The following is a 57,671-nucleotide window of genomic DNA, read 5'->3' on the forward strand; positions in this document are numbered from 1 at the left end:
TTCTTGGGGGTGGGGCGGTGTTCGTATGAGCTGTGTGCAGCCGATTCGGCTGTGGCGTTGGAGAGTGCGTCGAGGGTGTGGCTGCCGGTTGTCGTCTCTTCGTGTACTTATGCGCCGTCCTTCGACCAGAGGGTGGTGATGGTGGTGTTCGATGGTGTGGCGTCGGTGTTCGCGGTCGTCGGGTGGGTGTTGATGGGTGCGGCGCTATATTCGAGTCGGCGACAACCGCCGACTGAGCACAAGTGGTCGATGCCAGTTGATCGGGGGTAGCGGCATGTTCTCCTCGCGTGTGGCCCGGTGGGTGCTTCGTGGCGTTTTGGGCGTTGTATCTGTGCTCGCGCTGATTACCTGCGCCTTGGTGGTGTTCACTGATCGGCTTGTGCCGTCGTGGCTCCCGTGGACGGAATTTGTCGTGGTTGTGGGGTTGATGGGGGTGCTGGCGATTGGGGAGCGGCGGGATTCACCTTCACTATGAGCGGGTATCCGACCTGCGCGTGCCTGAGTGCTCGTTTTGTGGCGTTGAACTGGGGTGATGACACGTCCCCGGTTTGTGGTGGGTGTCGGTGAGCTGCGCACTCGGCTAACAGCGGCGGCGTTTAGTCGGTGAGCACCAGGAAGGAAACTTTTGCTTGGCCGGTCCGCGTGAAGGTGGCTTCGTTGATCAGCTCGCTCAGTGCTTGCGCGCCATAGTTCGCCATCCGTTGGGTGGCCAGCGGTGTTCGTCCGCGTGCTGTCACGACTTTTCCGGCGAAATCAATTGTGTCGGTGATGGTCAGGGTTGATTCGTAGTCGGATGTGTTGCCGCCGTACGTGTTGACGATTCTGTCCGCGACGAGGCTGACCGTCTCTTCGGAGAACGGGAAGCTGGCGACGATTGTGGGAGTGATGTCTGCGAGATCGCCGCGCGGAACGGATCCGTGTGGTTCGGAACTGAAGGCAATGGCTAGTGATCGGGTGAAGGCGATCGTTTTCGTCCACCACAGCGAGCCCACTACGACAACCATCACGGTGAACACGATCAGTATGCGATGGCGATTGGCGTAGCTCCTCATTGGTTAGTTGTACCGCGCGCAGCCCGGTGCCACCGCTAAACGTCCAAATACTGCAGTCGCGTTTATCTGGCCTGTTCGCGAGTTCGGTAGTGGCACAGTCGGGCTCGGTTCTGGTGACGTCGACGCCATTGGGATCGTGTGAGGACGTGGTCGGGGTTTATGCGTTTCCTGCGGGCAGGTTTGCGCCAGATCTCGCTGTGTTGCTCCTTGGCGGCCCTGGTTCGCGTGAGATTCGGGACTACCGGTCATCGCGACCCGCTGGTGGCGTTGTGGTTGTCGTAGCGGCAGATATGTTCTACGGCGAGAGAGACTATTGGGAGGACAAGCATGACTGCCGAGGGCTGGGAGAAGCTGCAGGCCGCGATTCCGGATCTGGTGGACGTCGACTTCGACGATGACGCCGAACCGATCCAGATATCGCAATTCGTCCGCTTGCGTGACAGTGGTACCGGCCGTGACATCACGGTCTACGAGAACGGCGGTGCAGTCGAGGCCACGCTCACGATCCCGTCGGATCCGGATGCCGCGCAGCAGTTGCTGAGCGTGCTACAAACCCAGCCGGTTTGGTTTCAGACCTCCAACGAGCAACGCTTGGAAACCAGCCGGTGGAGCCCGACCCATTCCGAACCCAGCGAACTTCGGGAGATATCGGCTTCGGTCGTCGCCATCATGCGCGACGGGCTCGGGATGGAATTCCAGCGCATCCGCTACACCGCCGGTGACGAAACCGGATACGACACCGGGCCGTGGGCCCTGCGCAACCTGTTGACTGCCGAACAACCGACGAAGCGTGGCGCACCCGACCGATGCACCGACTGGACGGATTTCGCCGAGCGACTGGAATGGGTGGTGCGCATTATGCCCGGCTACGACATCGTGACCCTCGATGCCCCTGCGGTGAAAGACCTCGGCTCGATCCAATTCCAGCAGGACAACGGGAGATTGGAGGCGAGCATGATCACGGCGGACACCGTTCCCGGTTCCGGTGGCCTGGACCTTCGGCTGCGGGCACTCGGCTGGCGGGTAACAGAAGGACCGGGAGCCCCCCCACGTGGAATGGCTGTACGGCCCGTTCAGTTCATCCGCCGGTTTCGTCGACCGACGCCTCGACCGAATCCCACAGCTCACGGTCGACACCTTCCGCACTGTGCACGGCGTCAACAGCCCACAAGACCTCGCCGTCAGCGGCCATGAGGAGACCGTTGTCAACGGCCACCAGGCCCATATCAGCAGAGAACTCGGCATACCCTGCCTTCCGTATACTCTGACTCCCCCGTGAGAGGCCTGACGCAACGACGGCGTAGGTATCCGACCCACAGTGGGGCACCGTCTCTCGGCGGTGCGCACCTGGCTCAAGTGCCTCGCGAACTCGGAGACGTGCTCTAGCCGTGACCCGCGCCTAGGTCGATGCTCGAGCGCATCATTGCGCACGAAGCAACGGAACGCTTCGATTGCGATCAAGGCTGATAGCGCTTAGTGCAGTTAAGAGCCTTCGAGTCGAAATGGGACGGAGTCAGAGCCATCGCCACCACCGGCACCAAACTGCCGCCACTGTGGTCGCGCAACGGCAACAACTAACGCCTCGTTGCCCGAGATCGTCGACGCACTCCGCGCCGTGCTCGACCACCGCGAAACCGTCCTCGACCGCGAAACCGTCCTCGACGGCGAGATCGTCGAACTCGGACCCGACGGTGCGACAGAACTCTCGCCGCGACACCGCCTCTCCGGGTAGCACAGTGATCAACACCGAGCACTGGACGGACTACCCCGTGATCAGGACATTCGACGAGCCGAGGGCAGTGAAAGTCGACATCTTGTAGACCGGGTTTGAACGTGTCCAGTGTCCAGTGTCCAGTGTTGACGAGTGCGTGACCGGCATACTTCCAGTCAGGCCCGCCTCTAATCCATAAATCTATCTCGTTGCCATGCAATCGGTAATGGAGTCCTCTGTTAACTCAGGAATCGAGCACGAGTAGGAGATCCACCCCTGCTCGGAATATTCATCCTGTGATTTGTCCACGATGATCTCGACATTCTCCACATTGGGCAGTATGCGTATATAACTGACTATCTCGTCACCTTCCGTCGTAATTGAACGTAAGGTTAATTCTGAACCTCCCGCAGCGCGCGATGATTTCATGCACTCAACTTGCGAATCCTGGAACGTGCTACCGCTACTGGCGTTCGTTATTTTGCCCTCGCCGCAACTCGGGAGCGCAAGTCGGTTGGTGAAAAAATCGGGATCTTCAGATGGCTTTGAACATGCAGCACTAGCTAGCAAGATTGCTAAAATAGCTGTCCGGGTTGCTGCCTTATTGGAAGAGCTCATTCGACTATCATATCCTGATCGACAGTTTTACTCTTAACGAAAAAGGAGTTCCCGGAAGAGGTTGGAGCAATGTCCGTTGGACACGTTCGCGTGCCAGTAGATCGAGCTGTTCTTCTCGAATGGTTGCCAACGCCCGTAGTTTGCGGCGTCTGCCTCGTAGTTCGTGGCATTTCCGAAGAACGGCCAGCCTCCGGTTTCGTTGAATTCCTCGAGGATCTTTCCTCCGACGCAGAACCCGAACTTCGGGTCGTTGTTCGGGCAGCTTGGGTCCGCACTCGCGGGTGCCGCACTCAGCACTGACACACTTGTCACCGTCAGCGCGGCAGCAACCATCGCCACTGCTTTCGACTTGGATGTCGTCCACAGTTTCCGGCGTCGTGTAGCACTCTTGATGTTTCTGCGCATGCCTATCCTCTCGGATTGATTCACAGGTACTTGCCAACTATTGGCGATTAGCGAAGAGGGTTTTTGCGATGAAATAGGAGGATGCGATGGACACGGCGACGGCGCCGAGCAACATCAGTGTCGGCCCCCATCGGATGATCGAGGTCACGTAGTGCACGTCGCCGGAGATATTCCAGGTGCAGGTGGCTCCTGCAATCGGAAAAGCAGTCCAATGCCCCTCCGCCGGCAGGGTTTGTTCCACACCCGATGCTGGTGGACGTGGCGCATGGGCGCGGCAGTATTCGGTCGGGTCGCCGCCGAAGGAATAGAACGAGACCGCCACGACAATCAGGACGGCAACGACCGCAATCAGAGCGAGAACACCTACACGGCGATGCATGGGCACCTCGATTGCTGGCTCGATGTATTGCCCTGTGAGTGATCTGGCGGTCGATCACATGCCGTGACCGCATTGCCCTCACTGCTACGCCGAATACGTTGGAGCACAAAGACATACAGCGGGGGCCAGCTGAGGTCGAACATCACGATGTCACTACCTGACCTGTGGCGCTAATCCATGCGATCCAGCCGCCTTGAAAGTCGTTGCGGCGGCCCTCGGGGGTGGAGTATTCGTCGGTGATGGGGAATCCGAATCGTCCGCCTTCGTAGCCGTGGCGGCCGTATTCGGTGAAGATGGCGCCGTAGACACAGTGGGTGCCGGCCTGGGGATTGAAGTAGATGTTGCCTTCGGTGAAGCGGTTGAAGCGGCCGATTCCGTTGGGCGTGCCGAGTTCACCGCTGGTGGGCCACCCCAACGGGCTGGTGGGTCCGCCGAGATCGAGGTACTTCTGCGCGATCAACCCGTACGTTTCCCATACCCCGGTCGCGGCGCTCCAGTAGATGCGGCCGTGCTCGAAATCCTGTACCCGCCCGTTCGACAGCGTCTGTTCGTCGCCGGTCGGTGCGCCGAGAGAGGACGTTTCTGCGCCGAGTTGTGTGTAGCGGGCGCCGATTGCGCCGCCGACGGTGTACACGGGGCCGGCGGGAGTGACGGAGGTTTTGAACTGCATCGCATGATAAGGAGTACCGGTAGCCGTATTCCATTGCGAGACAATCAAATGCACGTTGTCCAGGGTGGATGCCGGGTGGATGTAGCCGCCGTAGATCTGGCCGAGTACATCAAGTTCTCGGCAGTGCAGGCCGAGATCGCCGCTCAGTCCAATCCTGTGGGTAAGGGCCTGGCAGTGACCAACAACTGAAAGGAGGTGTTTGAGGGGTCCGACGAAGCAATTCATTCGCGGACCCTTCACTCACGTCAGAAGTAACATTGGGTACCGCCGAGTTCGCACGGGACCGCTTTCGAGAGCGCTACTCGCCATTCCCATGGCAACGGTAAAAACCAAATCCAGCCACCTGCGATCATTTCAAAACCTCTCGGATCCTCGGGTTCCCCAACCAGACCGTGTTACGAATCTAACGTGATCGCGTTCACTTGACCAGGGCGTCGCGATAACGCGAATGCCGCAGCAGCGGATCACGGCGCACGACGGCTAGTGCCGAATATCTCCCGCGCGGTGTCTCAGACACACTCCGAATTCACTGGACACTGTCCAGTAGTGCACAAGACATCGGCCGGGCGCTCCCGCTCGGACGTGGGGGAGCATCGCGCGCTGATCATGTGAGCATGCGCGTGAAAACGTCCGCCCTGTACATGTCCGGATACCTGGACGGTATTTTGAAATTCTGGGCGATAATGCACGACGGGCAATGGCTGGCCGGAATACCGTGCGAGTCACCGATGCCGGCAGAACCAATCTCGTCGAGATCGACATGCTCGTGACCGCTGACGCCATCACCGAAGTGCCGTCGGTCGGCTGAGACTTGTTCAGCGTTGAATCCTGCAGCCTGGGTCGTGTCCGCTGGCACTGATGTCGCTGGTTCGCCTTGGTGGATGTGCTTCCTAAACTTCGATGGGGCGATTCGGGTGTGGGCCTGTGGTTGGCGCGCTGATATCTGTGCGCCATTGCCTCGACCGCGGTGAGTGGGTAACGCAGCTGTCTGTCGAAGTGGGAGAGGGGCAGCTGCGTCGCGGGTTGCAGATCGTCAAGCCGCGGCCCTCGACGGCTCGTTGCGGTAACGCGACAGTCGGCCGTCGGTTCCGGTAAGCCGCCAGGACCAGAGGGTGAGCCGGGTGCGCATTCCGTTGGCGTCGGCGAGGCTCCGGACGTCTGCGCAGGACTCTGCAAGGAGTCGCCGGAAATCGGGGTTGCGCATCGAATAGGTCTCGCGCAGAACATTGCGGGGGATACCCAGCAACGTCGCGTCCTGCCGGCTCGGGACGACGATGGACCAAAACCCTATGCGCATGACTACAGGCGTGGTGAGGCCGAGTGCGAGGCGGTTGAATCGGCTCATGCGCGGAGCGTGATGGCGCAACCATGCATGGGCGAACCCGATGTGACGTGCTTCCTCGGCGAGATGGATCTGCATGATGCGGTCGGTGAGCGGGTGAATGCCACCGCCGCGCATGATGCTCTTCTGGATGTGGTCGATCGGCTCCTCTCCAGCGAGGATGATCTGAAAGAAGAAACTGGGCCACAGCGATCCCAGCGAACCGACCAGGGGGAAGGCCTTGACAAGCCACGTTGGGGCACCGTGGACCTCCGGAGCCACCCGGTTGGTGAACTCCTGAAACATCTGGATGTGGTGCGTCTCTTCGGTGAGTTCGTGCATGAAGTAGCGGAATTCGGGGTTCTCGTTCGCCAGGCCCATCAAGAACTGGGTACCGCCGAGAAGGAGCAGTTGCTCGAACTGGGAGCCGGTCTTTGTTATAGATGCGAGCCGAATCCGGGCAACCCGCCGTTGTTCCTGGGGTGAGAGCGCGCGGTACCAGTCGGTGTGGGACAAGGGGTCGACCGCGGGGAGTGTCCATCTTGGGTCGTCCGCGGGGGCGGCGAACTCGGGCGAATTCCAGGCGATGTCTTTGAACGCCTCGAAGTGGAGCCCTGTCGAGGATGCCTCGGACAGTGTGCGCAGAGTGTCGTGGTAATCGCGATGTTCGTTGACGGTATTGCGCCCCGGAGTTAACCGGACAGATGGCGCGTTACGCCGCGTGCGACGAGGTGTTAGGAACTGCATTTCGGGCTCCTTTGTGGCATCTATCTCAGACGTGCCCACAGTAAACTAAGTGTGACTACGCGTCCACAGTAACTGTATGAGTCTGCACGTCCACGGGTAAGTCCGGAAGGGCGAAAAGGACGCTCAATATCGCACCATGCACGCAGCTCTCGGCATTTGATGGTGGTGTGGGTCCTGCTGTCGAGACGACGGCGCTGGACGTGGTCGACGTTAGGCCATTGTGTGCATCTGCCGACCTATACGGTGGGATAGGTGCAGGACGAGGTTCTCGCGATCTCGTCACGGTCGGTGTCCCGCTTGATCGGGTCGGAACTCACCTCGCCGAACTCGCGTCCCTGCACCGCGGCGACATCCGAGGCGGCGCAGACAGTTGATCATGTGGATCGGCCCGCACGTCTTTCGTCATGCGACGGGGATCCGATGGACCGTGGTTTGTTGCTCGGATGGCGATCGGTAACAGTGGAAATATCTCACCGGTAACTTTCAAGTTGTGTCAGTTCTCTTTCTTAAGTGACTGTGTAACAACCAGTTTCGATGGAAGTCGCTATCTGAATTGAAATTCTGGGCGGAAATGCACGACGACCAATGGCTCTGGCAGGGGTAACTGTGCGCGTCACCGATGGCGACGGAACCAACAGCGTCGAGATCGACATGCTCGTGACCGCCGACGCCATCACCGAAGTGCCGTCGGTTGGCTGAGACTTGTTCAGTGCCGAGACCGGCAAGAGCGGAGTTCGCGTCGGGCGCTCCCGGTAGATCGGCGGTGGCCTTCATGGTGTGATCGCGCTCTATACGGCACTGGCTTTAGTGGTGGGTGTTGCTGTCGCGGCGCGCCGTCCTGTGGGCGGCAGGAAGAATCTGGCCGACGTGTTCGGCGGGACCGAGCATGAAGCGGTCCAAGCCGGAACGCGTTGGGCTGTAGACGAGGTGGGCGCCCCAAGTGTGCATCGCCACCGCTGTCACCGACGAGCCGGCCGAACTGATCACCGCGGCTGTGAGGAAGCGGCGAAACGGTGAACGATTGACTGTCGGAGAAACCTCGCCCATTGCTTCTGCTCACGATGCCGCCACATATCCGACTCCACAGGAGTGCTGAGCCGTGCCTCGGGTGGTGAGGCGCTATCGCCTTCACACGATTGGAGCTGCGGAACAGGACAATTTCACGGAGAAACTTTCGCGGGGATAAACGAATCGATTCTGGTCGAACCCATGAGGGGAAACATGACTATCTTCTTCGACATCATGCTCGTACTCTGCGTCGTCTCCATAACAGTGTTTTCTGGATACGTTCTTTATCGCTTGGTGACAGACGAATCGAACCTGCGATAGCCAGTCGCTTCGACGTGTGGGTGCAGCGGGGGCCGATCGTCCTATCGATCCGCACCATCGCAATGGGTTTCAGGGCGAGCCTCGCACGCAAGATGTGATATCCGCGAGTTTCGCCTGAATATAGGCACGCAGCACTTCTTTCTGTGCGATCTTCCCTGGTGCATGGCCTGGACCAACCCTCTGCTCATCGTTTGCCGCGTCAACCGACGTGGACGTGTGGCCGGCGGGACTGGTCGGGTTCGGCGCGGCGGAGGACCTCACGGGTCACGGGAGCGGTTTCGCCCTCACCGATGAACAGGAAGCGGAGCAGGTACATGATCGGGTTTCCCTCGGTCCACTCGAAGTAGACGTCGGGAATCACGCCGGTGATGTCCCTCGTCCGCAGGAGAACCGCCGCAATGGTGTTGGGGACGGCCGGGCTGTCGACCCACAGAATCCGGTGCACACCGCGCTGTCGGCCGTGGACGAGGAGGTCGGTGCTGAATTCGGAGGAGTCCGTGACGTTGACCTCGATGAAGATGATCGACTCCGCCTCCGGGATGTTGCTTTCGGCGCGCTGCTGCGATTCCTTCTGCCGATACTCGTCCTCGTCGAGACGGTCGACGTCGTGCGCCACCATCGCGAGGTAACCCTTCTCGGCTGCCTCGGCGATGAATTGCAGCGCGGTCTCGTCGAATTCGACGGAGGTTGCCCGTAGTTCGAAGGCTCGCGAGATCCGGGAAAGGAAGGACACCACCATGATCGCGGCGATGAAGAACGACGCCACTTTCACACCGTCTGGACGTTCGAAGATGTTCGCGATCGTCGTGTAGACGAACAAAACTGCGACAAAACTGAACCCCACGAACAGTTTTCGCTGACCGTGCTTACGAGCGGACAGTGCAACGGCGACGGTCGCCGACGAGATGAGCACGAGGACACCGGTTGCGTACGCGGAACTCTGAGCGTCGACACCGGCGTCGAAGTAGATCGTGACAGTGATGGCGATGACGCTGAACACGAGGACCAGCGGACGCACGGCGCGGGCCCACGACGGCGCCATGCCGTAGCGGGGGAGATACCTCGGAACAAGATTGAGCAACCCTGCCATTGCCGATGCACCGGCAAACCAGAGGATCAGAATCGTGCTGAGATCGTAGACGGTTCCGAAGATCTCACCCAGATAGTCGTGGGCGAGAAAGGCAAGCGCGCGACCGTTGGCAGCGCCTCCGGGTTGGAACTCGTTTTCTGGGATCAGGATGGTGGTGACCAGGCTCGACGTCAGCAGGAATCCGCTCATAATCAGCGCCGCCGTGGTGAGCAGGCGCCGCGCACCTTTGATGCGGCCACGTGGATTCTGTTCGGTGTCGTGCGGATCGCCCTTGATCTGCGGCATGACCGCGACGCCGGTTTCGAAGCCGGACAGACCGAGAGCCAACTTCGGGAAGACGATCAGCGCGATCAGGATCATCATCGCCGGGTTTCCGTGCTCGGTGGTCATGGCGCGCGTCCAGTCGGTGACCAACGACGGCGCGGTCGCGATGTGCCACAGACCTACGGAGATGACCACCACGTTCAAGGCGAGATAGACGGCGACCAATCCGACCGCGATACCGATCGCTTCGGTGAATCCGCGGAGGAAGACCGCAGCGAGGAGCGCGAGCAGAACCAGGGTGACGGCGACGGTGTGTCCGGAGAGAAAGGTTGGAGCAAAAGGGTTCTCGACGAGGTGCGCCGTGGCATCGGCAGCCGAGAGCGTCATAGTGATGAGGAAATCGGTGGCCGCGAAGCCGAGAAGCACGAGAACGAAGATCTTGCCGCGCCACTTGGGCAGCAGCTTCTCGAGCATGGCGATCGAACCCTCGCCATGCGGACTCTCGCGAGCCACTCGCCGGTAGACCGGTAGAGCGCCGAAGAGTGTCAGCAGGATCAATACGACTGTCGCGATGGGAGCCAACGTGCCGGCCGCCAGTGCCGCGATACCGGGTTGGTAACCGAGAGTGGAGAAGTAATCGACACCCGTCAGGCACATCACCTTCCACCACGGGTGGCGCTTCTCCTTCTTCGGCGCCATCCGGTGGGGCCCCAGATGTCCGGCGGGTTCCTCGGTGATGTCCGCGAGCAGCCAGGCCTCGGTGCGTTGTTTCACAGACGGAGCCGTGTTTTCGGCCGGGACCTCGTTGTCGGCTGCGGTCACCACGGCGTCACGGCTTCAGATAAACATCGTTGAGCGTGACAGTCCGCAGGTTTCGGCTCCGGATGATGTCCACCAGTTGCGGATACACGTGGGTCACGGGCAGATAGTTGAGGTGCCCGATCACGATGGCCCCCGGATTGAAGTACTGGTTCGCCATTTGGAGGATGTACTCCTCGGTGATCAACGAAGAATCCGACAGTGATCCGTACCAGAGGGTGGGCACGGTGTAGCCGACGCTCGCGGCCACGGAATCGACTGTCGCGTTGTGCCTTCCGTACGGCGGCCGAAAGTACGGCGCCGCGTCCACGCCGTAGGTGTTGCGCAGGAACGTGCCGTTCTTCGTCAGCTCGTCTGCGATCTGCTGCTTCGACACGGACGTCAGATCCGGGTGCGAGTAGGTGTGATTGCCGAGCTGAATTTGTCCGCTCTCGACCAGCGGTCTGAGAAGTCCGGCGTTTTCGGTCCACGAGTTGTATTGCCCGTTGACGAAGTACGTCAAACGGATGCCGGTGTCTTTTGCGAACTGTGTGTAGAGGCGCACGACTTCGGAGCTGGCTCCGTCGTCAACCGTCAGGGCAAACAGATCCCCACCGCCGGGTAACGCGGTCAACGATCCGCCGGCGGGCAGCGGCACCCGGGCAGACGGCGGTGGAGGCGGCAACAAGGCAGGCGGGAGATCCGGGACAGGGACGGGGTCGGTTGGTTCGTCGGCTGCAGCGATTGCCGTCCCGACCGAACGTGACGAACAAGCGGTTCCCATGGTCACCGCGGCGGTTCCGGTCAGAGTTGCTGCTGCGAGGGCACTGAGGAAGCGTCGGCGGTCCACAGGGCGGAGCCTAGAGCAGATTTGCCCTATTCGGACTTCATTCTCAGCGTTTTTTCAGCCAATGACCAGCCGTGTCCGGTATCGACAGGTTCTACTCAGGAACGGTGGATAGCGTGTCGGCCGTGGAACCGCGACCTCGACACTCGGCAACCAAGCACAGACGTAAGCGTCAACCGCAGCGGTCGACGCTCTCGGTGGGGCGCAAGCTGGCGGCGGCGTCCCTGTCGACGACGATTCTGGTGGGCGTCGGAATCGGCTGGTACGTGCAGTCGGATTTGACGTCGGGGCTGTACCGGTCGGATGCGCTCTCCGCCCTCGGTGACGACGCCGGCAGTTCGCTCGACGGGGATACCAACATCTTGTTGATCGGGCTCGACAGTCGCAAGGCGATGGACGGCAGCGATCTGCCGGCAGAGTTCGTCACCGACAAGCTGCATGCGGGGGACAGCGATGTGGGTGGATACAACACGAACACGCTTATCCTGCTCCATGTTCCGGGCGATGGTGGCAAGGCCAGTGCAGTGGCGATCCCACGCGACGACTACGTCGCGGTACCCGGCTACGGAATGGCCAAGATCAAGGAAGCGTACGGAATGGCGAAGGCTGATGCGGACGCCAAACTCATAGCGGACGGTGTGACGGATCCTGCTGCACGAGAACAACAAGCGCGTGAAGTCGGAAGACGGTCGACACTGACCACCGTGCAGAATCTGCTCAAGGTTCCGATCGATCACTTTGCCGAAGTGAACCTGATGGGCTTCTACGACGTCGTCTCGGCTATCGGCCCCGTTCAGGTGTGCCTCAACAATCCGGTGCAGGATGACTTCTCGGGCGCCAACTTCCCGGCCGGAGTTCAGACTCTCGATCCGTCACAGGCACTTTCGTTTGTCCGTCAACGCCACGGCCTGGACAACGGGGACTTGGATCGCACCCACCGGCAGCAGGCTTTCATCAGCGCGGTGATCGCCAACTTGAAGGGCTCCGGCGTCATCGGAAACATTCCGAAGATGACGGCACTGGCCGACGTGGTGAAGAAGGACGTGGTGATCGATTCTGCCATGGATCCCGTCCGATTCGCTTCTCAGGCAAGCGCTCTCGCAGGTGGGAACATCGACTTCTACACCCTGCCCATCGAGGGATACGAGACCGTCGACGGCCAGGACGTCAACATGGTCGATCCGGCGCGTCTGCGTAGTGAAGTGTCGCGGATCTTCGCGGGAGGTGACTCGGCATCTGCACCTGCGATGGACACTGCTGTCTCGACCGGGAACGAAGTTGTGGATATCCGCAACGGAACCGCGACGGACGGGTTGGGCGCCGCGTTGGCAGCGGCGATGAAAGCGTCGGGAGTCGAAGTCGGAGAGGTGAGCACCGCAGTTGCGACGGCAAAGTCGGTGGTCAGCTATGGAGTCGGCGCCAAAGCCGTCGCAGAGGCGCTGGCCGAGCAGTTGGGCGTGGCCGCAGTGCCTAACGAGCAGGCAGCGGCCGAATCAGTGTCTGTACTCATCGGTGAGGACAATGCGCAGACCGTGTTCTCGGCCGCTCCGGCGCAGTCGGACTCGTCGGTATCCGCCGGCACCGTTCCCGATACGGGAGCGCAGGGATCACCCATCCGGGCCGACGCGAATGGCGGCATTCCCTGTGTGGACTGACTCTCAGGTAATTCGCACCAAACTCACGCTGACTTCTTCGATCTGCGGGTCTACATTGGAGAAGTCGAACTCAGTCGGGTACTTCACCTTTGGGGTACCTGACTGAGATTGCGTAGTTGAAAGGATCACCGACATGGCTACAACAGCAGCGGTACAGAATCCGACACGCTCACGTGCCAGGACCATGTCCTTGTCCGAGTACGTGGCCGAGCATCCGGCGCAGCGCGTTTTCCCACCGACCAGTGAGCGGGCGGCCAGGATGGCGATGCTCATCATGTTCGCCCTGATGGCCGTCACCCTCGTCGTACTGGTACTTGACGAGGCAGGAATCTTCGGATGAAGGCAGCGGTCTTCGGCTGAGCCCGACCTTTAGTTACTCTTGAGTAATGACTGAACAGAAGAGCTGGAATGCGTTCACCGTCGAGCGCGAAGACAACATCGCCCAGGTGACGCTGATCGGGCCGAGCAAGGGCAACGCGATGGGGCCGGATTTCTGGAGTGAACTCCCCGAAATCTTCGCCGACCTCGACGCCGACCCCGAGGTGCGTGCAATCGTCATCGCCGGTTCCGGCAAGCACTTCTCGTTCGGACTGGACCTGCCGGCGATGAGCGGTGAATTCGGTGCCGTCCTCGCGGACAAGGCTCAGGCAGGCCCGCGCACCAAGTTCCACGACATGATCAAGCGCATGCAGTCGGGCATCAATGCCGTCGCAGATTGCCGCAAGCCCGTCGTCGCAGCTGTGCAGGGCTGGTGCATCGGCGGCGGCGTCGACCTGATCACGGCGGCGGACATCCGCTACGCAAGTGCCGATGCCAAGTTCAGCATCCGCGAGGTCAAGGTCGCGATCGTCGCAGACATGGGCAGCCTCGCGCGTCTGCCCGCGATCATCGGCGACGGACACCTGCGTGAGTTGGCTCTGACCGGCAAGGACATCGACGCAGCGCGCGCCGAGAAGATCGGCCTCGTCAACGACGTTTTCGAAGATGCCGACGCGGTACTGGCAGCGGCGCGCGCGACCGCCAAGGAGATTGCGCTCAACCCGCCGCTCGTCGTCCACGGGATCAAGGACGTGCTCGATCACACCCGCAGCGCGAGCGTGAACGACAGCCTTCGCTACGTCGCAGCCTGGAACGCGGCGTTCCTGCCTTCGCAGGATCTGACCGAGGCCATCACCGCCGTCTTCCAGAAGCGCCCGCCAGTCTTCCAGGGTGAGTAGGAACTGCAAGGGTGAGTAGGAACTGCAAGGGCGAGTAAAAACAGCACAAAAATCCCCGCACATCTTCCGATGTGCGGGGATTTTCGTTAGGCCTGAGAACTCGAGCTCAGTGACCGCCGTTGGCAGCGAGACGCTTGATCGAAGCCTCGATCTCGGCCTCTGCCTCGGCGCGGCCGACCCAGTTGGCTGCCTCGACGTGCTTGTTCGGCTCGAGGTCCTTGTAGTGGACGAAAAAGTGCTTGATCGCATCGAGCTCGAACTGTGAGATGTCACCCAGATCCTGGATGTGATCCCAGCGGGGGTCACCGGCCGGAACGCAGAGGACCTTGTCGTCTCCGCCGGCCTCGTCGACCATCTTGAACATCGCGACTGCGCGAGCCTCGACGATGACGCCGGGGAAGACCGACTCGGGGAGCAGGACCATGGCGTCGAGCGGATCGCCGTCCTCACCCAGGGTGTTTTCGATGAAGCCGTAGTCGGCCGGGTAGCCGAAAGCTGTGTAGAGGTAGCGATCGAGTTTGACGCGACCGGTTACGTGGTCGACCTCGTACTTGTTGCGCTGACCCTTGGGGATCTCGATGGTGACGTCGAACTCCACGCCGATTCCTCGCTGTCGTGTCGGTAATGATTCGTCGGAAGGATATCGGGTCAAGGATAAGGTTGCCTGACCACCCAGTAGGCAGAGCACAGACGGAGGGGCGTTGGCGGGCCAAGGAAAGAAGAAGATCGGCTCGTTGGAAGAGAGTCGACGGCGTAACTTCCGCATCCTTCTGGCGGTCGGTGCAGTGGTTGTACTGGCCGTCGCCGGAGTTGTCGTCGTGAAACTCGGTACGTCGAACGACACCGCGGGCAGCACGACCGTGACTACGTCGCCTCAGCCTGCGCTCGTGACGCCGTCACCCCAGGTGGTGCCCGTCCCGACGGACGCACCGATCCCGAGCGCGTCGGGAATCGCAGCGGCGATCGGCCCGGCCGTGGCCAACCCGGATCTGGGGAAGTTCACCGGAGTAGTCGCTGATGCGCTCACCGGAAACATTCTCTGGAGCACGGACCCGTCGACGCCGATGACGCCCGCGTCCACGACGAAGGTGCTGACCGCATCGGCGGCACTGCTGAAGTTGCCGCTCGACCACCGGCTGTCCACGACGGTGGTGCCCGGAACGAGCCCCGGGCAGGTCGTTCTGGTCGGCGGCGGTGACCCGACGCTGACGGCGACGCCGAAGGGGCAGAGCGGGTACTACGCCAACGCAGCGCACATCGCGGATCTCGTCGACCAGATCAAGGCTGCCGGTACGCCGGTGAACAGCGTCGTGGTGGACTCGAGCTTGTTCAAGGGCGACAACATGGCCACCGGCTGGTTCCCCGCGGACATCGCGGCCGGTTACATCACCCCGATCGAATCGGTGATGATCGAAGGTGGTCGGTACGACGGCACTCAAGACGAGTCGCCGCGTTCGGAAACTCCCGCATTGGACGCGGGCAAGGTGCTCGCTCAGGCGCTCGGTATCGATCCCGCCAACGTGAGTCTCGGCGCGGCGCCTGCCGGTGCCAAGCCGATCGCCACCGTGCAGTCGGCGCCGCTGAGCGACCGACTGCTGCAGATGATGGAACATTCCGACAACGTGCTCGCAGAGACCATCGGGCGTGAGGTCGCGATTGCCTCCGGAATCGAAGCCTCGTTCACCGGAGCAGTCGACGCGACCGGCAAGACCCTGCAGGCGGCCGGGTTCGACTACACCGGTGTATCGCTGCACGATTCCAGCGGACTGTCCGTCGACGATCTCATTCCCGCTCAGGTACTCGATCGCGTCATGACGGCTGCGGCCGGTGACGGTGATCCGAAACTGCGCCCCCTGCTGGACTACCTTCCGGTGGCCGGCGGAACAGGAAGTTTGTCCGACCGCTACGCGTCCGGAAACCGAACCGGTGCGGGTTGGGTGCGGGCCAAGACGGGAACTCTGTCGACGGCCAGCGCGTTGTCAGGGTTCGTGGTCGATCAGAACGGGCGAGTGCTCACCTTCGCACTGATGTCCAATGACCGGCCGCCAGAAGTGAGCCGTCCTGCCCTGGACGCGATTGCCGGAGCATTGAGGAATTGCGGGTGCCAATAGTGGCCGAAAAGACTCCACAAGATGATGACGCCTCGGCTCCGCTCGGTGGTGCCGTCGACTGGAGTCTTGCCGCCAAAGCCGGGATAAAACTGGCGCGCGGCGGCCCCGCGATGTCTCGCTACACGGCCGAGACGGCAACCGCAGAACTCGCCGAAGCGTCCGAGCGCGCAGAACTGCCGGTTCGTGAAGTGACCGGGCTGGCCGACGGTCTACCGGTCCCGGCTGCTGACGTGCTTGACCGGGCCGGGTGGATCACGGCGGCCTCGCGGTCGATGGCACATCTCACCGGCGCCGACCCTGACGGCAGTGGCAATCTCATCGTCGGAAAGCCGGCGGGCCTGCAGGCCGGTGCAATGCTGGCGTACCTGTCTTCGGCGATCCTCGGGCAGTACGACCCGTTCACCGGCGAGCACGGCACCCTGCTTCTGGTCACACCGAACATCGTCTCCGTCGAACGGTCCCTTCGGCTGAACCCGAGTGACTTCCGGTTGTGGGTCTGCCTGCACGAGGTCACGCACCGGGTTCAGTTCTCGTCCTCGCCGTGGCTAGCGGAGTACATGAAGGAATCCGTCGAAACGCTTGGTGCGACGGTGGACGAGTCGATGACCGACGTTGTCGGGCGCCTTGCTGCAGAGCTGCGCTCGCGGAAGGAACCCGACTCCAGTGACGGTGCGACGGCGGGCGGCATCATCGGGCTGCTGCGCGCCTCGCAGGCGGAGCCTCAGCGTGACGCGCTGGATCGGATGCTTGTACTCGGCACCCTCCTCGAAGGGCATGCAGACCACGTGATGGACGCCGTCGGCCCCGCCGTGGTGGCGTCGGTGGCAACGATCCGCGCGGCCTTCGACAAGCGTCGGCAGCGCAAGTCCAACCCCGTGCAGCGGATCATCAAGATGCTTCTCGGCATGGACGCCAAGATGGCGCAGTACGTGCGCGGCAAGGCCTTCGTCGACGCGGTGGTTCTCAAGGTCGGCATGGAGCAGTTCAACACCATCTGGACCGGGCCCGAGACCTTGCCGTTGCTCGACGAGATCGACAATCCCGACGCGTGGGTAAAGCGCGTTCTCGGCTAGATGCTGCTGCCTGAGACGCCTGCCCTCCTGGCGCTGCGACAGGCCGTGCGGGCGTGGACGCTCGCATTCGAGCCGCGGCGCCGTGTGGTCGTCGCCCTGTCCGGGGGAGCCGATTCGTTGGCGCTGACAGCAGCAGCGGTGGCGGAAACCGATTCGGTCGACGCGTTGATCGTGGACCATCGCCTACAAGATGGTTCGGATGCCGTCGCGCGCTCGGCCGCAGACCAGGCGCTGGCGCTGGGTTGCCGGACCGCGACGGTGCTGACAGTCGACGTAGCCGATGGTGGGAGTCTCGAGGCCGCTGCGCGTGAGGCTCGGTACAACGCCCTGCGCGGCGCCAGAACTGACCTCCCGGTTCTGCTCGGACACACGCTCGACGATCAGGCCGAGACCGTGCTTCTCGGACTCTCCCGCGGGTCCGGTGGGCGATCGATTCAAGGTATGACGGCATTCGACGCTCCCTGGGGACGGCCGCTACTCGGCATCCGGCGATCGGTGACCAGGGCGGCCTGCGTCGACCTGGAAATCACGCCGTGGGAGGACCCGCACAACAACAATCCCGAGTTCACTCGCGTACGTCTGCGGCACGAGGCGTTGCCGCTGCTCGAAGAAATTCTCGGCGGGGGAGTTCCCGAAGCATTGGCCCGAACCGCGACGCAGTTGCGTGAGGACGGTGAGGCGCTCGACGAGTACGCCGAGGCCCTACTCCTACGGGTTGTCGTCGACGGGGAAGTGGAAGTGGACACACTTGCCGAAGCGCCCACCGCAATCCGTCGACGCGCTCTGCGCGCCTGGCTGCTGCAGGGCGGCGCAAAAGCATTGACGGACAAACAGTTACGCGCAGTCGACGCCCTGGTGACCGACTGGCGGGGGCAAGGCGGCGTCGCGATCGGCGGCGGAACACCGGAGGCGAGGTTGGTGGCGGCCCGGCGACGTGGCAGGCTGATCCTCGGATTCGAAGACCGACGAAGGGTTTGACGCGTGTACGAGGGCGACATCGCATCGGTACTGATCTCCGAAGAACAGATCCGTGCACGAACGGCGGAACTGGCTGAGGACATCGCCAAGCGTTACCCGGCAGGCGCCCCCGAAGGGGATCTCCTGCTGATCGGCGTCCTCAAGGGAGCGGTCTTCTTCATGACCGACTTCGCCCGCGCCCTGCCGATCCCGTCGCAGATGGAATTCATGGCCGTGAGCTCCTACGGATCCTCGACCTCGTCTTCGGGTGTCGTCCGCATCCTCAAGGACCTCGACAAGGACATTGCCGGTCGCCACGTGCTGATCGTCGAGGACATCATCGACTCCGGTCTCACGCTGTCGTGGCTGATGCGCAACCTCAAGACACGTAATCCCGCTTCGCTCGAGGTCGTCACCCTGCTCCGCAAGCCGGATGCGGTCAAGATCGACGTCGACGTCCGCGACGTGGGCTTCGACATCCCCAACGAGTTCGTCGTCGGTTACGGCCTCGACTACGCCGAGCGGTACCGCGATCTGCCGTACATCGGCACCCTGGACCCCGAGGTCTACGGCGGCTGAGCCCGCTCGCACTGAGCTGGTTGCCTCGTCCCCGACGTGCCAACCAGCTCAGATCTTAACTATTTCCAGCCATCACTTGGATTCTAGGAAGGGTTCGACAACGCCGAATCCTTCTTGGTAGACGCGGTGCTGCGTCGGTTATGCAATAGGTTTTCGGCAAGTTTCGGCTCTCCACAGCTAACCCCGGTCGAAGTCGCTCGCCTGCGAAAGACCGAACGGATCGTTTCTAACGCAACCTTTTCGATTTCTGCGCTACCGTTCAGTCGCGAGGCGACACGGAGGTATGGAGTTGATGGACGATTTCTACGAGGTATTTGCGGGTTGGGCAAGGAAGACGTCGTTGGAATCAGCTCTCAAGCGTTTCAAAGGCAGGCTCACCGCGGAGGAACTCGATGAATTCGAAGCGGAGTATCGCAGACACCTCTCCGGTGTGATCACCGCCGGCCCGCCGATCATCCACGGGCCGCGTGAGCCCTGGTATGCGGGGCCGAACGCCAGCGCCGATACTTATTGGCCTGCTCTCGAGCGTTACATCCGAGGCGACCTGTCGTGGCCAGATGATCGGATCCAGTCCTTGGACGGCTCGTCCAATAAGGTCATTGCCTACACGCCGCGTCCTAACGAATCATCGTGGGATGCGAAGGGGTTGGTAGTGGGCTATGTGCAATCTGGTAAGACCACCAACTTCACTGCTGTGATCGCAAAGGCTGCGGATGTCGGTTACAAATTCGTCATTGTGCTGTCGGGAATTCACAACGGGCTACGGAAACAGACGCAGGAGCGTCTCGATGAGCAGCTTCATATGCTCACGCCTACCAAGTGGAAGCAGCTGACGAATGCGGATGACGATTTTCGCGCGCCTGCCATGCAGTCGACGGCTCTACTGCATGTCGACGACAGTGGTGTGATCCTTGCCGTCGTGAAGAAGAATGCCGCGGTCCTGAAACGTTTGGACAAGTGGTTACAGCCGGCAGTAAAACAGCGAGCTCTCACCGATGTGCCGACTCTTATCATCGACGACGAGGCAGATCAGGCAAGTGTGGAGACTCGAACCATAAACCCCCTGATTCGGGGCATCATCGAGAAGCTGCCGAAAAGCACCTATATTGGCTACACAGCAACGCCATTTGCAAACATTCTGATCGATCCTGCCGGGGGCGACTTGTACCCGAAGGACTTCATTCTGAATCTCCCGGAACCAAAGGGATACTTCGGCACTGAAAAAATCTTCGGTCGAGATGCGGTCGAGGGCGACGAGGCGAACGGGAAAGACCTCGACGGCTCCAACATGGTGCGGATCATTCCCGACGAAGACGTAGACGACGTTCGTCCGCTGGGGAAGACCGCGACGGCGTCCTTCATTCCTTCGATTCCGCCCACCCTCGAGAATGCGCTCGATTGGTTTGTGCTCTCGACGGCTGCGCGACGCGCACGCGGTGACGCCGGGCATTCGACCATGTTGATCCACACCTCGGTGAAGACGGACATTCATCGCCAGTTCAAGGGGCCATTGAATGCATACGTGGAGAGGCTTTCAAAAAGGTGGACTGCCGGTGATGCATCGACCAAGGATCGCTTGCGAGCGCTATGGGAATCCGAGACAGGGAAGGTGCACTCCTCCGAATTCGATTTGAAATCAATCGATTTCGATGCAGTGTCGGCGAAGGTCGAAGATGTCTTGTCGGTCTGTCGCATCGTCATCGACAATTTCCGAAGCGATGACCGCCTCGACTACTCCACTGACGGTCAAATCGCTATCGCGGTCGGGGGGAACACTCTCAGTCGCGGTCTGACGTTGGAGGGGCTGACCGTCAGTTACTTCGTCCGCGCAGCCGGTGCCTACGACACGTTGCTGCAGATGGCACGGTGGTTCGGATTCAGGCCAGGCTACGAAGACTTGCCCAGGATCTGGATGACCGAGGAACTGCGGCAGTGGTTCCGTCATTTGGCGACGGTGGAGCGTGAGATTCGACTGGACATCGAGAGGTACGAGTCCGAGAATCTGACACCGACGGAGTTCGGCGTTCGAATCAGGACTCATCCCACACTCCGGATTACAGCGAAGATGGGCGCCGCTATTCCCGCGTATGCGTCGTACGGCGGCAGGAGGGTTCAGACGCGTTACTTCCGCACGCAGGACTCGGAATGGCTGTTACACAACAAGGATGCTGCAGACGGTCTCGTATCGCGAGTTCGTACCAAGGGAATTCAAGGCGACATCCTGGACTCCGGCTCCGTACTTTTTCGCGATGTCGATGCGGACGATGTGCTGACCTTCTTGAGTGATTACCACGTGCATAAGGATTCGCCCGATCTCGACGCCGAGTTGATCGCCAAGTATGTCGTGAAGCAAAGACGGAAAAATAGGCTCGACAAATGGAACCTGGCAATTTTGGCTGCAGAGCCAGGGAAGGAGAAGGGATTTGTCAGGCTGGGTGGGTTCGACTTCGGTCGGATCGTTCGATCTCAGCTCAAGGATGACGGTCTCGAGCGGGCTGATATCAAGACTCTGATGTCGAAGGATCATCGTGCGGTTGACTTCATACCCAAGACTGTCGCGAGGAAGCTCAGTGAAGGCGCATTGATGGATGCGCGAGACAAAGATGCAACCGTGCACCGGAAGGGCTTACTTCTCTTGTATCCGATCGATCCGGTGTCAGAACCGCTGGAGCAGAACAAGGATTCAAGGAAGCCGCTGAACGCGGTTGAAGACGTCATCGGCGTGGCTCTCGTCTTCCCTGGTGCTGCTGACGACACAAGTCCGGTTGCCCAGACGTACGTCAGTGTCGATTTGACCGATGCTGAGATCGAATCTGATCAGGAAGAACTCGATGAGCTGGTAGGTGCGGGGTCCAATTGAGAAAATCAAAGGCTGCGGAGCGATCGCAGTGGTGGTCACAACGGGTCGCCGCTGAGGGATCTACCGCTTCGGAAGGTATCCGTCGACAACTCGGGAAGCCCAAGCTGGATCCGCTCACCGTGCTCATTCGCGAAGCGGCTCAAAATAGCTGCGATGCAGCGCTTCCGGGCCGGGAGGTTGACTTCAATGTGCAGATTCGTCAACTGACAGGCAATAGGCTCGAACGGTGGCGGGAGTTCCTTCTCCCAGGGCCGGTAGGGGCGTCCCTCGGCCTGGCTGAAGCGCTGGACCGACAGCCGACCATCTTGACGATTTCCGATCGTGGCACGACTGGCCTTGGTGGTCCTCTACGAGCAGATGAACCTCCACTCGAAGGGGAGCGAGCGGACTTCGTCAAGTTCATCAGAAATGTAGGTGAGAGGAAGGGAGTCGACCTGGGTGGGGGCTCCTACGGATTCGGCAAAGGAATTCTGTACAACGTCAGTCGGTGTCACGTGATCGTCGCTGACAGTCGTTGCATCTTTCGCGGTAAGCCGCAGCGTCGATTGATCGGTGCCGCCATGGGAGATGGTTTCCAAGACAAGGGCGTTCGCTACACCGGACGCCATTGGCTAGGCGTACTGGAAGGTGAAATCGCGCAGGCACTGGTAGATGACGACGCCGAAGAGATGGCAACTGCCCTTGGCTTGCCGAGGTTCGCTGAGGGGCAAACCGGTACGACTGTAGCGATCATCGATATTGACCTGGGAGCCGTTCGAAATGGCGACGTAGAGCAGGAACGCACACCAGAGTCGGCTGCCGAGTTCATCGCTTCGACCATGTTGTGGAATCTGTGGCCGAAAATGATTGACGGGGTGGAAAACCGCTTGCGGTGTTCAGTGAAGTTCGAAGGGTTCTCTGTCCAGATACCTGATCCAGCTGCAACAATCGAATTGAAGCCGTTCGTCGATGCGTATCGAAAGCTATCGCTGGACGGTGAATACGATGTGCCGGCTCGAAGGGCTAAGCCTCAGGAGATCGGTCGTTTCGCGAAGGTCGAGTCGATGGCGCCCATCAAGCAGAATTATCTGCTGTCTCTGGCAGCCCCATTCAGTGGTGCCGCACATCATTGCGCGCGAATGCGCCAAGCCGATCTGGTCGTAAATTATGTATCTGGAGATCCTCATCCAGATGAAGCGATTCAGTACGGCGCAGTCTTCAAAGCCGGCATCGATGCCGATCGGTACTTCTCGGATGCTGAGCCCCCCACTCACGACGATTGGGTGACGAGTGGGCTACATGGCACAGCATTGGGCGTAGTTCGTCTCGGAGCCACTTACGTGAAGAGCAAGCTCAAGCCCTCGGTTCGAGATGTCGATGCTGATCTGCATCACGAAGCTGCGTTGGCTCCGCTCGCGGGTCGCCTGTCAGGACTTGTGGCAGGTGCATCCGGCGATGGCGCAGGGCAACCAAGTCGAAACGGGAGCCGTCGGTCAGGTCGATCCGGCAGTCGTTCGGCTGTCAAGCCAAGGATCGTGGAGGGCCCGCAACTGATCGTGCGTGGCGGCGACGCGCTCGTGGTTGCTACGGTCGAGTTACCCGCTTGGCCCACAACAAAATTGGTGGTTGCGGAGCCTGTCGTTGTGATCGATGGTGGCATTGAGTTACGGGGACTTCTGGAACCGGCGGAGGTCGTGGGCTGGGTATGTCTTGAAACGGGCGAACATCGGGTAGGAAGTCAGATTTCTGTTGGACGTGCAGACCCCCGGAAATGGGTAGTTTCTGTCCGTCCACCTCGGGACGCGGTCGTGCGGCTAACTTTTGTTGTAGAGGATGAAAGCTGATGGCCGTCAGAGACGTTCGTCCGTATTTGGTGCCGAGTTCCGGGACTATTGAGCCGTCGATCTGGTCACGGATGGTTGAAGGTGAGTGGGAGCCACTGGGCGAGGCTGTCGAGAATTGGGACTATCGATCAGGACTCCGCTTGCGCTGCACCATAAATGCGGATCCGTTGATGATCCGCGCGCATACGAGGCTTGATGATGGTTCGCCATTGGCGTTCTACTTCGGGTGGCGAGCATTGGACACCTACCTAGTCGGACCGGCGAAGCGCGTACCCCTCGCGGACGGGCGGTTCGATGTCGAGATTGAAGTCGATCCGCAATATGCCGGTGCAACTATCGCTTTGACCAGGAAATTGGTTCTCGAAAGGGATCGGTTGAGTCCGCTCGTGGGAGAAGCGCGCCACGCGGGCTCAATCCTCTGGAACGACGAGCAAGCACTTCGTCTCACCGGCTCCGAAGCGATGTTTCCTACCGAGGTTGTCGATTTCGACGCATTCGGCATCGACGAGGGAGCCAGCTGGCATCTTCGAATGCCACTGAGTCCGGACGAGCCTGCGATGGGGGCATTGTTGCTCCTGATAAATCCGCTTGACAAGAAGCTGGTCAAGGCAGTCCAGAGGGAGAGGAACCATACGGACGAGCAATTGGTACTCATTCAAGAGATGGAAGAAGGCCTGGTGGACGAAATCGTCCGATGGTCGCTGGCGCGTTGGGATGAGCTCGAAGGTTGTGATAGCGAATCATTCGGCGCCACTGCTCGTTCTCTTGCTCTCAGGGTGCTTGTCGACCCCACTGCGTGGACCGCCGAATCAATCCTGGGCTCCTCAATGGATTTGCACAGTTCGATTGTGGCGGGTGCACGTTCGATTGGATTTGGAAGGTTGCTCTCATGACCGAGCTGTGGCCCCGATTGAGTCTTGCGTCGGGAGTAGTTGAATTGCAAAAGCTCAATGGAGATCCTTCACAAATGGCACGGGCGGCGCGTCCTACGCACTCGCAGATGACGTATGCAGCGAGTGGAGGGAAGCGAATCGGCGAGTCTGGTGTACAAGAGTTGGCAGACTCGATTCGAGCGATTGCGCATGATTGCGGATATCCGGGCGAGGTAGGGAACGCGGACCTGATTCGCTTTGATCGCGTTGCTGCAGAAGAGATTCATCGGACTATGCAGATCACGTCAGTGGAGGCAGCTCACCGAGGAGTGTGGAACTTCCTCGCAATCGTGGCGATGCCTGACATCACCCGATGGCGATTCCCTGGAGAGAACATTGAACGTTGGATCGCAACTGACCTGACACGTCATATGTTTGCTCGCTTGTGGTGGCAGGCAATGACATTCGCGACAGTGGTCGACGGCGTCGCGGACTACTCGCTCCTGCGCAAACTCTCGGAGAGTGACCTCAACCAGATTACCGAACGCAGGTCGATAGCAGGAGTAACTCCTCTCGCTCGTTCGATCGCTCGCATCTTGATCGAAGGTGGAGGACAGAGAAAGGTTCTCCGTGACGCTGTGCCCAGACTGCGTCGGTTGATGGCGTTCATCGACTTCTCGATATTGAGCGACGAACAGTTGGACGACCGCGTGCGCGCGATTTTTCGTGAAGTCTCGCTCGAGGTCATTCAGTAAGTCATTCGTCTTCCTGGCGAATTGCGAGGCTACCAGCGAACGCCTAAACCGGACGGATAGTCTCTTATCGTGCTATTCGGTTGGCGGTGGAGAGGAGTGCCGGGTGAGTTCTCGAGTACAAGAAGACGCGGTGGCGTCGCTCAGTGCGATTCTCGTCCAAGCCCGGGCTGCTGATGAACGGGGCCGACGCAACCTGGTGAACAGCGTTGGTTCGAATGCGTTCACAGCCCCGTTGACGGATTCCTTCGGTGAACTCGCCGCATTTGTTACTGCTACGGCGGTAGGAATTCAGATTCTGCGCGGAAACACCGTTGCCACGGAGATTCCCCCACCGTTGCCGTGGCCGTTGGATGAGCTCATCGACGATTCCGACTTGGGCGACTGGTCGGCGGAAGGACTGGTCGTTGATCTGAGCGAAGTTCATACATACGCCCCCTTCTATTATCGCGAATACGGCCTCGACCTGAGTGAGTTGTTCGGTGAGTACCGCCGAACGTGGAACACGTGGAGGCGCTTCCAGCGCCGTGTTCAAGAGAGCGCCGAATTGTACGACGTGCTTGATGAGCTCGAGACTGCGATTTCGCTGTCTGCTCGGACAGTCGATACCGTCATCGCAGCGTGGCGTCTGGTCGTTCCTGAGCATGGAATTGACACCCGTATCGCATTCCGCTCGGCGCGACTGGTGCGGATCATCGCAAAGGGTGCTGAAGGCGACCTTGGGGATGACGAAACGGCCTCGAGTACTGATGTGCGTGGGATTGCTCTGACCATCGATCCTGCTGAACCGATGTTCATCGAACTTGGATCGACCGGGCTGACCGCAGACGGTGGTGAGTCGCTCCAGTTCCGTACGAGTGTCCTCGAACGGAACGATCTCCCGGTCGGCGCGCATGTTCGTAGCCGTGTATTCGACGACGTCCGTCCGGCAGTTGCCAGGGCTCTCCATCGGCAATGGGGAAGCGACGTCACGTGGACGCTCACGATGAGCCCCGCACTTCTGGTTCGAGAATCCTCAGCGGAACAGGACCAGAGTGAAATTCAGCGACTGAAGGACGCGGTGACCACGACACTGGCGCCTTGGCCCGACCTCGCCGAGCAAACACAGGCTGAAATTTCAGACGCGACCAGGGGCCGCTGGGGCAGCCTGGTGGAAAAACGACTCGCGGAACTGATCGCTCGTCTGGAGCTTCCTGCCGGAACCGGCACGGAGCCGATAGACGTCGCAGCAGATTCAATCGTTGTCACGATTTCGGACACACCGAAGTTTCGCGACCGGCTCAGGGCGCGGGCAAACCCCGTCGACATCCTTACCCGTTTTCGTGACCGCCGTCGCGCTGCGGCGGCCGCGTCGGTTGTGGCGCCCGCTTTCTCGATCGATGCGAGCGAAAGCCCCTCGCAATCGCTCGAGATCGATTCTGGTTCAACCGTTACCGGTCTTGATGAACTTCAACGCCGAGTAGCTGAGGCGGCCACTGATGACCGTCTTGTGGTAGTTGCCGGCGCGGGGCAGGGAAAGACCGAAGTTGTTGCTGCCAGACTCGATCACTTGGCAAGGGAGTGCGACTTGTCCCTGTCGACAGAAGTGCTCGTTCTGAGTTTTTCCAGAGCAGCAGTATCCGCTGTTCGTAGTCGATTGGAAGCACGGGTATTGGCGCAGGCCGAGATTCGTACTTTCGACTCGTTTGCCAACCGGGTGATCATCGATGCGGGTGAGGATCCAAAAGGCAACTTCGACGCAAGAATCGAACGTGCTGTTGGGCTTTTGACTGATGAAGACGCTGATTTGCCGATGTTGGAAGACATTCAGCATGTCGTTCTCGACGAGGTGCAGGACCTCGTCGGGCAGCGTGCGAAGCTCGTGCTGGCGTTGATCGATCGACTCGGGGACGAGGTCGGGTTCACTGCGCTCGGCGATCCGAATCAGGCGCTCTACGATTTCCAGCTTTCCCCGGAAGAACAAACCCAGCGTTTGGACGTGATCAGTGAGCTGCGCGGTCTCGCGAATGTTGAATCGACGGGTCTGAAACGGAATTTCCGTGCGCGGGGGAAAGACCCTCTTGCTGTCGTCGAGCTAGGGTCTCGCCTCCGTGAGATGGACAGCGGAGCGCGAGCACGTGAAGAGGTTGATGCCTTCATTTCCCGGCTGGAAAGCGTCGATTCCTCGGCGTGGCTCACTGATGTCTACCGCGCTGGACGGAGCACCGCGATCCTGACTAAGACCAACGGTGACGCTTTGTGTGTATCCCAACAGCTCACCGCCCTGAACATCCGTCATACACTGCGGCGTACTGCACAAGAGCATGGCGCTCGGGCATGGGTTGCAGAGCTTGCTCGGCAGCTTCCGCGAAACATGAACCGCCGTGAGGATGTTATTGCTGCACTGCAGAATACGTCGGTGATTGACCCGATCGATGCATGGAATCTGCTCAAGGAATCCGAAGGTCGGACGCAGTTTCCGAACGATCTCGATCTCTCGAGGATCAGGCGTGTCATCGGTGGATACGGCATCCCGACGGCATTGTTGGCAGATGCCACGGAGGACGTTGTGGTTTCCACTGTCCATCGTGCGAAGGGCCTCGAATTCGAAAGGGTCTTCCTGTTCGACACAGACTACGAACCTGATGACGACGACTTCGCCATCGCTCGGCGAAACTATGTCGCGCTGAGCCGTGCGCGCGACGAAATCGTACGTTGCGCACCAAAAGCGACGAAGTCGTGGATGAAGAAGGACACGGCATCTGTTGGGCGCTGGACGGAACAGGTATTCGGCAAGGGTGGAAAGCGAACTCGTGCAATTGAAATCAGGTTCAATGACATGGACACCGACGAACCCTTCGAATGCGGCGAAAACGCTCCTGCTGTTCAGAGTCTGCTTGCCGCCGGTACTCTCGTCGGCCAAACTGTGACACTGGTTTTGGACCTGGAGTGGACCCATCGCGATGCGCCAATCTATCTGGTCAAGGATTCCGATGGTGTCGCATTTGCGCGTACATCCGAGCAGTTCGGGCGAGATATCAGGAGAATTTTCATGATTGGAAATGCCCGTTGGCCAACGATTTTGAATGGTGCAACGACGATGTCGATTGAATCTGTCGCAGGTTCACCTGAAGTCAGCGACGAATTGGGAATCGGTGATTCCGGCATCTGGCTGGTGCCCCGGCTCGCCGGCCTTGTCCAACCAGACTGGAACACGAGATGGGATGGAAAGAATTGACAACCGTCATGACCGAGCTGGATGCGATGTACGGGTTCCGTGCGGAGATGGTCGAGGAGCTCAAACTCGATCTTCTCGGTCAGGGAGAGGGCGCGTCGGAGGTGCTCGCAGAACCACCGTTGGATCGCTACGTCGTGGGCGTGCTGTGGCCGACGGATGAGCCCCTGCAGGAGGAGCCGGAACCCGACAGTGCCGAAGCGGATTCCATTGAAGGTGAAAGTGATTCACCTGTTGCGCAATCCTTGATGCGCTACCCCTCGTCGATGGGTTTGACGTTCACAGTCGATGTTGGTCTGGTATCCGAGGTGTCTTTCGATGTGTCGGCAGCACGATACAGACCTTCCGAGACGCTCGACGACCAAGACCAGGGTGGCAAACGCCGCAGAGGACGGAGTCGGCCTACCGCCTGGACCAGAGAGGCATGTACGCCAGAACGAGTGCGCCATTCACTGGCCACGAAAGGTGCAGTGAAGCTGCATGTTGCACCAGGCTTGGAGCTGTACATTCTGACTCGGACACCGCGCGACGGTAAGGTGACGGTCTCCGCCGTTCTCCGGAACAAGCTTTCGGTGAACAAAGGTGAACTCAAAGACGCGAGTGCCTGGTTCCAGGTCGAACTTGTCGTGACAACCGAAGTGCCTGCGATCGTCGACCGTAGTGCGCCGAACAGGCTCGGCGGCGAGGGTGACTTGCTCTCGGCGGAATTGATGTACCGCAATGCACGCAACTTCGGCATCGGGCACGGATGCGCCGTCACCTGGAGTGGAGTCGAGGCGACCACCGATCGCATCGCCACGACGCTGTTGCCTACGCACGAGGTTTCCCGCGCCCGGCCTGGGAAGGTCGGACCCGACGTCGATCTGAGAATGTCTTTTCTCGCGGAAGCAGACAAGGCGACTCTGGTCGCCACGTTGGGCAAGCTTGTCACCGCATATCGGGAGTGGATCAGCGAGCTGGAAGGGTCGGTGAAGGCCGGCAAGACGAACATTCCTGAATCGCTCGAGGGCACCGCAGACGTTCACTTCGAGAATGCGCGCGAGGCCGCGAATCGCATAGAATCGGGAATCGAGCTGCTCGACAACGATTCTGAGGTTCTCCGGGCATTTCGCCTGGCAAACTCTGCAATGCAAACCCAGCGTGCCCGACAGGTCTGGGTTCGTGCCGGTGCCACCGGTCCTGTCGGCGACGGAATTGATCAAAGTTGGTATCCGTTTCAGATCGCGTTCATCCTGCTCAATCTCCCTAGCATCTCCGACCGAGAGCACCCGGAGCGCGGCGTCGCGGATTTGCTGTGGTTCCCTACCGGTGGCGGAAAAACCGAAGCGTACCTGGGACTGGTTGCGTTCATCGTTCTCCTGAGGAGAATTCGCGATGACACCGCCATTGGCGTAGCTGTAATCATGCGGTACACCTTGCGGCTGCTGACAATTCAGCAGTTCGAACGCGCGACGATGTTGATGTGCGCTCTCGAACGAATTCGAATTACAGACGGCAGCTTGGGCGCGAGACCGTTCTCGATCGGCTTGTGGGTAGGTCGGGGGGGAACACCGAATACGCTCCTCGAGGCAAAGAAATCGTTGCGGTCTCTGCGATCGGAAACCGAGATCACCGAGGCGAATCCGGTCCAGCTGACGCAGTGCCCTTGGTGTGGAAAGACTCTCGATCACACGAAATATTCGGTCGTTGCCAGTCCTGAGCCGAAGCTCGTTATCGCTTGTCGCAACAATGCATGCGACTTTGCGGCCGGACTGCCGGTTTATGTTGTGGATGAGGACATTTACGAATATCGACCCGAGCTGATTCTCGGCACGGTAGACAAGTTCGCCATGATGGCCTGGCGTTCCGATGTCGGAAAGCTCTTCGCGCGAGACGGAGTTGGTAGCCCGCCTGATCTGATCATCCAAGACGAGCTCCATCTGATATCCGGACCTTTGGGGTCGATGGTCGGTCTGTACGAGACGGCAGTGGATGTCGCGTGTTCGGTTCCGGGGAAGGGGGGAGCGCCCGGATCAAGACCTAAGATCATCGCGTCGACGGCCACCATCCGCCGGTCTGATGAGCAGATCAAGATGGTCTTCGACCGGGAGTCGCGCCAATTCCCACCCCCAGGAATTGATCCCGATCAGTCGTTCTTTGCTGAGCCGGCGCCGCGCGACACTGCAGGAACTCGAATGTACGTAGGTGTGATGAGTCCGGGCACGAGCCACGCGACTCTCCTCGTGAGGACGTATGGTGCGTTGCTGCAGGCAGCCCAGGACATCGAGTCCGAGGACTCCACTCGGGATCCCTACTGGACACTCTTGGGGTACTTCAACAGTTTGCGAGTACTCGGCAGTGCCATGCTGCAGGTCGAAGGAGACGTTCGTGAGCGACTGGACGTCGTATCCAGGCGTGGCGGCACTGAGGCGCGCCGGCTGGAGTCTGCGAATGAGTTGACCAGTCGCGTTTCGTCAGCGGAAATCCCTAGGCGGCTCAAGAGTCTGGAGCGGAAATACGATTCGGGGACCGCCGATGACATCGTTCTGGCCACGAACATGATCTCGGTCGGGTTGGACATCGATCGGCTCGGGTTGATGACTGTCATGGGACAACCTCAGTCGAGCTCCGAGTACATCCAAGCTACAAGTCGCGTGGGTAGGAAGTATCCCGGGTTGGTTGTCACGATCTTCAACTCCGCTCGTTCGCGAGATCGGTCGCATTTCGAGAATTTTGTTCCGTTTCACCAGGCCCTCTACCGTGCCGTAGAAGCTACGAGCGCTACTCCATTCGCTGCGCGTGCGCGAGATCGAGGGTTGCATGGGGTATTTGTGTCCCTCGCGCGCATGATGATCGGTCCGATGTCGGGCGAGGGGGGCGCGCATGCTGCGCCGGCGCATGAGGCGGAGCTTCGAAACTTGATCTCTACCATCGAACGACGGGTGGAAGCGACATCGAGCGACGAGAGTGAAGACACCGTGGAGCAGTTGAACGAAATGCTCAAGGTGTGGATCGCGGAGGCGAAGGCCCGCGATTCCATGAAGTATCAGGATCGCAAGAATTCGATGGACGCGCTTCTGGTCGAGCCTTCGTCTGCACTCACTGATGACAACATCGAATACACCCAAACCGAGACGCCCTGGCCCACTTTGATGAGTTTGCGCGACGTCGATGCGGAGAGTGCTCTGTACACGATCCGAATGAGGAGTCAGTCATGACAGTTGCCAAGGCTCGTCGCACTCAGTTGCTGAGCACTTACGGGGTTGGAAGTTTGTTTCCTTCGGAGACAACGAGTTACATGATTGCCGGCATTCACGAGTGGAAGGCGCGTGATGCGGACCTCATCAGTGAACCGCGTCTTGCGCGAAGTCTCGGAGTGTCTGAGCTGAAAGCTCCCCCAGCAGGATCGAAGCGCAAGCGCGACATACCGGTGATTCGATTTCCCATCACACAGGTCTGCCCGTCGTGCAGGCGAATCGATTCCATTGGAAAGTTGTCCAACGATCGAGAAGTTGCTCGCTGTTCGTGTGAGAAGCGAACGGAACTGAGCCCGTTCCGTCTGGTTATTGCCTGTACGCGTGGGCATATCGACGAATTCCCCTACTTCCGATGGCTTCATCAGGGCCAAGATGGCGGATCGGAGCACACGATGCACCTGCGCGCCCAGGGCCGGACTTCGTCGCTCGCCGACCTGGAATTGACCTGTACCTGTGGTGTGCAACCCAGGACCCTCGACGGTTCAGCTGGTCCGATGGCACTGGCCGAGTTCGGTAAGTGTGCCGGTCGTCGCCCATGGCTGGGGCCCGACGAGTCCCAGCACTGCGAAGAGGCACCTCGGGCTGTTCAGCGTGGTGCGTCCAACGTCTGGTTGCCTGCCGTCAGATCGGCAATTTCGATCCCGCCGTATTCTCAAGCACTTGCCAAGTTTGTTGACCGCCATTGGGTTTCGCTCGGAGACCCGGAGGCAGTGACACCGGCACTTCTGCGTAACCTAGCCGAGTACTCTCGTCGCTTCTCGGTGCAGCAGATCGAGGCCGAGCTGGAACGGCGCAGAGGCGAAGCGTTCGACGACCTGCTTACCGAGGAGGCACTCCGTCGTCAGGAATATGCCGCTCTTGTCGAAGGCCGCGAACAAGAGAGCCTTGACGATGATTTTGTGTGCCTGGAAAGAGATGTGCCCGTCGACTTCGAGCACTTGATTTCCGACGTTCGCAAGGTGACTCGGTTGCGGGAAGTGCGCGCGCTCTATGGCTTTACCAGGCTTGATGACAACGAAGAGAATCTGTGCGCATTGTCGCCGGACAAGACGCACTGGCTGCCCGCGATCGAGGTGATCGGCGAGGGCATTTTTATTGCTTTTCATCGAGATGCCCTGGAGGACTGGGCACAGGAGAGTTTTCCGGTCGAACGGTGGAGCTTGTTCAAGAAGGTTGCCGGTCCCGCGTTGCAGCGACCCGACGAACGAGCTGTGACGGGTCTGATTCGTGTTGCACTTCATACGTTTGCGCATGTGGTGATCGACCAATTGTCGCTTGAAGCAGGGTATCCGGCGGCGTCACTGCGAGAGCGGCTCTATGTTGACGATACGGGCATGGCTGGTGTGTTGATCTACACCGCAAGTTCCGATTCCGCAGGCAGCCTCGGTGGAGTGGCATCGCAGGCAGAAACCGAACGGCTGGGCCCAGCTCTCGCAGAGGGTTTGGCTCGAATGTCCTGGTGTTCAGCCGATCCCGTCTGCATCGAATCTCAGGGTGCGGGCGCCGATGCGATGAATTTGGCTGCGTGCCATGCTTGCGTTCTGTTGCCGGAAACCTCATGCGAGTTGGGAAACCGGTATCTGGACCGAGCCTTGCTTTTCGGAACGCCAGAGGACGGTCATGAGGATCACGGATTGTTCAGCGAGACTCTGGAGTCGATCTGAGGACTGGATCAGCGGAATGCGTTGTCGCGCGTGCTCGTAGCACGGACGCGCTCGACAATGCGTTCCCTGACCTTGCCGGCCGTCTTCCACTTCATCGAGCGCTTGTCGGGATCCAACCCGTATTGGTGCAGGATGTCTCGGAGTTGTTCGAGATCCAGACCACCCAGTTCCTTGCGCAGTCCATCTTCTCCGTCGCTGCGAAAAGCTGCGAAGGGATCAAGGACTGCTGGTGCCCTTGGTGTGCTGACTCTTCGGGCTTTGGTTTCCGTTCGAATGGTCCGCGAGGCGCTAGGGCGGGCATCCCCAACGGCAATGTGTTCTGCGACAAGTTTCCCCATTGTCAGCACAATGATCGCGGCGTTCGGATCCTGAGCTGCCAGTTTGTTGATCGACAATTCGAACGCCGTCTGGGCGGCGACGAGTTCGTCGTTGATTGGTGTCACGTGTAGATCTCCACATTCGTCATTACGTGGGATGTGAGGTCTCTCAGATCGTCGACCTTCTTGCCCCCGCCGTAGCGGTTCTTCAAGGTGCCGAAGTCGAAGAACTCTGCTGCTGCTGCGATGTCCGTCGCCTCGGGTATCCAATAGGGGATGACATTGGGTGGACGTTCGATGAGCTTGCGTTCTGCAGCAGGCAACGCGTCGTAGTCGAGGACCGCGTTCTGCAACCGCTGGATGGTGTTTCGGTGCAAGTTGGTGTTCGCGCGATACTTGGTGATGATCAGTCCGAGGGCTTGGACGTGATGTCCAGTTTTTTCGGAGAACATCCGTACGCGCTTCTGAATCTGCGGGATGCCGTACGTGGACAGCACATCGGGAATCGTCGGAATTACGTACGCGTCGGCCAACATCAGTCCGTTGCGCGTGATGATCCCCATATTGGGCGGACAATCGATGAGTATGTAGTCGTAGTGGTCTCTCACCGTGTCGACAGCTTCTTTGAGAACTAGAAGCGGTTGCAGCGAATCTGGCTCGTCATATTGCCACGCTGCGACTTCTTCGGAGATCTCGATCATGTCGAGTGACGACGCCAGGAGGTCGATACCGGCCAATTTCGCCAGCGGTGACACGTTTCGTTGAATCGCATCGTCGATGTCGAACTTTGGCGCTTGCGAATCGAGGGCCTGTTCGAACAGTGCTTTCAGCGTGCGACCGGAGTTGTTGAGCTCGTGCCAGTGTTCGGTCCCGATCATCATCGTTGTGAGATTGGTCTGGGGGTCCAGGTCGATCAGGAGAACACTCTTTCCGAACATGCCCGCCATGAACTCGGCGAGTGCGGCGGTCATTGTGGACTTTCCGACGCCACCCTTGAGGTTTATGGTCGCAATTACTTTGGCCATGAGGTGCGTCGGTCCTTACATCTCGGATGCGGTGGTGGTCGTCACGGGCGAATTCGCATTCGACGCAGACTCTACGATGACCAGGCGACAATGCGGCTGTGTGGTGGCTGGAGTCGACCATCGGTGTCGTAAACTTCGCCGTTATGGAAGACAATCGCAGCGCACAGTGTGATCTGTCCACGCACTCGGTTGTCGACCTGTTTGCCGGTCCCGGAGGCATCGATGTCGCTGCGACCTGGCTCGGAATGAGTACCCACGGAGTCGAATGGGACGACGATGCGCATGCAACACGTACCGAAGCCGGCCTGGATACTGACCATCGTGATGTTCGTGAGCTAGGTCCGAAGGAATTCCCCAATGCAACCATTCTTGCCGGTGGGCCCCCGTGCCAGACGTTCACAGTGGCGGGATCCGGTAGCGGACGGGACGCTCTCGATGATGTGCTGAAGTTGGTAGATCGCATGGCTCGGGCTGAAGACGTGTCATCTTCGCTCAAGGGCCTCGATGACGAGCGCACCGGACTGGTGCTCGAACCGCTGCGTTGGGTCCTCGAAGCGCACGGTGCCGGCCGACCGTACGAAGCGGTGGTCCTCGAACAGGTTCAGACGGTCCTACCCGTGTGGGAGGCGATGAAGCCGGTTCTGGAGTCGCTCGGTTACAAAGTTGTGTGCACAGTTCTACGAACCGAAGAGTTTGGTGTGCCGCAGACCCGCCGCCGAGCAGTGCTGCTCGCCAACCGGACAGTTTCGCCGATCCGTCCGGTGCCCACGCACCAGGCGTACCGAGCGGGAATGGTGCGTGGAACCGGAGAATCGCATTTGCTGCCATGGGAAACCATGGGTTCGGCTCTGAAGCGGGGCGAGTGGTTCGAGGTTGTGTCCAACTACGGCTCGGGCGGAATTCCCTCCGCGCGTGGGCGGCGCACTTCTGATCAGCCGTCGGCCACGGTGACCGGCAAGATTTCGCGTAACCGCATTGTCGACCACATGGGGGACGAACAGGAACGGTTCTCTCCCGCCGAAGCTGGTCGGCTGCAAACGTTCCCCCTCGACTACAAATGGGCGGGGCAAGGCTGGGCTCAGCAGGTGGGGAATGCTATGCCGCCCAGGTTAGCTGTTCATGCGCTCGCGGCCGCCTTTGGTCGCGTTCCGGTGACTGCGCAGCTGGACAGCAAGATCGAGGAGTCCTGGATGCGATCACGAGTGTCCGACACGCCGGTTTTAACAGTAGCTCCTGACCTGGGGATGGAAGGTGCGCTGGATCTTGGTGCCGCTGTGGCGGTCTGACTCCAGAGTAGGTAGGGAACAGCGGCGCACTAACCGTCCGACCGTTATGGTTGGATTTCGAGCCGGCACGGCCCGAAGTGAGAGGACCACCACGCGTGACAATCAGCGCTACCCCCGTCGTCGGCTCAGCAGCCGGGGGCGAGTATTCATTCAACGTTGCTCCCGGCTCGATAGTGGAGGTTCGGGATGAGGAATGGTTGGTGTCCTCCGTCGAACCGACGTCAGACGGATACGTAGTGCACGTGTTGGGTCTCTCCGACTTGGTGCGCGACACAGAGGCATCGTTTTCGACTGCACTGGATGAAATTGTGCCGGTCGATCCCACAGACGTAACGGTGGTGGCCGATACCTCGGATAAATTCCGTAGATCACGGTTGTGGCTCGAATCGATGCTCCGCAAGACCCCGGTGGCGATTGCCGATCCCAGCCTCACGACTGCGCACAAGGCACTTGCCCGGCCACTCGAATACCAGTACAAGGCTGTTCGTCAGGCACTCGATCCTGACAACCTTCGCCCGCGCATACTGCTTGCCGATGCTGTCGGTCTCGGGAAGACACTCGAAATCGGGATGATTCTGTCGGAACTGGTCAGGCGTGGTCGTGGTGATCGCATCCTCGTCGTGACTCCGAAACACGTCCTCGAGCAGATGCAGATGGAGCTGTGGACTCGGTTTGCTCTGCCGTTCGTCCGGTTGGATTCTACTGGGATTCAACGCATTCGACAGATCCTTCCTGCGACTCGCAACCCGTTCACTTATTACAAACGGGTGATCATCTCCATCGACACCCTCAAGAGCGACCGTTACCTCAACCACCTTCGTAAGCAGCAGTGGGACGCGGTGGTCATCGATGAATCCCACAACGTCACCAATGTTGCCGCTCAAAACAACCGACTCGCCCGGCTGTTGGCGTCGCGGACTGACGCGTTGATTCTTGCGTCGGCAACACCGCACAACGGTCGTGCCGAATCGTTCGCCGAGCTGATTCGCATGTTGGACCCCAGTGCCGTGTCCCCGTCAGGTGAGTTGGATGCCGAGCAGGTCAAAAAGCTTGTCATTCGTCGCCATCGCCATCATCCCGATGTTGCCAGCGAAGTCGGTTCGGATTGGGCGGAACGTCAACCACCACGCAATATCACGGTGGATGCCTCGGCCGCTGAAGACGCAGTAGCCCGCGAACTCGAAGATGTGTGGCTCTGGCCTGAAAAGGGGCAGTCGCCGTATTCGGGTTCGACGCGGTTGTTTCCGTGGGTGCTCGCGAAAGCATTCCTTTCGTCTCCGGATGCGCTGACGCAGTCGATCGTCGAACGACGAAAGCGGTTGGACCCGGAGGATGCAAGTGCAGCAAGGGAAATCGTGGCGCTCGATCATCTCGGCGAGTTGGTGGCCGCTACACCACTGCGCGAGTCTGCGAAGTACAGAAAGCTCCTCGACTATCTTGCGGAAATCGGCGTCAAAAAGAACGGCGACACCCGCGTTGTCGTGTTCGCGGAGCGCGTCGCGACGCTGAAGGCACTTGCACAGGCCCTATCGAAGGACCTGAAGATGACTCTCACCGAGGGGCGCGACCTTGGTCAGGTGACGGTATTGCACGGTGGACTCAGCGACGTCGAGCAGCAGGACATCGTCGAATCATTCAAACTCGAGTCTTCACCCATTCGAATTCTGGTCACGGGTGACGTTGCGTCCGAGGGCGTCAACCTACACTCGCAGTGTCACGACATGGTGCACTACGACATTCCCTGGAGCCTGATTCGAATCGAGCAGCGCAACGGGCGCATCGATCGGTACGGGCAACGGCATCGCCCTCGGATTGTGACCTTGCTACTGACACCGTCGACGAAGCACTTTGCGGGTGACGTGAGAGTTCTGACGCGCTTGGTGGAGCGAGAACACGAGGCGCACAAGGCCCTGGGCGAATCTTCTTCGCTGATGGGAACTTACGACGTTGCAGCGGAGGAAGAGGCCATTCGTCAAGTTCTCGCCGGCGAGAAGTCCCTGGATTCCGTGGTGAAGACCGTCGATCAGGTGACCTCAGGCGGTGGCCTCAGTGGTCTTCTTGCCCAAATTGGTGCTGCCAGTGAAAGCCTGGACGCATCGTCATCGCCGGTGCCCACCGAGCCGCCGACAAGCGGCGAGGCATCTACCAGTTTGTATTCGTCCGAGTTCGAGTATCTTTCTGATGCCTTGGAGGAGTTCGTCGGAACGCCGAGTAAACCAGCGCCCAATGGTGTGTCCTGGACTGTGCACAAGGCGCAGTCGATTGCCAGTCTCACCCCGCCGCGTGACCTGAAGCAGCGACTGCAGGTTCTGCCGCAGTCGTATCTTCGGGCGCGGTCGGTCACCGAGACCTATAAGCTGGCGCTCACAGCACTGCGGGGCGAGGAAGAACTGCGCGCTGCGCGGGCAGGGGAGTCGACGTCGACGTGGCCCGAGGCGCATTTCCTTGCGCCCCTTCATCCGATTCTTGATTGGGCTGCAGATCGGTCGCTCGCAGATCTGGGTCGACGGCAGATTTTCGCGGTCTGCGGGGCAGTGCCGGATACGACGGTGCTGGTCCAGGTAACGCAAACGAATACACGTGGGCAGGTAGTCGCTGCGTCGTTCTACACCGTGGCGTTCCCTGATGTGAACAATCCAAGTTTCGGTCTCGCATCGCCGCATCCAAGCGCGGCTCATGCAATTGCGGCACTTGGCCTCGCTGATATCAACACAGCCGCTCTCGGCAGCGTCGAAGCCTTGCAGCTACTGGTTGCTGCAGCCGTTCGTGCCGCAGATTCTGCAGCCGAAGAACACGCAGGCGCGATCAGGGACGAGACTCGGCAACGAGTAAGTGAATGGACTTCGCGCGCAGAACGGTGGACCCACGAAGCTGACGCGCTGATCCAACGTGACGAGTTACGTCAACGGGCAGATCGAGTGTCACACGAGCGAGAAGTCGCTCAATCGATGAATCCCGACCGCCGACTTGTCCGTCCGCTACTCGTTGCGGTCCCGGGCGGTTCGACGAATCAGAGTGTAGCGACGACAGGGAAGAGTCTCTAGTGAGTTCAACATCTGATGCCCTGATCGTCGGCGAGGATTTTGTCAGCGAGCATTACTTCACCACCGACGCGACATCTCAGTCGTTCAACGCACGAGTGATCGATCGGCGCAAGCAATGGGAGTCCGAAAAGACCGACGGGCAACCAACTGCGCGTTCGCGTTTCACGGCGCAACGTGGTGATCTGACGCGAGACTTCTTGGGCTTGGGTGAAGCTGCGGACCAGCAGACGCTGAGTGAGCTCTACTCGAACCTTCGCTCGATACTCGGGTACGAAGGTGTGCGCTGGGAGATTGTGCGTATTGGTGGAACCGACACCGAATCGGGGCCTGCGCTTGCGGTCCGTACTCGCGGATTGACCGGGCCTGCACCGTTAGTGATCGTCGAAGGTAGGGCGGAGCTCAGCGTCGAGCAGTTGATCGCCAAGGACGAGAAGACGCTGCGAACAGTTTTCAGGACTGGCGACGAGGATGTTCCCGGCGAAGACCTGGCGTCAGTGGCACAATTGCTGTCCCACCTGTCGACGGCGGAAGACGGTCCACAGTTCATTCTTGTTCTCGCTGGGTCCCAGGCCCTGATCACCGAACGAAGCCGCTGGCTCGAAGGTCGTTACCTTGCCGTCGATCTGCAGCTAATCTGCGAGCGAAATGATGACAAACGAGGTGGTGAGACGGACCGGGCATTAACTTGCTTGGCGGCAGACTCGCTTGCTCCCGATGCCGAAGGCAATATTTGGTGGGCCGGGGTGATCGACGAGTCCGCCAAGCACACCGTTGGAGTGTCCAAGGACCTGCGCGAGGGCGTTCGGCTGTCGATCGAACTCATCGCCAACGACGTCGTCACTCGGCGAGCCGTGCAAGGACTGGCTCCACTGGCAGATTCGGACGCGCAAGAGCTTGCAGGACAAGCGCTTCGCTACCTGTACCGCATCTTGTTCCTGCTGTACGCCGAGGCCCGGCCCGAGCTCGGTGTTCTACCCACCGGTGAGCAGACGTATGAGCGCGGCTACAGTCTTGATCGCCTGCGGGAACTGCTACTCGTCGAGCTGGTCACACCTCGGGCCGAGAATGGCACGCATTTCCACGATTCGTTGCACACCTTGTTCGAACTTGTCGACATAGGTCACGACGGATTGTCCGGTGATGAGTCGAGAACTGAAGGGCTCACCTTCAGGCACCTCAAGGCTGATCTATTTCGACCGATCGCAACGGCTTTCGTCAACGAAGTCAAGCTGAGTAACTCTGCCGTGCAGAAAGTGCTTCGGAATCTGTTGTTGAGCAAAGAATCTCGAGGAAGAGATCGCGGCTTCATTTCCTATGCGGACCTCGGAATCAACCAGCTCGGCGCGGTGTACGAGGGGTTGATGAGCTACACCGGCTTCTTCGCGAAGGACGCGCTGTACGAGGTTGCGAAGAACGGGGATTCCTCCAAAGGATCATGGGTGGTGCCGGAGGGGCGAATCGACGGCATTGCTGAGTCCGACTTCGTCACTGTGAAGGATGAGCTCACCGGGGAGCCGACCAAGGTTCGACATGAGCAGGGCACCTTCGTGTTTCGTCTGGCAGGCCGTGAACGTCAGCAATCAGCCTCGTACTACACCCCTGAGGTGCTGACGAAGTTCACGGTGGGGCAGGCCCTCGAAGAACTGCTCGATCAGGATGGAACGAGCACTTCCGCCGAGGAGATTCTTGGTCTCACCGTGTGTGAGCCTGCCTTGGGATCGGGAGCTTTCGCTATCGAAGCAGTGCGCCAGCTAGCCGATCAGTACCTGACACGTCGGCAGCGTGAGCTGGGCGAGCGTATCGACCCTGAGGAGTATCCAACTGAACTGCAACGTGCAAAGGCGTACATAGCCCTTCATCAGGTGTACGGCGTGGATCTCAATGCAACTGCGGTTGAGTTCGCCGAAATCTCGTTGTGGTTGGACACCATGGCGCGAGATCTGGACGCACCGTGGTTCGGATTGCATCTCAAGCGTGGCAATTCACTCATCGGTGCCAGACGTGCCCTCATTCCGAGTGGGCAATTGAAGTCTCGGGGATGGCTCGATGCCACGCCGATCGACGTTCGCCTTGCGGACAACCCGCTGGGCAAGCCGATTGACGTAGTGGACGGTGTCCACCACTTCTTGGTGCCGACCAGCGGCTGGGGTTCGACCGTCGAGGCCAAGGAAGTCAAAGAGCTCGCGCCGGACGCTCTGGCTGATCTGAAGACATGGCGGAAAGAGCTCAAGCCCCAGCCGACAACTGCCCAGGTTCGCAAACTCAAAGAGCTCGCCGGCCGTGTGGAGACATTGTGGCTGCTGGCACACAAGCGCCTCGAGATCGCGGAGCGGGAGATCCGTCGGCCGATTCCAGTGTGGGGACGTGAAACCGAGAGCGCAGAAACCGTTGTCACGCGCGATCTGATCGAAGCGTCGTTGGCAGACGAGAATGGCGCGTATCGGCGTTTGCGTCGGGTCATGGACGCATGGTGTGCGCTGTGGTTCTGGCCGCTGGTCGACGAGGACGCAACAGTCAATGACGATCTCGTACAACCGCCGACCTTGGATCAGTGGATCGAAACATTGACCGGTCTGCTCGGCACCCCCATCGGGGAGTCGAAGCCGGAGAAGAAGCACGGCCAGCTCAATCTGTTCACAATCCAGTCCTGGGATGAGCTCGAGGCAGTTGAGTCCAACGAGTTGCTCTTTGCGAAAGCTGTCAAAGTTGATGAGTTGAAAAATAATTCACCCTGGTTGGTGGTTGCTGAGCGTGTCGCTGCTCGCCAGGGGTTCTTCCATTGGGAACTGGATTTCTCGCCCGTATTCTCGCGAGGAGGCTTCGACCTCCAAGTCGGTAACCCGCCGTGGGTGCGGCCCGACTTTGATGAGACCGCGGCCCTGGCAGAGTACGACGTAGTTTTCGCTCTCGAATCGAAGATTTCGACTGACCGAGCGAACGCCCTTAAGGCTCAAGTTTTCGAAGATGGTGCGGCAGTCGACTTCTATGTCGATCAACTAACATCTGTAGCTTCGGTCAGACAGTTCGTCTCCGATTCTCGCATGTATCCTAATCTCAAAGGTCTTCGGCCAGACCTGTATCGCTGCTTCATGGAGCAGGTGTGGCGAAACCGATCGGAGATTGGAATCGCAACTTTAATCCACCCGGAAACTCATTTTACGGATGAAAAAGCTGGACTTCTCCGGAAAGCCTCCTATGAGATGTTGAGGCGGCACTGGCAATTTGTGAATGAGTTGACTCTCTACGAGATCGATCATCACGTTTCATTTGGTGTTCATGTTTACGGATCAGTCAGTGATCCATTTTTTCTGTCAGCATCGTCGCTGTATCATCCGGATACCGTTGAACGATCCCTGGTGCATGACGGGTCAGGTGCTGAGCCGGGATTGAAGGACGACGAGGGTAAATGGGATCAGAGGCCGCACCGTGGGCGAATTATTACTGTCGATGACGAGGTGTTGGCCTCCTGGAAGGATGCGCTCGAAGAACCCGGAGTGCCAATTCGTCAAACTCGAATGATATATACAGTGAACCGTTCGGCTGCAAATTCGTTGGAAAAGCTGGCAGTCGCTCCGCGTATTGGCGAATTGAAGCCTGAGTTTTCCCAGGGATGGAATGAGACGACTGATTTCACAAAGGGCTATTTCAAGAAAGAATGGGGAGTGCCTGAAAGTTGGGATGAGGTGATCCTGCAAGGTCCTCACATGCATGTCAGCACTCCGTTCTACAAGTCTCCCAACAAAACGATGAGAAATAACCTCGACTGGTCCAGCGCTGATCTCGAATCGCTCCCTGTAGAGGCCATTCCTGCGACATCGTACAAACCGGTGGGTGGACGAGCGCGGTACGACGCGGGATACACCTCATGGGAAGTCGAGGACAAGAACGGAATCTTGCAGACTGTTCGGGCTCGGGATTGCTATCGAGTGGCATGGCGCGCGATGGCGGCCAATACAGGGGAGAGGACGCTGATAAATGCGGTGATTCCACCGGGAGCAGGGCATATCAATGGAGTCTTTAGCGTCGGGCTACCTTTGGGGCGAATGCGAGATCTCATGCGAGCCGCCGCATGCGCATCCTCTCTTGTCGCAGACTTCAGCGTACGTGCTGCTCCGAAGAGCGGTATCTATCAGAATGTGTTCTACCGCCTTCCGATTGTCGATGATCCGAAGGTCGCCGGCCTCATGATTGCTCGTACGCTCCGCTTGAACTGTGTATCCAACGCGTACGCAGATTTGTGGAGTCAGTGCTTTGAAGAGTCGGTGCGCAGTGATTCTTGGACTGGCGGTTTTGATCATTCACTGAGGAAGCCCTTGGGCGACGTAGGTTCCAAGTGGACGATTGAAACCCCGTTGCGCATTGCTGCTGATCGTCGCCAGGCTTTGGTTGAGATCGATGCGCTCGTCGCCCTGGGACTCGGTCTAACAGCGGACGAGCTGTGCACTATTTACCGCACACAATTCCCTGTCCTCTACGGATACGACCGCAAGACATACCTTTACGACATCAATGGTCGACTCGTGCCCAATGAAGTGCTCAGTGTGTGGCGCAAGAAGGGCGACGCGATCAACGAGGACGAACGCACTGCCACAAACCCGGCCGGCAACACGTACACCTACGAATTGCCATTCCAGTTCCTGGACCGCGAAGCGGACATGCGCGAGGCATATACGGAATTCGAACGCCGACTTGGCATTACGGGCGGCACGGCAGTGGGTGCCAACTGATGGCCTCTGAACTTCTGCCGCTCTCGCAGGCCGAGCGCATCACTGCCAGCCTGCTCGACTACCTCGGCACTACTTTCGCACTTGCGGACCCCGATGCACGACGTGAATTGGATGCGTTTCTCGAACATCCCTCAACCGGGATGTTTCGCGGACCATATCTGCGGCTGCGCATGCCATTTCGGCCTGCCGAAGACGGCTGGCGAGACTCCTTGGAATGGTATGAGGGGTTCACGCCATACGGCCATCAGGCCGCCGCCTTCGAGCGGCTCAGTAGCGCGAACCTAGGACCTGACAAGTCGCGGCCGTTGCCCACTCTCGTTACGACGGGTACCGGTTCGGGAAAAACCGAAGCATTCCTCTACCCAATTCTCGATCACGTTCTGCGTGCTAAACGCCAGGGCATGACTGGCACCAAGGCGATCATTCTTTACCCGATGAACGCGCTGGCAAATGATCAGGCGCAGCGCCTCGCCGGTTTGATCACCGAGCACAAGGAGCTCGGCGGAATCACAGCCGCGCTCTACACCGGTGAAGCTGGTGCAACCCGGACGACCGTCGGCCCCGACGGACTGATCAGCGATCGGGACGTAATCCGAAGCGTCGCACCGGACATTCTGCTGACCAACTACAAAATGCTTGACCAGCTGTTGCTCCGTCCGGCTGATGCAGAACTGTGGCGACAGAGTGCTCACAGCCTTCAATATCTGGTTCTCGACGAATTTCACACCTATGATGGCGCTCAGGGCACCGACGTATCAATGCTGTTGCGCCGTCTCGGAATGACTCTCAAGAGTTATTGGGTTGACGGTGACACCGGCATCTCCGACGAAGACCGCGCCCGCCCACTAGGACGCGTCACGCCGATCGCGACGTCGGCGACTCTGGGAGACGGCAATGACTCCTCGACCATGCTCGATTTTGCCCGCACGGTCTTCGGTGACGAATTCAAGGCTGAATCGGTGGTCACCGAATCTCGAGAATCATTGCAGGAGTGGTCAGATGGTGCTGCCTCGCGAATCGCTGAAACCGGGATCACCGTTGCACAAATTGACGAGAAACGACTTCGAGAGCTCGCATCTGCTTCCAGTGTGACTGATCCTGTTGACGTATCGCGGGCTGCACTTCGGTCGCTCTACAGGGTGCCGAATGGATTCGAAGACAACGCGATTGATGGTCTCGGCCTCGATTTGATTCGAGCGCATCCAGTATTTCATCGAATTGTCGAACGCTGCGAATCAGCAGTACCCATTCTCAGTTTGTCTGATCCTGAGTTGTTTGCAGGCACAGACGAGTCTCTCGCGTCAGACCTCGAGCGTATCGACCCAAACATTAGAGCCCAGGCCCTACAAGCGCTGGTCACTACTCTCAGCCACGTGCGTGCGGTTTCGGGACGCACCGCACCATCGGTGGACGTTCATCTCTGGGTTCGGGAGCTGACCCGGCTGGATCGGGCAGCATCGGGGGCGCCCCAGTTCGCCTGGGGCGACGACGGTCTACTGCTCAGCGACGATTTTCATGATGATTCACTCGCGGCTCCGTACCTTCCCGCGCTCTACTGCCGGCACTGCAATCGATCCGGTTGGGGGATCCTACTCGCACCTACCGGCACGGATCTCGATGTCGACGACTCTACAATCCGGCGTCGCAAGCTCGCTGACGATGACCGCTTCCGGGCTCTCATCCATGCACCGGTAGAAGGGGAGACAGCGGTTGACTCGACATCGGACTCGAGTGCTCCGTCGAAACCTGCTTCTGCGTCCGAGCTTTCATGGCTGGTAGTCGACGATCGTCGCATCACTCGACAACGGCCTGCCGAATCGGTTGTTGCCGAGGGTGGCGCCGTACCCGTGTTGGTCAACGTCGGCGACACCGCCGGTGAGGATTCGATTCGAGATGTGTGCCCGTCTTGCCGTCAACGTGACGGAATCCGCTTTCTCGGTTCCGCGATCGCGACGATGCTGTCGGTATCGCTCTCGACACTGTTCGGCACCCCCGGCCTTGATCCGCGAGAGAAGCGTGCACTGGTCTTCACTGACAGTGTTCAGGACGCGGCACATCGCGCCGGTTTCGTTCAGGCGCGATCCAGGGCTCTCACGCTACGAACGTTGATCCGTCAGGCACTCGAGGACGGCGACACCAACCTCGACGCTCTCGCCCACAAGATGATCACCATGGCGGGCAACGACCGCGCCAAGCGCTACCGACTCCTGCCTCCTGAACTCGCCGATCGGGACGACTTCTCGAAGTTTTGGAGTACCGCGCGCCTGAGTCGAGCTTCGGCGACGTTGAGTGGTTTTGTCACCAAGCGACTTCAACTTGATATAGCGATGGAATTCGGTTTACGTGCCGGCGTCGGTCGAACATTGACGCGTACGGGGACGGCCCTTGCCGAGGTCGATGTCTCGCCTTCGGTGTTGCTGCTCTGTGCACGAGACGTGCTCGACGGGCAGGACGTGCAACTGGCATTGGACACGTACACCGATGCACAGTTGGTTCGTTGGGTCCGAGGAACCTTGGAGCACATGCGAATCCGAGGCGCGATCGCACACGATTGGTTCGAGAAGTTTCGGACCGACGACGGCAACCGGTGGTGGATCACCGGAGGCCGCAAACGAAGTCAAGGAATGCCAGGTTTTGGCCGCGGGAACTCCGCACCGGGCTTCCCCGTACTCGGCACGGTCAACCGTCGCGACAGCGACTTCGAGCCAGTAGCGTCTGCCCGCGGTTGGTACGCAAGCTGGACGGCAAAAGCTCTTGCCGTCAGTCCAGCCGAGGGTGCAGTCCTCAGTCGACTGCTGTTCGAGCGTCTAAGGCATCGCGATGTCGTAGGCGAGTTAGCAGGCGGTAGTGGAACTCGAACCTTCCATTTGACGCCGGATTCGGTTGTCGCTCGTCCGATCTCCGATAGTGAGATTTCCGACAAGACGGTCTCGCTGGGGTGTAGCAACTGCGGAGATTCGATCATCAGCGGCCACGACACCGTTGATCAACTTGTTGGTGGTCCGTGCCTGATTGCGGCTTGTGCAGGCACCCTTGAACGCCGGCGTATCGACGACAACTTCTATCGACAGATGTACACCGTTACCGACATTCGTCGAGTTGTCGCGCGTGAGCACACGTCGCTGTTGCCCGACGAAAAGCGTTTGGAGTACGAGTCACAGTTCAAAGAAACCAATCCGCCGCCAAACGCGCCGAATGTACTTGTCGCGACTCCGACACTGGAGATGGGCATCGATATCGGTGATCTGTCGGCAGTGATGCTGTCATCGCTCCCGCGCTCCGTCGCGTCGTATCTACAGCGAGTCGGCCGTGCAGGTCGACTGACTGGTAATGCGCTTGCCTTGGCATATGTGACCGCACGTGGCGATCAACTGCCACGCTTTGCCAATCCGGACGCGACGATCAACGGCGCAGTCCGACCGCCGGCAACGTATCTGGATGCCGAAGAGATTCTTCGTCGGCAGTTCATCGCTTCGGTCGCCGATCGATTGGCACGCCTGAAGAATGTGCCACATCCGAGAACCACCCCTGATGCACTCGGGTCGACCGGACCGAAAACCTACTTGGGCACTCTCATATCCGATGCCGAATCACACTCGACGCTCTACGTGGACGAGTTCGTGGCCGGTTTTCAATCGCTGGACGGCGAGGTAGTCGAGCGACTGCGCGACTTCGCCACACCTCAGAGTGGGCCCGAGAGTAGCGAATTGGCGTCCCGGTGCCATAGCGCGTCGATGGAATGGAACCAACGCATCGAGACGCTGCAGCACCGAAAGAAGGCAGTGGACGCGGTTGTGCCACAACTTCATGCAGCAGCGCAGAGCACAGTGGCCACAGATGATGACAAAGTTGCGTACCGTACCGCTCTCGCCGCCCAGCGACTGGTCGGCACGCAACTCGCGTCCCTGCGGTCCGAATACTGGATCAGTGCGCTGGAAGCGTTCGGGCTTTTTCCCAACTACACGTTGCTCGACGATTCGGTGACCCTCTCGGTCTCCGTCAACTGGATACATCCTGAGACTCAGGAATTCGAACACACCGAGTTCGAGCTCACCCGAGGATCCGCCCAGGCCCTACGCGACTTCGCACCCGGATCCACCTTCTACGCAAGTGGATTCGCTATTGCCATCGACGCCGTCGACCTCGGCGCCGAGGGCGACGCTGTGCACGAGTGGGCTTGCTGTCCCGCTTGCGGTTTCATCGCCGACCTGGGGGACGGTGCGCAGCCTCCGGCGACATGTCCGCGTTGTGGAACAGCAGCAATTGCGGATATCGGCCAGCGCCTCCCCGTCGTAGAACTCTCGAGTGTGTCGGCCGTCGTTCGACGTGAAGAAGCGGCTATCGACGACGGCAAAGAAGAACGAATCCGTAACCCGTTCACGATCATTACTGCTGCGGATATCGACCCGACCTCCTTCACCCGCCGTTGGTTCGTCGAAGGACTCGGCTTCGGAGCGACACATCGTCGTTCGATGACGATCCGATGGATCAATACCGGAGGCAGCCGTAGCGGTGGGTCGTCGCGGATTCTCGCGGGCGGCGAGATCGAGTCTGCAATGTTTCGGGTGTGCTCGGAATGCGGAAAGCTCGACACGGACACGCGGCGCAACTCGCCGAGTGAACACCGTCCCTGGTGTTCGTATCGCAAGGCATTGGAAGAGTCGACGCTCTCGATTGCATTGGCGCGGTCATTGACCACCGAAGGACTGGTTTTGCGGTTGCCGCCATCGGTGACGTGGGGCGATTCCTTTGCAGTTCCATCCCTGTCCGCGGCGCTGCTACTTGGGCTGCGTGAACGAATCGGCGGAGATCCGGACCATCTGCAGATCGTGGCTGTGGTCGATCCTGCCGTGAACGGCGAAAACCGACCCGGTCTGCTGCTGCACGACATCGTCCCCGGAGGTACGGGGTACCTCGCTGATCTTTCCGATCCCAGTACCATTTGGGACGTGCTGAGAAGGGCGCACGCTATCGTCGCATCGTGCGAGTGCCAGCACGAAGGGAAGCTTGCCTGCGAAAAGTGTCTGCTACCGTTCGCGTCGTTCACCGAGGTCAAATTCACGTCGCGGAGTGCTGCTGCACGTCACCTGCGGTCGCTGTTGCTCGGCCGGGAGGTGTCAACGGACGACAACAGTCCGATTCCGGATGCGATGCCGTGGAGCATAACTTCGGATGAACCGCCTATGGTCGATCTGGAGTCGAACCTCGAACGGCGCTTCCGGGTCGTGTTTGCCGAGCGCCTCCGGGCGCTTGGTGCGACGATCGTCGAGAAACCGACCGACAGAGGCGTCGCGTGGGACGTGGCGCTCGGATCATCCAACAGATGGAGTTTGAGGCCTCAGGAAAATATCCTGGGAAGCAAGCCGGACTTCGTTCTGACGTCAGCAACGCCGGGTATTCCTCCGACCGCGATCTTCACCGACGGATGGCAATTCCATGCCAGTCCTTCGAAAAATCGGCTTGCGGACGATGCGGAGAAACGACGTAACTTACGTGACGGTGGCTACCAAGTCGTCGCCGTGACGCATCAAGATCTCGAGGGTAAGCCATCGACGTCACCGATCTTGGCCGCCGAGCGCGTCCCGGGGTTGCTGCAGATGGCGGGTGATCAGCTTGCCAAGAGTTCTGTCGACCTCGTATTCGCCACCGCCATTGATTTACTGCTTGCGTGGATGCAGAGCCCGCAAGCGCAGTCGCGGCGGAACCTTGCACATTGGCTCCCAGTACTGGCGATCATGGGAATGAGTGCATCGGCAACTCAGACCGGCGGTGCGGCACCTGCGGTGCTCGCGGGACGGCTGATCGACGGTGGTGTTGTCGCGGATCCGAATGGGGACACGATCACGTGGCGAGACCGTGGATTCGCGATCGCGGTGCGGGTCCCCGCCGGAAAGTCGCCCAACGATGCAGAGATAGCCGTCGTCATCGACGACGACGATTCTGCGTTGTCCACGGAATCACGTGATTTGTGGAGGGAATGGCTTCGGTGGTCCAACCTGCTCGAGTTGCGTCCGCTTCCTGCGGTCGTGACTACGCGCCGGCACCTGGCGTCTTCATCGATGAATCTCGGTTCGCCCGCCTCGACTGTCACGGGGGGGCCAAGTGAATCTGTGACATTGACCGGACCTTGGCGTGAGGTGTACGACGAGGTGGTTCAGGCGGCTCAGCCGCTGGTGACCGGATTGGCGGCGTCTGATCTCCCAATTCCGGAGGTCGGTGAGGAGGTCGCAGGGGTGCCTCTCGAAATATCCTGGCCTTCACTGCGAATCGCTGTCGATCTGGGTCTTGATGCTGAGGATCGCGAGGGGTTGACGGCGGCAGGATGGACGCTGTGCCCAGTGGACGCGAAGAAGGTAATCGAGCTTGTCCAAGCAGAGGGTCTTGCACAAACGCCTTCTGTGACTATTGATTCAGTGAAAGGCGAGTAGATGCCTCAGATTGTCATCGGACGTGGACTGGACAAGATCGATGGGAGTCTCCACAAGGCAACCTATGCGTTTTTGGCGAAGCTGTCGGCTAACGACGACAACAAGAGCCTGCACATTGAGCCGATCAACAACTCGGCTGATCCTCGCGCACGGACGGGAAGGGTGGACCTCTCCAATCGTGCGGTTCTGTTCAAAGTTCAAGGCAGCGGCCAGGACGCATCGTACGTATTCATCGGTACCTACCCGCACGACGAGGCAATCAAGATTGCTCAGACACAAAGGATGGCCGTCAATCCGCGTAACGGTATCGCTGAGCTGCTGCCGGTCGAAAGTACAGCTCCAGCGCCGGTTTACTCAGCGCCGGTTGCAGTTTCCGAAAACCGTACGCCGTCGATTGAACAATCCTTACGCCGGCGTGAGTTCACAGCTGAAGATTTGACGGAGTTGGGACTAGACCTCGAGTTTGCCTCGGGTGCTCTGGACATCAACGATCCTGATGCATTGCTCGAGTACGCGGAGACGGCGCCGGCAACGTGGCAAGGCACTGCTCTCGTCGACATCTTCACGGGAACGTCATTGGCAGACGTCAAGGAGAAGTACGCGCTCGATACCGTCGAATCCGATGACGGTACCGAGGACGACAAACTGCTCAGGGCCCTCCGGCATCCCGCGGCGCGAATGGAATTCGCGTTCATCGAGGACAACGACGAGCTTCGCGAAGCTATCGAGCGTCCGGATTTCGCCGCATGGCGCATCTTTCTCCATCCGGAACAGCGTGCGTATGCGTTCAAAGACATCAATGGTCCCTTCCGTCTGACTGGCGGTGCAGGAACCGGCAAGACGGTCGTCCTTCTCCATCGCGCACGCGAGCTTCATCGCAAGAACCCTACGGCGCGAATCGTCCTCACAACCTACGGCGCTACCCTCGCAGAGAGCCTACGGGCGCAATTTCGTCAGCTTGATTCCACCGTGACACTCGCGGCCGACATGGGAAAACCAGGTGTATATATTGCCGGCGTCGACGCCATCGCTTCGCGCGTCCTGCACAAATACGAAAGTCAGCTTGGCGGAGGTGCTGATGTAAACGGCGCAGTTGCAACAGTTCTCGGCCCTCGAACAGCGCAAGTGTTCAAGAATCAGGGTTTCGATGCATGGAAACAGGCGATCGGTGCTTACGGAGCCGATCTGCCGAATGAGTTGAAAGTGGACTCGTTCTTCGAAGCGGAGTACAGCTTGGTAGTTCTACCGAACTCTGTCACCACGCGCGAAGAATACTTGCGTGTGAAGCGCTCTGGGCGGGGGGTGTCACTCAATCGGTCGAAGCGAAACGCGGTGTGGGACGTCATCGCCGGCTATCGAGCGTCTGGAGCGGCGTCGGGTTCGACTGACTTCGACGAGAAGGCCGCCATCGCTGCAGCAGTGCTGCGCGACGGATCGTCGGCACTCGCCGATCACGTGCTCGTGGATGAAGCTCAGGACTTGAGCCCGAGCCGTTTTCAGCTCCTTCGAGCCCTCGCATCTGAAGGTAAGAATGATCTGTTCTTTGCGGAGGACACTCATCAGCGGATATACGGCCAACGAGTTGTTCTCGGACGGTACGGCATCAACATTGTGGGGCGCTCGCGTCGCCTCACGCTCAATTACCGAACGACCGAACAAAACTTGCACTACGCCCTCGGGATTCTCTCTGGCGCAGAATTCACCGATCTGGGTGATCTGCCGGAGACTTCAGAGGGGTACCGATCCGCTCGCAGTGGGCCTAAACCCCAACAGATTTCGGTATCGAACCTCACCGAGCAATATGACGTCGTTGCCAAACTCGTGAAGACTTGGACAGCGGCTGGCACGGATGCAGAATCCATCGGTTTGCTTGTCCCCACAAAGAAAGAGGGACAAGCACTTCCGCGCGCACTGGGTGAACGTGAGACGTCTGCAACATTCGTCGACCGGAATTCATCAGGTGCCAAGGGAACTCCTCAGGTGATGACGATGCACCGGGCAAAGGGTATGGAGTTCGCGAAGGTTGTTCTCGTTGGAGTGGGAGAGAACTCGATTCCACGGTCCTATGTGGTGGATTCCCTCCCGGAGGGGGAGCGTGACGACGCGCTTCAAAGGGAGAGGTCGCTGCTGTATGTGGCTGCAACTCGCGCAAGAGACAACTTAGTCGTGGTGTGGACTGGAAAGCCTAGTGCGTTGCTTCCTGAAATAGGTTGACAAATTGGTCTTTCGGAGGCAGGCGCTCCATATCTCACCAAATACAGGAGTAGAACGAAAATGAGTGACGTTGGTGGGCAGTGGCGTCCATATCCGCTTTGGGGAGGGCGCGGAGACTGGTGCAACGAGGAAGTCGTCGGTGTTCATGCCTATACCGATGCGATCAGGTCGACTTTGGGTTCCGACTTCGACCCTGGAGGTACATCCGTCCGTAGAACGGTGGAACTCATCCCGGAACCCGGCAATCCGCATGATCGCTATGCAGTCTCGGTCAGGGCATCGAACTATTTGATCGGCTACTTGGCGCGAGAGCGGGCGATCCTGTTCCACAGTCGCTTGGCGGAGCTGATCAAGCGCGGGTTGGTGCCTACAGTGCCGGCATCGATCCGTGCTTACGACCGCAACTCTTGGGACGACACGCCAGGAACTCCAGTGGAGTTGTCTGTCTCCGTGGAGATTCAGCTCAGTGAACCGCATCTATTGATACCAGGCAACGAACCACCTGAGATCCCGTACACGCTGCTACCGTCTGGCGCCTCTGTCCAGGTCACCAAAGTCGACGACCATTTCGACGTGCTTCGGAATTTTGTAGAGCCGGAGGGCGAGCTGGAATTGCTCGTCACTTTGCATGAATTAGACGTGAGCACTGCGAGGACGGAAAAGAAGGTGGTCGAGGTCCGTGTCGACGGCCATCGCATCGGGCAGCTGACTCCGCAGACAAGTGCGAAGTTCTTGCCTGCGGTTCGTCATCTCGGAGGCCGAGGGCTCGTCACTGTCGGGAGGGGGTGGTTTCGAGGTTCATCCGTCTCTGCGGAGGTGTCTTTGATGGCGGCGAAGGCGCATGAGCTACCCGAAGACTTCTTGACCGGTGAGCCTTGGACCGTAATCGCCTTGAATCGGCCGAGCCGAATACCAGTCGACGAGGGCAGATCGGTGTGCGCCGAGCCGATTCCCACGTTCGCAATCGATATGGTGACCACCCGTCCACTGACGCCGTGGCAGCAGAAGGAAGCAACCAAGATGCTTATCGCTGCTTCCACTGCGGTTGCCTCGCGAGGCCTACCGGTTGTCGAGCCGCAGGTGAGTTCTGATTCGATCAAAGCAATTGTGTTGGAAAGCCATTCGGCGGATATCTTGGCTGCCCTGGCAGGTATCGAGGACTCGGACTTCGCATTAGCGGTCAAGTACCGGTCGCTCCAATAATTTTGGATCGACCGTTGACCCAACCGCCTAGGTCGTCAGCAGTTTCTTCTGCACCTTCCCCATAGCGTTGCGCGGCAAGCTGTCCACCAGACAAACCTGACGAGGGCGCTTGTGGATCGACAGCGATTCGGCGACGAAGTCCGAAACCACCGCGCAGTCGGCTACATCTCCGACGATGAAGGCGACTATGCGCTGGCCGAGATCGTCGTCCGGCACACCGACGACGGCGGCCTCGCGAACGCCGGGGTATGCCAGAAGTGCCTGTTCCACCTCGCCGGCACCGATGCGGTATCCACCGGACTTGATCATGTCGACCGACTCGCGACCTACGATGCGGTGGAATCCGCTGTCGTCGATCACCGCGATGTCGCCGGTGCGGAACCAGCCGTCTTCGGTCATGGATTCCGCTGTCTTCGAGGGGTTCCCGAGGTACTCGTCGAAGAGAACGGCGCCCGCAACTTCCAGTTGCCCAAGCTGCTCTCCGTCGTGCGCCGACAATTCGCCGTTCTCGCCGCGCAACCTCGTCCTGACTCCCGGAACGGCGTGCCCGACCCAACCCGGGCGACGTTCGCCGTCGTGCGTCGTGCTGACGGTGATGAGGGTTTCACTCATTCCGTAGCGCTCGACGGGAGCCAACCCGGTCAGCGATTTCATCCGCTCGAACAATGGAACCGGAAGTGGTGCACTTCCGGACACGAGCAAGCGCGCGGATCGCAATGCTGCTGCCGCCGAGGGCTCACCGCACACGCGTGACCAGACGGTCGGAACACCGAAGTACAACGAGCCACCCGCTGCGGCATACGAATCCGGAGTTGGTCTGAAGGTATGAATCAGCGGCGAACCCACGCGCAAGGCGCCCAACACGCCGAGAATCAACCCGTGGACGTGGAAGAGGGGCAGTCCGTGGACGAGTGTGTCCTCTGGCGTCCAATTCCACACATGAGCGAGCGCGTCGAGATCCGCAGCGATCGATGCTCGCGAGAGGACAACGCCTTTCGGAGCTCCGGTGGTTCCCGAGGTGTACATGATCAGTGCGGTAGCTGCCGCGCTCGGTTCGGGATAGGACGTCGCAGATCGCGCGTGAATATCGATGGGAATCAACGGGATACTCGAATCCGACGGTCCGTCTCCGAGTATCAGTTCGGCCTGGGAATCGGCGATGATGTGCTGACGTTCGAGCGGGCCGGAGTCCGGCGGGATCGGGACCACGGCAACACCGGCGATCAGTGCGCCGGCGACGGCGACCACTGTCTCGAGGCCGGCGGCGGCTTGTACTGCCACTCGCTGTGCACCGTGGATTCGATCGGCGACCGCGGTGGCGGCGGCAAACAAGTCGGCGCGAGAGAGGGTTGCGCCTTCGCCGAAACTGACCGCCGCTCCGTGATCGTCGAAGATGCGGGGGTCGAGGGAGCGCAGAAGTGTGGATTCGCTGTTCATTGCGAGTTCCCTTTCTTTGAGCGAAGATTCAGACGGACCATGGAACAACGAACAGCAGCCAGGCGAGAATCGGCGTCACCACCATGATGGTCATGCCCCACCGCATCGTCAGCCCGAACACCACGTCGCGTTCTTCCGGAGCGGCGTTCGCGACCACCAGCGCGCCGTTGGTCGAGAACGGACTGCAATCGACCAGAGACGAGGAGATTGCCAGCGCGATGACCAGACCGGTTGCATTGACCTGACCGGTCATCAGGAATGGAATTGCCAAAGGGATGAGTGCGCCGAGGATTCCCGTGGTGGATGCAAACGCCGACACGATCGCGCCGATCAGACAGATCAAGAACGCCGCGAGAAGTGGAATCCCCACGTGTGCAACAGAATCCCCGAGCCACTGGACGGTGTTCTGGTTCTGCAGAAGAGCGACGTACGTGACGATTCCGCCGATGAGGAGCACGGTGCCCCAGCTGATCTTGTCGACGGCGCCGCGGGCGGAGGCAGGGAAGATCAGGGTGAGAAGTACCGCGACGGTCAGTGCGGTGAATCCGACGTCGAGGTCGAACACCAAGGCGCCGAGTGCAAGCGACGCCAGTCCGAGCAAGGTGAGTCGGCGCTCGAGGTTGAGTGCTCCCTCGTGCGGAGCGGCCCCACCCGAGGACTTGCCGCCACCCTTCGAGCTGTCGCCGGAACCCGAGCCGGTGATGGTGTCGCTCCCGCCAGACGCATTGCCGACTGCGTTGACGAGCACGCGTTCGGAGTCGCCGCGCGCAATCAACGCGCGTCCGCCGAACGAGACGTACGCGACGGCAGCAACAACGGCCGCGGCCGCGAAGGTCGAGACGAACAGCAAGGCCGGGCTCGACGGGAGGCCGTTCTGACGCATGACGTCGTTGGTGATCACGCCGAAGATTCCGATAGGGGAGAAGCTGCCCGCCGTTGCGCCCTGGACGACCATGAAGCCCATCAGCATGGGGTGGATCCGGTAGCGGGTGGCGAAGCCCATTGCCACCGGCGCGATGATGGCGACGGCAGCGGGACTGACCGCGCCCATGGCGGTCACGGCTGCGCACACCGCGAACATCGCCCACGGCACGAGGGCCACTCGTCCTCTGACCGCGCGGACTGCCGCGTGAATGATCCAGTCGACCGTGCCGTTGTTTCTGGCCAGCGCGAACAGGTAGGTGACGCCGACCAGGATGACGAAGAGGCTGGCCGGGAAGCCGTCGAGGATCTCGCTGGTATCGACGGTGAAGACCAGTGTTCCGACGACGAAGGCAGCCACCAGGGCGAGCGCACCCATGTTCACCGACCTCACGGTGGATATGACGAACACCAGGACAAGTACTGACAGGGCTATGACATTTGCCATCGAACTCTCAATCCGTTCGCGACCAGCTTGTGGTCTGCATCACTTGAAATTGGCCTAGCCTCTCTGCCACTGCTCCATTTGTCAAGTACACTCCGAGGCATGAATTCGACGTCATCGCCCGGCTCGCGCTCGGGCCTGCCCGGACGATTGAAGCGTCCGCGTCTGTATGAGCAGTTGGCCGAGCACATTTCGAATTTCATCGAGGCTCAAGGCCTTTCGCCCGGCGATCGGCTTCCTCCCGAACGCAGCCTGGCTGCCGAACTCGGCGTCAGTCGAGCGTCGCTGGCTCAAGCGCTCGTGGCCCTCGAGATTCGAGGCAGAGTGGAAATTCAGCACGGTAACGGAGCGGTGATTCGCGAAGCTCCCACGCCCGACGCGGGTAGGTCTGCGGATTCGGGAGTGCGGTTGCAAGACCGAACTGTCGACGAACTGACTGCTGCCAGGGAAGCGATCATGGCCGGCCTGGCTCGGGCGGCGGCGTCGAATCCCAACGCTGCGCTTCGGGTCGCGATGTTGACCGACGACGGGACCGCGAGAAACTTCGCCGAGACATGGCGCTGCGTCAGGCACCTGGCCGGTGGCGGCTTATTGGCTGATCTCGACGACACCATCGCCAAGCAGGCGGACGTGCCCGAGTCCTCGGCGCGACTGTCTGCGCGACTAGATCAGCTCGCGCACCGGATCATCGACGGTGACCAATCGGGCGCCGCTGACGCTGTTGCGGGAATCCTCTCCGAAACGGCCTGACGAATAACGACGGACGAGCGTCGGAAAAGCGCACGATAACCACTATGAGCATGTTCGCTCACAGGAAACTGTGCTGCGACGTAGCCCGGGAACCTGATCGGCAATGCGCACGTTGAACACAGTGACGACCGTTCCAACCAAGCGGCACGGCCGCTGGCGGGCATCGATGGGGCCGATCGCGGTAACCTGCAGGTGTCCGGTTGGCAGCCGGAAGGCGACCTGGCAGACCCGCACTCTCGAAAGGACCGGCCACATCGGCCGACCTGTATGAACCGTAAGACTGTGTTCCGTAACGTGCTACTCGTAGCCGTCGTGCTGTTGGTGATCTATGCCTTCAGCTACTTCAGCAACGACACCCGCGACTTCAAGACCGTCGACACCTCGGTCGCGATCTCCCAACTCGACGCCAAGAATGTTGAGTCGGCGCAGATCGACGACCGTGAGCAGCAGGTTCGTCTGTGGCTCAAGAACGGCAACGACGCCACCGACGGTAAGACGCAGATCCTGGCGAAGTACCCCGCGAGTGCGTCGGAGCAGATCTTCGACAAGGTCGAAGGCGCCGGAGCGGACAAGTTCAACACGACGGTCACTCAGGAGAGTTGGCTGACGTCGATCCTTCTGTTCGTGCTG

The 57,671-nt window shown here is 59.7% G+C and carries 37 protein-coding genes (1 of these 37 running past the window's edge); 24 read left to right on the plus strand and 13 right to left on the minus strand.

The window, feature by feature from the left end; all coding sequences use genetic code 11:
• Positions 1 to 596 precede the first annotated feature (596 nt).
• A complete protein-coding gene (locus AC1Q61_RS09065; protein WP_051649621.1) occupies positions 597 to 1,052 on the minus strand; it encodes a hypothetical protein in 456 nt (151 codons plus the stop codon).
• Positions 1,053 to 1,379: 327 nt separating this feature from the next.
• Here AC1Q61_RS09065 and AC1Q61_RS09070 point away from each other — a divergent pair, with 327 nt between their 5' ends.
• A complete protein-coding gene (locus tag AC1Q61_RS09070) occupies positions 1,380 to 2,246 on the plus strand; it encodes a TY-Chap domain-containing protein (RefSeq protein ID WP_042922697.1) in 867 nt (288 codons plus the stop codon).
• A gap of 391 nt (positions 2,247 to 2,637) precedes the next feature.
• A complete protein-coding gene (locus AC1Q61_RS09075; RefSeq protein WP_167349899.1) occupies positions 2,638 to 2,784 on the plus strand; it encodes a hypothetical protein in 147 nt (48 codons plus the stop codon).
• 630 nt (positions 2,785 to 3,414) lie between these two features.
• On the opposite strand, the gene AC1Q61_RS09080 is transcribed toward AC1Q61_RS09075, so the two are convergent.
• The 7 genes from AC1Q61_RS09080 to AC1Q61_RS09110 all read right to left on the minus strand — a co-directional run bounded on the left by AC1Q61_RS09080 (position 3,415) and on the right by AC1Q61_RS09110 (position 11,234).
• On the minus strand, positions 3,415 to 3,786 hold the full coding sequence (locus AC1Q61_RS09080) for a hypothetical protein (RefSeq protein ID WP_058227959.1): 372 nt from the start codon (positions 3,784 to 3,786) through the stop codon (positions 3,415 to 3,417).
• Positions 3,787 to 3,823: 37 nt separating this feature from the next.
• The gene (locus tag AC1Q61_RS09085; protein ID WP_042922694.1) at positions 3,824 to 4,165 is read right to left on the minus strand and encodes a hypothetical protein; all 342 of its coding nucleotides are present in this window, start codon (positions 4,163 to 4,165) and stop codon (positions 3,824 to 3,826) included.
• A gap of 142 nt (positions 4,166 to 4,307) precedes the next feature.
• Positions 4,308 to 4,835 carry an LGFP repeat-containing protein gene (locus AC1Q61_RS09090; RefSeq protein ID WP_051649620.1) on the minus strand — a complete coding sequence of 176 codons (528 nt, stop codon included), beginning with the start codon at positions 4,833 to 4,835 and terminating at the stop codon, positions 4,308 to 4,310.
• Positions 4,836 to 5,868: 1,033 nt separating this feature from the next.
• Entirely contained in the window at positions 5,869 to 6,903 is a 1,035-nt protein-coding gene (locus AC1Q61_RS09095) for an AurF N-oxygenase family protein (protein WP_064113761.1), read from the minus strand.
• 804 nt (positions 6,904 to 7,707) lie between these two features.
• Positions 7,708 to 7,950, minus strand: a complete 243-nt coding sequence (locus tag AC1Q61_RS09100) for a hypothetical protein (protein ID WP_003941172.1) — start codon at positions 7,948 to 7,950, stop codon at positions 7,708 to 7,710.
• Positions 7,951 to 8,431: 481 nt separating this feature from the next.
• On the minus strand, positions 8,432 to 10,411 hold the full coding sequence (locus AC1Q61_RS09105) for an amino acid permease (protein ID WP_081305457.1): 1,980 nt from the start codon (positions 10,409 to 10,411) through the stop codon (positions 8,432 to 8,434).
• A gap of 4 nt (positions 10,412 to 10,415) precedes the next feature.
• Positions 10,416 to 11,234: a polysaccharide deacetylase family protein gene (locus AC1Q61_RS09110; protein ID WP_007727026.1), complete on the minus strand. Its 819-nt coding sequence runs from the start codon at positions 11,232 to 11,234 to the stop codon at positions 10,416 to 10,418.
• A 122-nt stretch (positions 11,235 to 11,356) separates the two neighbouring features.
• Here AC1Q61_RS09110 and AC1Q61_RS09115 point away from each other — a divergent pair, with 122 nt between their 5' ends.
• The 3 genes from AC1Q61_RS09115 to AC1Q61_RS09125 all read left to right on the plus strand — a co-directional run bounded on the left by AC1Q61_RS09115 (position 11,357) and on the right by AC1Q61_RS09125 (position 14,103).
• Positions 11,357 to 12,886 (plus strand): LCP family protein, encoded by a 1,530-nt coding sequence (locus AC1Q61_RS09115; RefSeq protein WP_256520318.1) that lies wholly within the window; start codon positions 11,357 to 11,359, stop codon positions 12,884 to 12,886.
• Positions 12,887 to 13,019: 133 nt separating this feature from the next.
• The gene (locus tag AC1Q61_RS09120; protein ID WP_124568973.1) at positions 13,020 to 13,226 is read left to right on the plus strand and encodes a hypothetical protein; all 207 of its coding nucleotides are present in this window, start codon (positions 13,020 to 13,022) and stop codon (positions 13,224 to 13,226) included.
• Between the two features lie 46 nt (positions 13,227 to 13,272).
• Positions 13,273 to 14,103 (plus strand): crotonase/enoyl-CoA hydratase family protein, encoded by an 831-nt coding sequence (locus AC1Q61_RS09125; protein WP_007727023.1) that lies wholly within the window; start codon positions 13,273 to 13,275, stop codon positions 14,101 to 14,103.
• Between the two features lie 106 nt (positions 14,104 to 14,209).
• Here AC1Q61_RS09125 and AC1Q61_RS09130 read toward each other — a convergent pair whose 3' ends face one another.
• The gene (locus AC1Q61_RS09130; RefSeq protein WP_003941181.1) at positions 14,210 to 14,701 is read right to left on the minus strand and encodes an inorganic diphosphatase; all 492 of its coding nucleotides are present in this window, start codon (positions 14,699 to 14,701) and stop codon (positions 14,210 to 14,212) included.
• Positions 14,702 to 14,804: 103 nt separating this feature from the next.
• Between AC1Q61_RS09130 and dacB the strand changes: the two genes are divergently transcribed.
• The 11 genes from dacB to drmB all read left to right on the plus strand — a co-directional run bounded on the left by dacB (position 14,805) and on the right by drmB (position 33,244).
• Positions 14,805 to 16,214 (plus strand): D-alanyl-D-alanine carboxypeptidase/D-alanyl-D-alanine endopeptidase, encoded by a 1,410-nt coding sequence (dacB, locus tag AC1Q61_RS09135; protein WP_042922687.1) that lies wholly within the window; start codon positions 14,805 to 14,807, stop codon positions 16,212 to 16,214.
• A complete protein-coding gene (locus tag AC1Q61_RS09140) occupies positions 16,214 to 17,287 on the plus strand; it encodes a zinc-dependent metalloprotease (protein WP_492650845.1) in 1,074 nt (357 codons plus the stop codon). The genes dacB and AC1Q61_RS09140 overlap by 1 nt, the downstream gene beginning before the upstream one ends.
• A complete protein-coding gene (gene tilS, locus AC1Q61_RS09145) occupies positions 17,288 to 18,265 on the plus strand; it encodes a tRNA lysidine(34) synthetase TilS (RefSeq protein ID WP_042922686.1) in 978 nt (325 codons plus the stop codon).
• A gap of 3 nt (positions 18,266 to 18,268) precedes the next feature.
• The gene (gene hpt / locus AC1Q61_RS09150; protein WP_003941159.1) at positions 18,269 to 18,823 is read left to right on the plus strand and encodes a hypoxanthine phosphoribosyltransferase; all 555 of its coding nucleotides are present in this window, start codon (positions 18,269 to 18,271) and stop codon (positions 18,821 to 18,823) included.
• Between the two features lie 574 nt (positions 18,824 to 19,397).
• The gene (locus AC1Q61_RS09155) at positions 19,398 to 21,683 is read left to right on the plus strand and encodes a Z1 domain-containing protein (protein ID WP_312638360.1); all 2,286 of its coding nucleotides are present in this window, start codon (positions 19,398 to 19,400) and stop codon (positions 21,681 to 21,683) included.
• Positions 21,684 to 22,177: 494 nt separating this feature from the next.
• Positions 22,178 to 23,506, plus strand: a complete 1,329-nt coding sequence (locus AC1Q61_RS09160) for a hypothetical protein (protein WP_128637966.1) — start codon at positions 22,178 to 22,180, stop codon at positions 23,504 to 23,506.
• The gene (locus AC1Q61_RS09165) at positions 23,506 to 24,399 is read left to right on the plus strand and encodes a hypothetical protein (RefSeq protein ID WP_128637965.1); all 894 of its coding nucleotides are present in this window, start codon (positions 23,506 to 23,508) and stop codon (positions 24,397 to 24,399) included. The genes AC1Q61_RS09160 and AC1Q61_RS09165 overlap by 1 nt, the downstream gene beginning before the upstream one ends.
• Before the next feature lie 74 nt (positions 24,400 to 24,473).
• Complete coding sequence (locus AC1Q61_RS09170; RefSeq protein ID WP_492650827.1) at positions 24,474 to 25,133, plus strand: DUF6339 family protein; 660 nt, start codon at positions 24,474 to 24,476, stop codon at positions 25,131 to 25,133.
• A gap of 373 nt (positions 25,134 to 25,506) precedes the next feature.
• A complete protein-coding gene (locus AC1Q61_RS09175) occupies positions 25,507 to 28,347 on the plus strand; it encodes a UvrD-helicase domain-containing protein (RefSeq protein WP_492654883.1) in 2,841 nt (946 codons plus the stop codon).
• 8 nt (positions 28,348 to 28,355) lie between these two features.
• Positions 28,356 to 31,541, plus strand: coding sequence for a helicase-related protein (locus tag AC1Q61_RS09180; RefSeq protein ID WP_492650829.1), 3,186 nt, complete (start codon positions 28,356 to 28,358; stop codon positions 31,539 to 31,541).
• Positions 31,538 to 33,244, plus strand: a complete 1,707-nt coding sequence (gene drmB, locus AC1Q61_RS09185; protein ID WP_042922678.1) for a DUF1998 domain-containing protein — start codon at positions 31,538 to 31,540, stop codon at positions 33,242 to 33,244. The genes AC1Q61_RS09180 and drmB overlap by 4 nt, the downstream gene beginning before the upstream one ends.
• Before the next feature lie 8 nt (positions 33,245 to 33,252).
• On the opposite strand, the gene AC1Q61_RS09190 is transcribed toward drmB, so the two are convergent.
• Both AC1Q61_RS09190 and AC1Q61_RS09195 read right to left on the minus strand, forming a co-directional pair.
• Positions 33,253 to 33,687, minus strand: a complete 435-nt coding sequence (locus AC1Q61_RS09190; protein ID WP_252194246.1) for a hypothetical protein — start codon at positions 33,685 to 33,687, stop codon at positions 33,253 to 33,255.
• A complete protein-coding gene (locus AC1Q61_RS09195) occupies positions 33,684 to 34,586 on the minus strand; it encodes a ParA family protein (protein ID WP_042922676.1) in 903 nt (300 codons plus the stop codon). Before AC1Q61_RS09195 ends, AC1Q61_RS09190 begins: the two co-directional genes overlap by 4 nt.
• A gap of 143 nt (positions 34,587 to 34,729) precedes the next feature.
• Here AC1Q61_RS09195 and AC1Q61_RS09200 point away from each other — a divergent pair, with 143 nt between their 5' ends.
• From AC1Q61_RS09200 to AC1Q61_RS09225, 6 genes are all read left to right on the plus strand, one after another.
• Complete coding sequence (locus tag AC1Q61_RS09200) at positions 34,730 to 35,872, plus strand: DNA cytosine methyltransferase (RefSeq protein WP_082900760.1); 1,143 nt, start codon at positions 34,730 to 34,732, stop codon at positions 35,870 to 35,872.
• A 95-nt stretch (positions 35,873 to 35,967) separates the two neighbouring features.
• Complete coding sequence (locus AC1Q61_RS09205) at positions 35,968 to 38,916, plus strand: helicase-related protein (protein ID WP_308251808.1); 2,949 nt, start codon at positions 35,968 to 35,970, stop codon at positions 38,914 to 38,916.
• On the plus strand, positions 38,916 to 43,643 hold the full coding sequence (locus AC1Q61_RS09210) for an Eco57I restriction-modification methylase domain-containing protein (RefSeq protein ID WP_051649614.1): 4,728 nt from the start codon (positions 38,916 to 38,918) through the stop codon (positions 43,641 to 43,643). The genes AC1Q61_RS09205 and AC1Q61_RS09210 overlap by 1 nt, the downstream gene beginning before the upstream one ends.
• Complete coding sequence (locus tag AC1Q61_RS09215) at positions 43,643 to 50,071, plus strand: DEAD/DEAH box helicase (RefSeq protein ID WP_252194247.1); 6,429 nt, start codon at positions 43,643 to 43,645, stop codon at positions 50,069 to 50,071. Before AC1Q61_RS09210 ends, AC1Q61_RS09215 begins: the two co-directional genes overlap by 1 nt.
• A complete protein-coding gene (locus AC1Q61_RS09220) occupies positions 50,072 to 52,285 on the plus strand; it encodes a 3'-5' exonuclease (RefSeq protein WP_215515634.1) in 2,214 nt (737 codons plus the stop codon).
• Between the two features lie 60 nt (positions 52,286 to 52,345).
• Entirely contained in the window at positions 52,346 to 53,488 is a 1,143-nt protein-coding gene (locus AC1Q61_RS09225) for a hypothetical protein (protein WP_215515635.1), read from the plus strand.
• A gap of 27 nt (positions 53,489 to 53,515) precedes the next feature.
• Here the strand turns inward: AC1Q61_RS09225 and AC1Q61_RS09230 are convergent, their stop codons facing one another.
• The gene (locus AC1Q61_RS09230) at positions 53,516 to 54,925 is read right to left on the minus strand and encodes an acyl-CoA synthetase (protein ID WP_215515636.1); all 1,410 of its coding nucleotides are present in this window, start codon (positions 54,923 to 54,925) and stop codon (positions 53,516 to 53,518) included.
• 28 nt (positions 54,926 to 54,953) lie between these two features.
• Positions 54,954 to 56,294: an SLC13 family permease gene (locus AC1Q61_RS09235; protein ID WP_042922673.1), complete on the minus strand. Its 1,341-nt coding sequence runs from the start codon at positions 56,292 to 56,294 to the stop codon at positions 54,954 to 54,956.
• Positions 56,295 to 56,393: 99 nt separating this feature from the next.
• On the opposite strand from AC1Q61_RS09235, the gene AC1Q61_RS09240 reads away from it, so the two are divergent.
• Together AC1Q61_RS09240 and ftsH are read left to right on the plus strand one after the other, a co-directional pair.
• Entirely contained in the window at positions 56,394 to 57,041 is a 648-nt protein-coding gene (locus AC1Q61_RS09240) for a FadR/GntR family transcriptional regulator (protein WP_007727006.1), read from the plus strand.
• 267 nt (positions 57,042 to 57,308) lie between these two features.
• Positions 57,309 to 57,671, plus strand: partial view of an ATP-dependent zinc metalloprotease FtsH gene (gene ftsH / locus AC1Q61_RS09245; RefSeq protein WP_215515637.1) — the 5' portion only. 2,202 nt of this gene lie beyond the right edge of the window; only the first 363 of its 2,565 coding nucleotides appear in the window; the start codon lies at positions 57,309 to 57,311; the stop codon falls past the right edge of the window.

It is taken from the genome of Rhodococcus sp. MPR-R1B, assembly GCF_058793255.1.

Excerpts from the sequence above, each read along its gene's own strand:
- AC1Q61_RS09065 (WP_051649621.1), bottom strand. The coding sequence starts at position 1,052 with ATGAGGAGCTACGCCAATCGCCATCGCATACTGATCGTGTTCACCGTG.
- AC1Q61_RS09070 (WP_042922697.1), top strand. The coding sequence starts at position 1,380 with ATGACTGCCGAGGGCTGGGAGAAGCTGCAGGCCGCGATTCCGGATCTG.
- AC1Q61_RS09080 (WP_058227959.1), bottom strand. The coding sequence starts at position 3,786 with ATGCGCAGAAACATCAAGAGTGCTACACGACGCCGGAAACTGTGGACG.
- AC1Q61_RS09085 (WP_042922694.1), bottom strand. The coding sequence starts at position 4,165 with ATGCATCGCCGTGTAGGTGTTCTCGCTCTGATTGCGGTCGTTGCCGTC.
- AC1Q61_RS09090 (WP_051649620.1), bottom strand. The coding sequence starts at position 4,835 with ATGCAGTTCAAAACCTCCGTCACTCCCGCCGGCCCCGTGTACACCGTC.
- AC1Q61_RS09095 (WP_064113761.1), bottom strand. The coding sequence starts at position 6,903 with ATGCAGTTCCTAACACCTCGTCGCACGCGGCGTAACGCGCCATCTGTC.
- AC1Q61_RS09100 (WP_003941172.1), bottom strand. The coding sequence starts at position 7,950 with ATGGGCGAGGTTTCTCCGACAGTCAATCGTTCACCGTTTCGCCGCTTC.
- AC1Q61_RS09120 (WP_124568973.1), top strand. The coding sequence starts at position 13,020 with ATGGCTACAACAGCAGCGGTACAGAATCCGACACGCTCACGTGCCAGG.
- AC1Q61_RS09125 (WP_007727023.1), top strand. The coding sequence starts at position 13,273 with ATGACTGAACAGAAGAGCTGGAATGCGTTCACCGTCGAGCGCGAAGAC.
- tilS (WP_042922686.1), top strand. The coding sequence starts at position 17,288 with ATGCTGCTGCCTGAGACGCCTGCCCTCCTGGCGCTGCGACAGGCCGTG.
- AC1Q61_RS09165 (WP_128637965.1), top strand. The coding sequence starts at position 23,506 with ATGGCCGTCAGAGACGTTCGTCCGTATTTGGTGCCGAGTTCCGGGACT.
- AC1Q61_RS09170 (WP_492650827.1), top strand. The coding sequence starts at position 24,474 with ATGGCACGGGCGGCGCGTCCTACGCACTCGCAGATGACGTATGCAGCG.
- AC1Q61_RS09180 (WP_492650829.1), top strand. The coding sequence starts at position 28,356 with ATGACCGAGCTGGATGCGATGTACGGGTTCCGTGCGGAGATGGTCGAG.
- drmB (WP_042922678.1), top strand. The coding sequence starts at position 31,538 with ATGACAGTTGCCAAGGCTCGTCGCACTCAGTTGCTGAGCACTTACGGG.
- AC1Q61_RS09195 (WP_042922676.1), bottom strand. The coding sequence starts at position 34,586 with ATGGCCAAAGTAATTGCGACCATAAACCTCAAGGGTGGCGTCGGAAAG.
- AC1Q61_RS09200 (WP_082900760.1), top strand. The coding sequence starts at position 34,730 with ATGGAAGACAATCGCAGCGCACAGTGTGATCTGTCCACGCACTCGGTT.
- AC1Q61_RS09215 (WP_252194247.1), top strand. The coding sequence starts at position 43,643 with ATGGCCTCTGAACTTCTGCCGCTCTCGCAGGCCGAGCGCATCACTGCC.
- AC1Q61_RS09220 (WP_215515634.1), top strand. The coding sequence starts at position 50,072 with ATGCCTCAGATTGTCATCGGACGTGGACTGGACAAGATCGATGGGAGT.
- AC1Q61_RS09225 (WP_215515635.1), top strand. The coding sequence starts at position 52,346 with ATGAGTGACGTTGGTGGGCAGTGGCGTCCATATCCGCTTTGGGGAGGG.
- AC1Q61_RS09230 (WP_215515636.1), bottom strand. The coding sequence starts at position 54,925 with ATGAACAGCGAATCCACACTTCTGCGCTCCCTCGACCCCCGCATCTTC.
- AC1Q61_RS09235 (WP_042922673.1), bottom strand. The coding sequence starts at position 56,294 with ATGGCAAATGTCATAGCCCTGTCAGTACTTGTCCTGGTGTTCGTCATA.
- AC1Q61_RS09240 (WP_007727006.1), top strand. The coding sequence starts at position 56,394 with ATGAATTCGACGTCATCGCCCGGCTCGCGCTCGGGCCTGCCCGGACGA.